The 56161-nt window shown below is 71.1% G+C and carries 56 protein-coding genes, 1 tRNA gene and 2 rRNA genes (1 of these 59 cut by a window edge); 20 read left to right on the top strand and 39 right to left on the bottom strand.

Annotated features, from left to right (window positions below; translation table 11 throughout):
* The 4 genes in view from ACTWPW_RS19545 to ACTWPW_RS19530 are tightly spaced (at most 46 nt apart) and all read right to left on the bottom strand, a layout consistent with a single transcriptional unit that may run on beyond the window.
* Positions 1-25: the 5' portion of an SRPBCC family protein gene (locus ACTWPW_RS19545; RefSeq protein ID WP_364113303.1), read on the bottom strand. Its footprint begins 581 nt before the window's first position; only the first 25 of its 606 coding nucleotides appear in the window; it begins with the start codon at positions 23-25; its stop codon lies off the left edge, out of view.
* Between the two features lie 31 nt (positions 26-56).
* Entirely contained in the window at positions 57-434 is a 378-nt protein-coding gene (locus ACTWPW_RS19540; RefSeq protein ID WP_364113305.1) for a hypothetical protein, read from the bottom strand.
* Positions 431-793 (bottom strand): hypothetical protein, encoded by a 363-nt coding sequence (locus tag ACTWPW_RS19535; RefSeq protein WP_375115173.1) that lies wholly within the window; start codon positions 791-793, stop codon positions 431-433. The genes ACTWPW_RS19540 and ACTWPW_RS19535 overlap by 4 nt, the downstream gene beginning before the upstream one ends.
* A 46-nt stretch (positions 794-839) precedes the next feature.
* Positions 840-1526, bottom strand: a complete 687-nt coding sequence (locus tag ACTWPW_RS19530; RefSeq protein ID WP_375115172.1) for a TetR/AcrR family transcriptional regulator — start codon at positions 1524-1526, stop codon at positions 840-842.
* 44 nt (positions 1527-1570) lie between these two features.
* On the opposite strand from ACTWPW_RS19530, the gene ACTWPW_RS19525 reads away from it, so the two are divergent.
* Entirely contained in the window at positions 1571-2929 is a 1359-nt protein-coding gene (locus ACTWPW_RS19525) for a DHA2 family efflux MFS transporter permease subunit (protein ID WP_375115171.1), read from the top strand.
* On the top strand, positions 2899-3393 hold the full coding sequence (locus ACTWPW_RS19520; protein ID WP_443169499.1) for a DUF523 domain-containing protein: 495 nt from the start codon (positions 2899-2901) through the stop codon (positions 3391-3393). Before ACTWPW_RS19525 ends, ACTWPW_RS19520 begins: the two co-directional genes overlap by 31 nt.
* Here ACTWPW_RS19520 and ACTWPW_RS19515 read toward each other — a convergent pair.
* From ACTWPW_RS19515 to ACTWPW_RS19505, 3 genes are read right to left on the bottom strand one after another with little or no spacing between them, the layout of a single operon-like run.
* On the bottom strand, positions 3369-3755 hold the full coding sequence (locus ACTWPW_RS19515; protein ID WP_443169498.1) for a hypothetical protein: 387 nt from the start codon (positions 3753-3755) through the stop codon (positions 3369-3371). The two genes, ACTWPW_RS19520 and ACTWPW_RS19515, sit on opposite strands and share 25 nt — an antisense overlap.
* A 41-nt stretch (positions 3756-3796) precedes the next feature.
* Positions 3797-4393: a TetR/AcrR family transcriptional regulator gene (locus tag ACTWPW_RS19510; protein WP_443169497.1), complete on the bottom strand. Its 597-nt coding sequence runs from the start codon at positions 4391-4393 to the stop codon at positions 3797-3799.
* Positions 4393-4890, bottom strand: coding sequence for a hypothetical protein (locus ACTWPW_RS19505; RefSeq protein WP_443169496.1), 498 nt, complete (start codon positions 4888-4890; stop codon positions 4393-4395). The genes ACTWPW_RS19510 and ACTWPW_RS19505 overlap by 1 nt, the downstream gene beginning before the upstream one ends.
* A 38-nt stretch (positions 4891-4928) precedes the next feature.
* On the opposite strand from ACTWPW_RS19505, the gene ACTWPW_RS19500 reads away from it, so the two are divergent.
* The 8 genes from ACTWPW_RS19500 (at position 4929) to ACTWPW_RS19465 (ending at position 14732) form a co-directional block, all read left to right on the top strand.
* Positions 4929-5606: a response regulator transcription factor gene (locus tag ACTWPW_RS19500; RefSeq protein WP_375115166.1), complete on the top strand. Its 678-nt coding sequence runs from the start codon at positions 4929-4931 to the stop codon at positions 5604-5606.
* Positions 5607-5616: 10 nt separating this feature from the next.
* A complete protein-coding gene (locus ACTWPW_RS19495) occupies positions 5617-6975 on the top strand; it encodes a sensor histidine kinase (protein WP_443169495.1) in 1359 nt (452 codons plus the stop codon).
* Between the two features lie 41 nt (positions 6976-7016).
* Positions 7017-8054: a lytic polysaccharide monooxygenase auxiliary activity family 9 protein gene (locus ACTWPW_RS19490; RefSeq protein ID WP_443169494.1), complete on the top strand. Its 1038-nt coding sequence runs from the start codon at positions 7017-7019 to the stop codon at positions 8052-8054.
* Between the two features lie 155 nt (positions 8055-8209).
* Positions 8210-9580 (top strand): Dyp-type peroxidase, encoded by a 1371-nt coding sequence (locus ACTWPW_RS19485; protein ID WP_443169493.1) that lies wholly within the window; start codon positions 8210-8212, stop codon positions 9578-9580.
* Positions 9581-9733: 153 nt separating this feature from the next.
* Entirely contained in the window at positions 9734-10414 is a 681-nt protein-coding gene (locus ACTWPW_RS19480; protein WP_443169492.1) for a GAP family protein, read from the top strand.
* Between the two features lie 42 nt (positions 10415-10456).
* Positions 10457-12358 carry a vWA domain-containing protein gene (locus tag ACTWPW_RS19475; protein WP_443169491.1) on the top strand — a complete coding sequence of 634 codons (1902 nt, stop codon included), beginning with the start codon at positions 10457-10459 and terminating at the stop codon, positions 12356-12358.
* Between the two features lie 44 nt (positions 12359-12402).
* A complete protein-coding gene (gene nhaA / locus ACTWPW_RS19470; RefSeq protein WP_375115160.1) occupies positions 12403-14199 on the top strand; it encodes a Na+/H+ antiporter NhaA in 1797 nt (598 codons plus the stop codon).
* Positions 14200-14264: 65 nt separating this feature from the next.
* The gene (locus ACTWPW_RS19465) at positions 14265-14732 is read left to right on the top strand and encodes a hypothetical protein (RefSeq protein ID WP_443169490.1); all 468 of its coding nucleotides are present in this window, start codon (positions 14265-14267) and stop codon (positions 14730-14732) included.
* Here the strand turns inward: ACTWPW_RS19465 and ACTWPW_RS19460 are convergent.
* Positions 14723-15499, bottom strand: a complete 777-nt coding sequence (locus tag ACTWPW_RS19460; protein ID WP_443169489.1) for an SDR family oxidoreductase — start codon at positions 15497-15499, stop codon at positions 14723-14725. The genes ACTWPW_RS19465 and ACTWPW_RS19460 overlap by 10 nt on opposite strands.
* A gap of 62 nt (positions 15500-15561) precedes the next feature.
* Between ACTWPW_RS19460 and ACTWPW_RS19455 the strand changes: the two genes are divergently transcribed.
* On the top strand, positions 15562-15909 hold the full coding sequence (locus ACTWPW_RS19455; protein ID WP_443169488.1) for a hypothetical protein: 348 nt from the start codon (positions 15562-15564) through the stop codon (positions 15907-15909).
* On the opposite strand, the gene ACTWPW_RS19450 is transcribed toward ACTWPW_RS19455, so the two are convergent.
* Positions 15896-16348 carry a hypothetical protein gene (locus ACTWPW_RS19450; RefSeq protein ID WP_375115156.1) on the bottom strand — a complete coding sequence of 151 codons (453 nt, stop codon included), beginning with the start codon at positions 16346-16348 and terminating at the stop codon, positions 15896-15898. The genes ACTWPW_RS19455 and ACTWPW_RS19450 overlap by 14 nt on opposite strands.
* Before the next feature lie 45 nt (positions 16349-16393).
* Between ACTWPW_RS19450 and ACTWPW_RS19445 the strand changes: the two genes are divergently transcribed.
* From ACTWPW_RS19445 to ACTWPW_RS19420, 6 genes are all read left to right on the top strand, one after another.
* Positions 16394-17368, top strand: a complete 975-nt coding sequence (locus ACTWPW_RS19445) for a helix-turn-helix transcriptional regulator (protein ID WP_443169487.1) — start codon at positions 16394-16396, stop codon at positions 17366-17368.
* Between the two features lie 162 nt (positions 17369-17530).
* Positions 17531-18391, top strand: a complete 861-nt coding sequence (locus ACTWPW_RS19440) for a hypothetical protein (protein WP_443169486.1) — start codon at positions 17531-17533, stop codon at positions 18389-18391.
* A 113-nt stretch (positions 18392-18504) separates the two neighbouring features.
* A complete protein-coding gene (locus ACTWPW_RS19435) occupies positions 18505-19266 on the top strand; it encodes an alpha/beta fold hydrolase (RefSeq protein WP_443169485.1) in 762 nt (253 codons plus the stop codon).
* Between the two features lie 149 nt (positions 19267-19415).
* Positions 19416-20117, top strand: a complete 702-nt coding sequence (locus ACTWPW_RS19430; protein ID WP_443169484.1) for a cytidylate kinase family protein — start codon at positions 19416-19418, stop codon at positions 20115-20117.
* A gap of 568 nt (positions 20118-20685) precedes the next feature.
* Complete coding sequence (locus ACTWPW_RS19425) at positions 20686-21753, top strand: glycosyltransferase (protein ID WP_375115151.1); 1068 nt, start codon at positions 20686-20688, stop codon at positions 21751-21753.
* Between the two features lie 96 nt (positions 21754-21849).
* Positions 21850-22185 carry a hypothetical protein gene (locus tag ACTWPW_RS19420; RefSeq protein ID WP_375115150.1) on the top strand — a complete coding sequence of 112 codons (336 nt, stop codon included), beginning with the start codon at positions 21850-21852 and terminating at the stop codon, positions 22183-22185.
* 618 nt (positions 22186-22803) lie between these two features.
* Here ACTWPW_RS19420 and ACTWPW_RS19415 read toward each other — a convergent pair.
* Both ACTWPW_RS19415 and ACTWPW_RS19410 read right to left on the bottom strand, forming a co-directional pair.
* A tRNA-Ala gene (locus tag ACTWPW_RS19415) sits at positions 22804-22876 on the bottom strand.
* Between the two features lie 66 nt (positions 22877-22942).
* The gene (locus ACTWPW_RS19410; protein WP_443169483.1) at positions 22943-23857 is read right to left on the bottom strand and encodes a TetR/AcrR family transcriptional regulator C-terminal domain-containing protein; all 915 of its coding nucleotides are present in this window, start codon (positions 23855-23857) and stop codon (positions 22943-22945) included.
* A gap of 152 nt (positions 23858-24009) precedes the next feature.
* Here ACTWPW_RS19410 and ACTWPW_RS19405 point away from each other — a divergent pair, with 152 nt between their 5' ends.
* Positions 24010-25242, top strand: a complete 1233-nt coding sequence (locus tag ACTWPW_RS19405) for an FAD-dependent monooxygenase (protein WP_443169482.1) — start codon at positions 24010-24012, stop codon at positions 25240-25242.
* Here ACTWPW_RS19405 and ACTWPW_RS19400 read toward each other — a convergent pair.
* The 6 genes from ACTWPW_RS19400 to nadD form a co-directional block, all read right to left on the bottom strand.
* On the bottom strand, positions 25151-26086 hold the full coding sequence (locus tag ACTWPW_RS19400) for a fumarylacetoacetate hydrolase family protein (RefSeq protein ID WP_375115147.1): 936 nt from the start codon (positions 26084-26086) through the stop codon (positions 25151-25153). The genes ACTWPW_RS19405 and ACTWPW_RS19400 overlap by 92 nt on opposite strands.
* Before the next feature lie 10 nt (positions 26087-26096).
* Positions 26097-27044 (bottom strand): MBL fold metallo-hydrolase, encoded by a 948-nt coding sequence (locus ACTWPW_RS19395; protein WP_375115146.1) that lies wholly within the window; start codon positions 27042-27044, stop codon positions 26097-26099.
* 49 nt (positions 27045-27093) lie between these two features.
* Positions 27094-27495, bottom strand: a complete 402-nt coding sequence (locus ACTWPW_RS19390; RefSeq protein WP_375115145.1) for a LysR family transcriptional regulator — start codon at positions 27493-27495, stop codon at positions 27094-27096.
* Between the two features lie 175 nt (positions 27496-27670).
* Positions 27671-28300, bottom strand: a complete 630-nt coding sequence (locus tag ACTWPW_RS19385) for a histidine phosphatase family protein (RefSeq protein WP_364113363.1) — start codon at positions 28298-28300, stop codon at positions 27671-27673.
* Between the two features lie 76 nt (positions 28301-28376).
* Positions 28377-28772: a ribosome silencing factor gene (rsfS, locus tag ACTWPW_RS19380; RefSeq protein WP_080046168.1), complete on the bottom strand. Its 396-nt coding sequence runs from the start codon at positions 28770-28772 to the stop codon at positions 28377-28379.
* Positions 28773-28876: 104 nt separating this feature from the next.
* Positions 28877-29494 (bottom strand): nicotinate-nucleotide adenylyltransferase, encoded by a 618-nt coding sequence (gene nadD, locus ACTWPW_RS19375; protein ID WP_364113365.1) that lies wholly within the window; start codon positions 29492-29494, stop codon positions 28877-28879.
* 87 nt (positions 29495-29581) lie between these two features.
* Between nadD and ACTWPW_RS19370 the strand changes: the two genes are divergently transcribed.
* Positions 29582-30613: a M48 family metallopeptidase gene (locus ACTWPW_RS19370; RefSeq protein ID WP_375115144.1), complete on the top strand. Its 1032-nt coding sequence runs from the start codon at positions 29582-29584 to the stop codon at positions 30611-30613.
* A 99-nt stretch (positions 30614-30712) separates the two neighbouring features.
* Here the strand turns inward: ACTWPW_RS19370 and ACTWPW_RS19365 are convergent, their stop codons facing one another.
* The 20 genes from ACTWPW_RS19365 to ACTWPW_RS19270 all read right to left on the bottom strand — a co-directional run bounded on the left by ACTWPW_RS19365 (position 30713) and on the right by ACTWPW_RS19270 (position 54671).
* Positions 30713-32440: a protein kinase domain-containing protein gene (locus ACTWPW_RS19365; RefSeq protein ID WP_443169481.1), complete on the bottom strand. Its 1728-nt coding sequence runs from the start codon at positions 32438-32440 to the stop codon at positions 30713-30715.
* Positions 32441-32522: 82 nt separating this feature from the next.
* A complete protein-coding gene (locus ACTWPW_RS19360) occupies positions 32523-32699 on the bottom strand; it encodes a hypothetical protein (protein WP_364113373.1) in 177 nt (58 codons plus the stop codon).
* Positions 32700-32749: 50 nt separating this feature from the next.
* Positions 32750-34024, bottom strand: coding sequence for a glutamate-5-semialdehyde dehydrogenase (locus ACTWPW_RS19355; RefSeq protein ID WP_375115142.1), 1275 nt, complete (start codon positions 34022-34024; stop codon positions 32750-32752).
* Between the two features lie 21 nt (positions 34025-34045).
* A complete protein-coding gene (proB, locus tag ACTWPW_RS19350; RefSeq protein WP_375115141.1) occupies positions 34046-35164 on the bottom strand; it encodes a glutamate 5-kinase in 1119 nt (372 codons plus the stop codon).
* Between the two features lie 262 nt (positions 35165-35426).
* Positions 35427-36779 carry a GTPase ObgE gene (gene obgE / locus ACTWPW_RS19345; RefSeq protein ID WP_364113377.1) on the bottom strand — a complete coding sequence of 451 codons (1353 nt, stop codon included), beginning with the start codon at positions 36777-36779 and terminating at the stop codon, positions 35427-35429.
* Positions 36780-36956: 177 nt separating this feature from the next.
* Positions 36957-37214 carry a 50S ribosomal protein L27 gene (rpmA, locus tag ACTWPW_RS19340; RefSeq protein ID WP_012893687.1) on the bottom strand — a complete coding sequence of 86 codons (258 nt, stop codon included), beginning with the start codon at positions 37212-37214 and terminating at the stop codon, positions 36957-36959.
* A 15-nt stretch (positions 37215-37229) separates the two neighbouring features.
* Positions 37230-37532: a 50S ribosomal protein L21 gene (gene rplU / locus ACTWPW_RS19335; RefSeq protein WP_357867130.1), complete on the bottom strand. Its 303-nt coding sequence runs from the start codon at positions 37530-37532 to the stop codon at positions 37230-37232.
* A gap of 217 nt (positions 37533-37749) precedes the next feature.
* Positions 37750-41013: an Rne/Rng family ribonuclease gene (locus ACTWPW_RS19330; RefSeq protein WP_443169480.1), complete on the bottom strand. Its 3264-nt coding sequence runs from the start codon at positions 41011-41013 to the stop codon at positions 37750-37752.
* Between the two features lie 321 nt (positions 41014-41334).
* Positions 41335-42102: a TIGR03936 family radical SAM-associated protein gene (locus ACTWPW_RS19325; protein ID WP_375115139.1), complete on the bottom strand. Its 768-nt coding sequence runs from the start codon at positions 42100-42102 to the stop codon at positions 41335-41337.
* 138 nt (positions 42103-42240) lie between these two features.
* The gene (locus ACTWPW_RS19320) at positions 42241-44151 is read right to left on the bottom strand and encodes a TIGR03960 family B12-binding radical SAM protein (protein ID WP_375115138.1); all 1911 of its coding nucleotides are present in this window, start codon (positions 44149-44151) and stop codon (positions 42241-42243) included.
* A gap of 20 nt (positions 44152-44171) precedes the next feature.
* Positions 44172-44351, bottom strand: coding sequence for a hypothetical protein (locus tag ACTWPW_RS19315; RefSeq protein WP_364113385.1), 180 nt, complete (start codon positions 44349-44351; stop codon positions 44172-44174).
* 4 nt (positions 44352-44355) lie between these two features.
* Complete coding sequence (gene rodA / locus ACTWPW_RS19310; protein ID WP_375115137.1) at positions 44356-45474, bottom strand: rod shape-determining protein RodA; 1119 nt, start codon at positions 45472-45474, stop codon at positions 44356-44358.
* Between the two features lie 469 nt (positions 45475-45943).
* Positions 45944-47989 (bottom strand): penicillin-binding protein 2, encoded by a 2046-nt coding sequence (gene mrdA / locus ACTWPW_RS19305; RefSeq protein WP_375115136.1) that lies wholly within the window; start codon positions 47987-47989, stop codon positions 45944-45946.
* A complete protein-coding gene (gene mreD / locus ACTWPW_RS19300) occupies positions 47986-48450 on the bottom strand; it encodes a rod shape-determining protein MreD (RefSeq protein WP_375115135.1) in 465 nt (154 codons plus the stop codon). The genes mrdA and mreD overlap by 4 nt, the downstream gene beginning before the upstream one ends.
* The gene (mreC, locus tag ACTWPW_RS19295) at positions 48447-49325 is read right to left on the bottom strand and encodes a rod shape-determining protein MreC (protein WP_375115134.1); all 879 of its coding nucleotides are present in this window, start codon (positions 49323-49325) and stop codon (positions 48447-48449) included. Before mreC ends, mreD begins: the two co-directional genes overlap by 4 nt.
* Positions 49325-50356 (bottom strand): rod shape-determining protein, encoded by a 1032-nt coding sequence (locus ACTWPW_RS19290; protein ID WP_443169479.1) that lies wholly within the window; start codon positions 50354-50356, stop codon positions 49325-49327. Before ACTWPW_RS19290 ends, mreC begins: the two co-directional genes overlap by 1 nt.
* A 458-nt stretch (positions 50357-50814) precedes the next feature.
* Positions 50815-51225, bottom strand: a complete 411-nt coding sequence (gene ndk / locus ACTWPW_RS19285; protein ID WP_090773482.1) for a nucleoside-diphosphate kinase — start codon at positions 51223-51225, stop codon at positions 50815-50817.
* A 154-nt stretch (positions 51226-51379) separates the two neighbouring features.
* A complete protein-coding gene (locus ACTWPW_RS19280) occupies positions 51380-52972 on the bottom strand; it encodes a hypothetical protein (RefSeq protein WP_443169478.1) in 1593 nt (530 codons plus the stop codon).
* 68 nt (positions 52973-53040) lie between these two features.
* Positions 53041-53385 (bottom strand): DUF4233 domain-containing protein, encoded by a 345-nt coding sequence (locus ACTWPW_RS19275; protein ID WP_443169477.1) that lies wholly within the window; start codon positions 53383-53385, stop codon positions 53041-53043.
* A complete protein-coding gene (locus ACTWPW_RS19270) occupies positions 53382-54671 on the bottom strand; it encodes a bifunctional folylpolyglutamate synthase/dihydrofolate synthase (RefSeq protein WP_443169476.1) in 1290 nt (429 codons plus the stop codon). Before ACTWPW_RS19270 ends, ACTWPW_RS19275 begins: the two co-directional genes overlap by 4 nt.
* 187 nt (positions 54672-54858) lie before the next feature.
* Here ACTWPW_RS19270 and ACTWPW_RS19265 point away from each other — a divergent pair, with 187 nt between their 5' ends.
* Positions 54859-55677, top strand: a complete 819-nt coding sequence (locus ACTWPW_RS19265) for a dioxygenase family protein (protein WP_443169475.1) — start codon at positions 54859-54861, stop codon at positions 55675-55677.
* A 111-nt stretch (positions 55678-55788) separates the two neighbouring features.
* On the opposite strand, the gene rrf is transcribed toward ACTWPW_RS19265, so the two are convergent.
* Positions 55789-55905, bottom strand: a 5S ribosomal RNA gene (gene rrf / locus ACTWPW_RS19260).
* A 137-nt stretch (positions 55906-56042) separates the two neighbouring features.
* A 23S ribosomal RNA gene (locus ACTWPW_RS19255) occupies positions 56043-56161 on the bottom strand; the annotation flags it as partial.

The raw sequence follows: 56161 nt of genomic DNA, 5'->3' as shown, positions 1-56161 counted from the left end.
CTTCCGAATGTTCGATCGTGCTCATGGGGTGTGCCACTGCCCGGGCAGGGCGGGCGCTAACGCCTGCGCCGCAGCCAGAACAGGCCCACGAGGGGCAGCACGAGGGGGATGAACAGGTAACCCCTGCCGTACGCCGACCACACCGTCTCGTCGGGAAAGGCGGCCGGGTCGAGGAGGCTGAGCGTGCCGATGATCAGCACGCCGGCCAGCTCGATGCCGAGCGCGACCAGCGCGAGGCGGCGGGCGCCGCGCCAGAGCGCGACGGTGAGCAGGATGTAGACCAGCGCCGCGAACGCCGACAGCGAGTACGCCAGCGGCGCCTCGGCGAACCTCCCGGCGATCTGGACGGCCGCCCGCGCCCCGGCGGCCAGCGAGAACAGCCCGTAGACCGCGATCAGCGCCCGCCCGGGCCCGGTCCCGATGGAGGTCGTCACGCCACGCCCTGCCAGATCTGCAGCACCCGGGCGTTCATCACGGCGATCGCGAACCCGGCCACGGCCAGGATCCCCGACCCCCACCTGCTCCGCTCGGCCAGCGCCAGGAACACCCCGGCCGGGGGGATCAGCACCTGTCCGCCGATGTAGCCGAACAGCGTGACCTTGTCGGCGGGCCCCTCGCCGCCCGACACGGCCGCGATCACGAAGCCCGCCTGCACCAGCACGGCCACTTCGAGCAGGCCGAAGCCGACCAGCAGCACCATGCCCATCGGCCGGTTGCGGATCGCGACGATCAGGCTCATCAGCATCAGCAGCAGCGCGCCGGCGATGACGATCGTGGAGACGGTGGTGTTCATCGGGGGTAAGGCTATCGCCCGGGCGCGTCGCCCCCGAGAACGGCCGTCACCCTCGCAGGTGGGCCTCGATCCCGTCCAGCACCCAGTTGAGCCCGCGCTCGAAGTTGTCGTCCGCGCCCTGCACGCCCTGCTCGATCATCGGCGCCAGCCGGGGGAACTCACCGCTCTCGACCAGCTCCCTGATGTACGGCTGCGCCACCGCGGCCCGCTCTGCGTCGTTGACCCCCTGCTCCCTGGGCGCCCCCCGCTCCTGCGCCTCCCGGACCACGAACCCGGTCATGTAGTCGTTGAACACCGCCAGGAACCGCCAGGCCGTCAGCCGGTCGACCCCGAGCCCGTCGAACGCGGCCAGCTTCTGCTCCACGTGCCGCAGCCCGTTGGGCCCGATGTCCACCCGCTGCGAGATCAGCTCGACCCGCCACGGATGCCGCCGCACCAGCTCGCGCTCGCGCCGGGCGAGCAGCAGCAGCGCCTCGCGCCAGTCGCCGGGCAGCGGCCCCTCGACGAGCGTCTCGGCGGCGATCTCGTCGGCCATCAGGGCGAGCAGGTCCTCCTTTCGCTCGATGTAGGAGTACAGCGTCATCGCCCGGGCGTCCAGCTCGGCGGCCACGCGCCTGATGGAGACCGCGGCCAGCCCCTCGGCGTCGGCGACGGCGACGGCGGCGGCCACGATCGCCTCCCTGGTCAGCACGGGGCGGCGGGGCGGCGAGGGTCTCGACCAAACGGAACTCACGGCTCCGAGTCTAGACAGCGTACGAAACTGATACGCTGTACGACATGCGATACGGCGTACGAACTCCTCTCGGGGCCACGGGCCTGGTCGTCCTCCTGGGCGTCGTCATGACGATGCTCGACACCACGATCGTCAACGTCGCGCTCGGCACCCTGGCCCGCGACTTCCACACGACGCTCGCCACCATGCAGTGGGCCGTCACCGGTTACCTGCTGGCCCTGTCGATGACGGTCCCCGTCACCGGCTGGGCGGTGGGCAGGTTCGGCGGCCGGAACGTCTGGCTGGTCTCGCTCGTGCTGTTCATCGCGGGCTCCGCGCTCGGCGCCGCCGCCTGGTCGGTCGCGAGCCTGGTCGTCTTCCGCGCCGTCCAGGGGCTGGGCGGCGGGCTGCTCCTGCCGGTCGGCCAGATGATGCTGGCGCAGGCGGCGGGCAAGGAGCGGATGGGCCGCGCGATGGCCCTGATCTCGATGCCCGCGATGCTGGCGCCCGTGCTCGGGCCGCCGCTCGGCGGGGTGGTCGTGGAGACCCTCGGCTGGCGGTGGCTGTTCCTGATCAACGTGCCGATCTGCGCCGTGGCGCTGGTGGCGGCGTTCGTGCTGCTGCCCCGGGAGCCGGGCGCCGGCGCCCAGGGCCTCGACGTGCGCGGCCTGGCCCTGCTCTCCCCCGGCCTGGCCGCGCTGGTCTACGGGCTCTCCGAGGTGGGCAACGGGGCCTCGCTCCTGCATCCGGCGCTGTGGCTGGGCCTGGCGCTGCTGGCCGCGTTCGCGGTGCGGGCCCTGCGGGGCCCGGGAACGCTGCTGGACCTGCGGCTGTTCGGCGACCGCACGTTCGCCGCGGCGGTGGCGGCGCTCGTGTGCTACTCGGCCGCGATGTTCGGCTTCACCGTCCTCGTCCCGCTCTACAGCCAGCTCGCCGAGGGCGGCGACGCGCTGGACGCCGGGTTGCTGCTGGCGCCGATGGGGATCGGCGCGGCGATCACGATGCCCCTCGCGGGCAAGCTCACCGACAGCAAGGGGCCGCGCGGGACCGGAGCGGCCGGCGTGGTCCTGGCGGTGGCCGGGATCGTGGCGTTCGTGCTGCTCGGCGGGGGTCCGATCCCGATGTTCGTGCTCGGGCTCGGGCACGGGCTGGTGTCGACGTCGGTGATGGCGGCGGCGTTCAGGACGCTGGAGCGGGCCGAGATCCCGGGGGCCACCACGCTGAGCACGATCGCGGTGCGTCTCGCCTCGCCGTTCGGCGTCGCGGTCCTGGCCGTGCTGCTGGAGGTGTTCACCAGGGCCGGGGTGGCGCGGCCGTTCACGTACGCGTTCTGGGTCGTCGTCGCGCTGGCGGCCGTCTCGCTGGTGCCCATCGCGCTCATAGGATCGAAGACGTGGAGAAGATCCTCGTCAGCGCCTGCCTGATGGGCCGCAAGGTGCGCTACGACGGCGGCGCGAAGACCAGCTCCGACGCCTGGCTCGCCGGGTGGCGGGGGGAGGGGCGGCTGGTGCCGTTCTGCCCGGAGGTGGAGGGCGGGCTGCCGATCCCCCGTCCCGCCGCCGAGATCGAGGGCGGCGCGGGCGGGGCGGCCGTCCTGTCCGGCACCGCCCGCGTGCTGGCGACGGACGGCTCCGACGTGACGGCCGAGTTCCTGGCGGGCGCGCGGGCCGCGCTCGCGGTCGCGCGCTCCCAGGGGATCCGGATGGCGGTGCTCAAGGAGGGCAGCCCCTCGTGCGGCGCGCTGTCGATCTACGACGGCAGTTTCCAGGGGCGGCGAGCCCCGGGGCAGGGCGTCACGACGGCGCTGCTGGAGCAGCACGGGATCCGCGTGTTCAGCGAGGAGCGGCTGCCCGAGGCGGCCGGCTATCTGCGCACCCTGGAGACGTAGAAGGCCCCGATCAGCCCGGCGGCCAGCACGACGGCCATCGTGCTGTGATACCAGTTGAGCAACGCGCTCGCCGCGCCCCCGCCGTCGCCGAAGGCCAGGGCCAGGATCCCCATCAGCACGCCGCCCAGCGCGGCCGCGTGCGCGTAGATCACGCCGTCCCACGCCCACGCCCGCCCGGCGAGCGCGCCGTACGCCCCGGCGGCGGTGGCCACGGCGCACAGCGTCTCGACGACGGCGGCCGGCACGATGACGGGTTCGCGTACCGGGCCGAACGCGATCCCGGCGTGCAGCAGCGCGAACGAGAGGAAGATCAGGGCGTAGAGCGCCAAGAGCCCGCCCAGTGCCCTGCGGAGTGCGTCCATGCCCTCCACGCTGCCACTCCGCGCGGGCTGTCGAATCGTCCCTAGGGAGACCCCTCCGCTACGCCGTCCGGCGTAGGCAGCAGCCGTCTCACCAGGCGGATCGTCTCGTCGATCGTCACCTGGGCGTCCTGGTCCGACTCGCACGCGGCCACCTCGCGGCCCGCCTCGCCCATCATGGTGGTGAGCAGCACCACGAGAACCTGGCTCTCCCGCGTGTCCGCCAGGCCCAGCAGGCGCTTGTTGCCGCCGATCCAGTTCCAGCCGCGCTGCCTGCGCAGGGTGGTGAACTCGATCGGCCCGTCGCTCTCCAGGAACAGCCGGGCCACCTCGCGCTGCTCCCACGACCCTTCCAGGTACGCGCGGGCGCCGGCCAGGAAGCGCTCGGCGGTGCCCTCGGCCGCCTTGGCCGCCTTCGAGGTGCGCTCCTCCTGGCTGTGCATGAACTGCTCCCACAGCGCCAGGAACAGGCCCGGCTTGCCGCCGAAGTGGTGGTACAGGCTGCCCACGCTGATCCCGGACGCCTCCACGATGTCGGCGACGGTGGCCTCGGCGTACCCCTTGGCCAGGAAGACGTCGCGGGCCGCGCGCAGCAGGGTGTCGCGGGTGCCGCTGGAACGGCTCCAGCGCCGGCTCCTCATCAGTACTCCCAGGTGTCGGTGCGCTGCTCGTGACTGATGCAGAACACGCCCGTCCCGTGCTCGCCCTTGGCCAGGTCCACCCGGATCCAGCCGTCGGCGCGGGCGACCTTGGCGGTGTAGCCGCCGACCGGGGTGGCCGAGACCAGGCGGCAGCCCTCCGGGCCGAGCGTGAACGCCACCTCCCCGCCCTTCACCGTCACCACCTTGAGCTGCTTTCCCGACGTCGAGCTCGGGGTCGGGGTCGGACTCGGTGTCGACTTCGGGGTCGTTTTCGGATTTATCGGCGTTTTTGTGGTCTTCACGGTACGGCGGGGCGCCGGCGTGACCGGCACCCGCGAATTGACATCCGCCGCGACGGTCTGCGCGAGAAACGGTTCGACGTTCACGTCGTCCACGAACTCGTTACGCAGCACCCCGCGCACGCCGAACCACGAGACCGACACGGCGACCACGGTGGCCCCGCACCAGATCGCCGCATATTTCATGGCTCGACGCATGAGAGGAATTATGTACGCCCCCGGTACGGTTGGGGCGCATGGCGACGGTTCTCGTAGTCGAAGACGACGAATTCGTCAGATCGGCGATCATTCACGAACTCGGCCGGCGGCAGCACGCCGTCCGCAGCGCCGGCTGCGCCCTGGACGCGCTCAGGGAGATCTCGCAGGCCCCTCCGGACGCCGTCATCCTGGACCTCGGCCTGCCCGACCTGGACGGCTCCGAGGCGCTGCGCATGGTCCGCGGCATCTCCGACGTGCCGGTCATCGTGGCCACCGCCCGCGACGACGAGGCCGAGATCGTCCGGCTGCTGCGCGCGGGCGCCGACGACTACCTGGTCAAGCCGTTCTCCGGCGACCATCTCAGCGCCCGGCTGGACGCGGTGCTGCGCCGGGCCAGGTCCGCGCCCGAGCCCCGTACGCTGCGGGTCGGCGGCCTGGTCGTGGACGTGGACCGGCGCGAGGCCGCGCTCGACGGCGGGCCGCTCGTGCTGACCAGGCGGGAGTTCGACCTGCTGGCCTACCTCACCGCCCGCGCCGACCGGGTCGTCACCCGCAAGGAGCTGCTGTCCGAGGTCTGGCGGCAGGCCTACGGCGACGACCAGACGATCGACGTGCACCTGTCGTGGCTGCGGCGCAAGCTCGGCGAGAGCGCCTCCCGGCCCCGCTACCTGCACACCGTGCGCGGCGTCGGGTTCATGCTGTCGGCGCCCCGATGAGCCGGGCGCGATGAGGCGGACCCTGGCGGTGCTGATGGTCGCCGTCACCTCGATGGTGGCGCTGGCCTTCCTGGTGCCGCTCGCGCTGATCATCAGGGAGACCGCGCAGACCAGGGCCGTGGCGAACGCCGAGCGGCAGGCCTCGGCGCTGGTGCCGGTGCTCGCGCTGACCACCGGCGGCGACGACCTCGGGCACGCGATGGCGCGTACGGAGGCGGGCCGGCACGGGCGGCTGGCCATCCACGTCAAGGGCGGGGCGACGGTGGGCGCCTCGCGGGCGCCCGCCGCCGAGGTGGCCGGCGCCGCCGCGCAGACCAGGGCGAGCACGGTCGAGCTGGACGGCGGCTACGTGCTGCTGCGGCCCGTGGCGCTGGACGGCGACCGGAGCGCGGTCATCGAGGTGTTCGTCCCCGCCGACGAGCTCAACCGGGGCGTCCTCGCCTCGTGGGCGGTGCTGACCGGGGTGGCCGTGGTGCTCGTGCTCGGCTCCGTGCTGGTGGGCGACCGCCTCGGGGCCCGGGTCGTACGCGCCGCGCGCCGGCTCGGCACGGCCGCCACCGCGCTCGGCTCCGGCGACCTGAGCGAGCGCATCCACCCCGACGGGCCGCCCGAGCTCAAGGCGGCGGCGACCGCGTTCAACGCCATGGCCAACCGGGTCACCCACCTCCTGGCGGCCGAGCGGGAGCTGGCCGCCGACCTCTCCCACCGGCTGCGCACGCCGCTCACCGCGCTCAAGCTCAGCCTGGACCAGCTCGGACCCGAGGCGGAGCCGAGCAGGCAGGCGCTGGGCAGGCTGGAGGGCGAGGTCACCACGATCATCTCGGCGGCCCGCCGGCCGTCGCGGGCGGCCCAGTCATTCGGCGGGTCATTCGGCGGGTCATTCGGCGGGTCGTTCGGCGGGTCGTTCAGGGCCTCGTGCGACGCGGCCGAGGTGCTGCGCGAGCGGCTGGCGTTCTGGTCGGCGCTGGCCGAGGACCAGGGGCGGCCGTGGCAGCTGGTCGGGGCCACGCTGCCGGTGCGGGCGCCCGTACCGGCCGGGGAGCTGACGGCGGTGGTGGACGCGCTGCTCGGGAACGTGTTCCGGCACACGGCGGAGGGGACGGCGTTCAGCGTCACGCTGCACGAGGGCCGCGACACGGTCGGCATCCTGGTCGCCGACGCCGGGCCGGGCATCCGGGACCCGGAGGCGGCGCTGGAGCGGGGGGCCAGCGGGAGCGGGTCCACGGGGCTCGGGCTGGACATCGCGCGGCGGCTGGCCGAGTCGACCGGTGGGGTGCTGCGGCTCGACCGCTCGTCTCTGGGCGGGGCTCAGGTGCAGGTCTGGTTGCGCCTTGAAAAGGCATCTAAGACAGCCTTAAAGGACGCTTAAGCCCGATATTTCGTCCGTTGCGGTGCTCCAAGGTGGTCTGCATGCAGATCAACCGCAAGGCGCTCGTCGCCACCACCCTGGCCACCCCCACGCTGCTCGTGCTGGCGCTCACCCCCGGCACGGCCTCCGCGCACGGCACCATGAGCAACCCGCCCAGCCGCACGATGGTCTGCTACAGCGAGGGCCCGGAGAGCCCGAAGTCGGCCGCGTGCAAGCAGGCGGTGGCGACCGGCGGCACCCAGCCCCTGTACGACTGGAACGAGGTCAACATCGCCGACGCGGCGGGCCGGCACCGCGAGATCATCCCGGACGGCAAGCTGTGCAGCGCGGGCCGCGACAAGTACCGCGGCTTCGACCAGGCGCGGGCCGACTGGCCGGCGACGACCATGACGAGCGGCGCCTCCCACACCTTCAAATACCGGGCGACCGCGCCGCACAAGGGCGCCTTCGAGCTGTACCTCACCAGGGACGGCTACGACCCGGCCAAGCCGCTGAAGTGGTCGGACCTGGAGGCCAGGCCGTTCCACACCGTGCAGAACCCGGCCGTGGCCGACGGCTACTACACGATGACGGCGAAGCTGCCGTCCCGCCAGGGCCGGCACCTGATCTACGCGATCTGGCAGCGCAGCGACAGTCCCGAGGCGTTCTACTCCTGCTCGGACGTGGTCTTCGGGCAGAGCAACCCCTCCCCCGCGCCGACGCCCACCGGCACGCCGACGGCGACCCCGAAGCCCACCCCCACCTCCACCCCCACCTCCACCGCCACCCCGAAGCCCACCCCGACCGCCACGACGCAGCCTCCGGGTGACGGCGGCGGCTCCCTGGCGGCCGTCAACGCGGGCGTCGGCGTGTCCCCGGCCACCGCCGTGCCGGGCGGCCAGGTGAAGGTGACCGCCGTCTGCGGCGGCTCGCAGGTGCGTGACGTCACCTCGAACGCCTTCTCCACGGCGCGCAACCGGCCCGGCGTCCCGACGGTCGCGTGGTCGCCGACGCTGAAGGCGGCCCGGGCCGGGACGCACGCCGTGACCGTACGCTGCAAGAACGGCGGCGTCGCCCGGACCGCGATCACCGTGCGCTGATCGGGAAATCCACCCGACCGCATTTTCGGAAACTTTCTCATACCATCGCGAGTCGTACAGGTGGGGCGCGTAGCAAGACGGGGGATTCATGGGAGATTTCCCGATGACGCGCCAGGGGGCCCGATTTCATCGGAAACGGGGAAAGGGACTCGACAATGCCTGTCGACCTGAACAACGAACGACCCCTGGCCTGGGACTCGGCCACGCTCGACGCGGACACCAAGGCGATGCTGGACAATCTGCAGCCGAACATCCTGCGCGCGCACGTCCGTGAACACCTTTCCGTACTGTTCGTCCGGTTCAACAATGTGGCCGAGGGCAAGGCATTCCTGCGCCGCATCGCGACCACGAAGATGAAGTCGGCACGCAAGCACCTGGAAGAAGTACGCGATTTCGCCGCCGGCCGCCGGCGCGGGACGCCGTACGTGGGCATCGGCATCAGCAAGGCCGGCTACCGCGACCTGGGCCACACGGTCGAGGACGTGCGCAAGTTCGGCGACCCGGTCTTCCGCGACGGCATGAAGCGCCGGGTCGGCCTGGTCGAGGACCCGCCGGTGGAGCAGTGGGAGCGCACCTACCAGCGGGAGATCCACGCCGTCATCCTGATCGGCGACGCGGAGCCCGGCCCGGTGGCCGCGCTGCGCGAGGAGATCCTCGCCGACCTGCCGGAGAGCGCCCGGCTGCTCGGCGAGGAGAGCGGCCGGGGCATGCGCAACCCGGCCGGCGAGGGCATCGAGCACTTCGGCTACGTGGACGGCCGCAGCCAGCCGCTGTTCCTGAAGGACGAGGTGGACAAGGAGCCGAAGAAGCACTGGGACCCGGCGTTCCCGCTGGGCAACGTCCTGGTGCCCGATCCGTTCGCACCGAACCCCGCCCGTCACCACGGCAGCTACCTGGTGTTCAGGAAGCTGGAGCAGAACGTACGGGCGTTCAAGGAGATCGAGCGGGACCTGGCCGACGGCCTGGGCCTGTCCGGGACCGACCGCGACCGGGCGGGCGCCATGCTCGTCGGCCGCTTCAAGGACGGCACCCCCTTGACGCTCAAGCCCAGGGCGACCGGCGGGCCGGTGGACAACGACTTCACCTTCGAGGCGGACGACGGCTCCAAGTGCCCGTTCAGCGGCCACGTCAGGAAGACCAACCCGCGCTCGTTCGGGCGCGAGGTGCTGATGGCCAGGCGCGGGCAGACGTACGGGGAGCGCACCGACGACCCGTGGGACGACTCCGCGCCCGAGGACCGGCCGAGCGGGGAGGTCGGGCTGCTGTTCATGGCGTTCAACGGCAGCCTGCTCGCCCAGTTCGAGTTCACGCAGCAGAGCTGGGCGGACAACCCCGACTTCGAGGTGCCGGCGACCGGTCACGACCCGGTCATCGGGCAGGGTGATCGCGACATCAAGGTGAGCTTCCCCAAGGTGTGGGGCAAGCCGGAGATGTCCGTCCCGCAGGCTCAGGTGGCCCAGACGGTCACGATGAAGGGCGGCGAGTACTTCTTCGCGCCGTCCCTGGCCTACCTGCGCAACCTGTAGGGCCCCGCTGGGGGCGCCGCGCCCCCAGCGGTTCACCCCGCCACGCGGCCTCTCCTGGCCACCGAGGAGCCCCCGAAATGAGCAGAAGGATGTACGCCTGATTCAGCCCGCCGGAGGAGGCAGGCGCCTGCCCGCAATCGGGATGATTCCCTCATGACGCTCGCACTGCTGCTCACCCTCGCGGCCCTGGCGGTGGTCGACAGCACCAGCTTCGGCACCCTCGGCATCCCCATCTACCTGCTGCTGTCCTCGGACCGGTCGAGGAGCTCCAGGTTGCTGATCTACCTGGCCACCGTGGCGGTCTTCTACTTCCTGGTGGGGGTGGCGCTCATGCTGGGGCTGGCCACGGCGATGGACGCCTTCGGCGACGTGCTGCGCAGCCGGCCCGCGTACATCGTGCAGCTGGTCCTCGGAGTGGGGCTGTTCGCGCTGAGCTTCCGGTTCGACCCGAAGCGGCGGGCGAAGCTGGGCAAGCCGGAGCGGACGTTCGAGCCGCGGGTGGGCGGGCCCCGGGTGATGGTGCTGCTGGGGCTGACCGCCGGGGTGCTGGAGGTGGCGACGATGCTGCCGTACCTGGCCGCGATCGGCATCATGACGACCTCCGGGCTGGCGACGGCGCAGTGGATGCCGGTGCTGGCGGCGTACGTGCTGATCATGATCCTGCCGCCGCTGGCGCTCATGGGGCTGCGCGCGGTGGCCGGGGGCCGGCTGGAGCCGAAGCTGGAGCGGCTGCGGGCCTGGATCAGCAAGCACTCGGCGTCGATGCTGAGCTGGGCACTGGCCATCGTCGGGTTCCTGCTGGCCCGGGACGCAGCCGTCTACCTCTTCTTTTAGGTTTTCAGGCGCTTGCAAGCGGGATGATCGATAATGCGGCGCATGCCCCGATTACTCGTGGTCATCCTGATGGTCCTGTCCCCCCTGGCCCTCCCCTCCGCGGCGATGGCCCGCGAACCCGCCGGTCAGCTCGTGGTGCTGCTGGACGTCTCCGGCTCGATGGAGGAGAGCGACGGCTCCGGCTCGACCCGGATCGCCGCCGCCCGCAAGGCACTCGACGGCATGGTGGCCGCGGCGCCGGAGGGCGCGCTGGTGGGGCTGCGCTCGTACGGCGGAGGTTGCCAGGACACCGAACTCCACATGCGCCCCTCCCCGCTGGACCGCGACCGCTTCAAGAGCGAGGTGGCCGGTCTGCGCCCCCAGGGCGACACGCCCATCGCGTACGCGCTGAAGCAGGCGGCCAAGGACTTCACCTCCGACGGCCAGAAGACGATCCTGCTCGTCTCCGACGGCAAGGAGACGTGCGGCGGCGACCCGGTCGCCACCGCGCGCAGGCTTGCCGGGCAGGGCATCGGCGTACGGGTGGACGTCGTCGGCTTCCGGGTCGGGAACGCCACGCGGAACCAGCTCGTCCGGATCTCCAAGGCCGGCGGCGGCAGCTACGCCGACGCCCAGAACGGCGACGAGCTGGCGGGGCGCATGCGCCGGCTGGCCCAGCGCGCGCTCCGGGGCCAGTCGCCGGTGGGCATCCCGGTCAACGGCACCGCCGACCGGGCCTCCGCCCCGGTGCTGAAGCCCGGTGCGTACCTGGACGAGATGCCGCCCGGCCCCGACGTCAAGCGGCACTACGCCTTCGACCTGCCCGCCGGCGCCACCGCCTACGTCGGGCTGCGCATCGGCGTCACCGCCCCGCCGGGCGCCAGGGCGCTCATCGGCGAGAGCCTGGCCATCTGGCCGCAGAGCGGCTCCGGCCCCTGCGGCACCCAGGACTTCCTGACCGACCTGCCCACCGGCGGCAGCGCGTTCGTGGTCGGGCAGGGACAGATCACCGAGGGCTCCGGGCCCTGCGAGGCGGCCGGCCGCTTCACGATCGAGGTGACCAACAAGGGCGACCAGGTCCGCGGCTCCACCGCGCCGCTGGAGCTGAATCTGGTCATCGAGCCGCCCGCCACCGACGTCGCCGCCCTCCCCGGGCCGGCCACGGGGGCGGAGACCGCCGAACCGCAGGTGGCGCAGGCCGAGCCGGTGCCCGTGACGGGCAGCGGCTCGTACGGCGACGGCCCCGTGCTCGCGGACGGCCGCTACACCGACACCGTGATCCCCGGCGAGGAGGCGTACTTCCGGGTGCCGCTCAACTACGGGCAGCGCCTGGCGTACCGGATCGAGGTGCCCGCCCTGCCGGAGGCCGACCGCGCCGCGCTGGACGGCGCCCGGCTCCAGCTGTCGAGCTCCATCCTGAGCCCGGAGAACCCCCGGGTGCTCGGCGGCGGCGACCAGGCCTGGCGGGTGACGCTCGGCGATCGGCCGCAGTCGTTCACCGGCACGTCGGTGCCCGTGAACTACCGCAACCGCGAGTCGGACCAGGACCACGTCAAGGACACCACGCTGCCCGGCTACTACAAGCTGTGGGTGCGGCTGTTCACCGACCGGGGGAACTCGTACGTCGAGGTGCCCGTGACGCTGACCGTGGACGTGCAGGGCGAGCCGGCGGGCGTGCCCACGTACGCCGACGCCATGGGCCACGGGCCGCCCGACCGCCAGCAGGGCCTGTCCCTCACGCCCGAGGCGCGGATCGTGACCCCGAGCCCTTCCGCCACCGCATCGCCCCCGCCCTCCTCCGGCCCGCCCTCCTCCGCGCCCGCCACCACGGCGGTCGCGACCGGCTCCCCCGGCTCCTCCGGAGTCCTCCCGCTGCTCCTCGCGCTGGCCACGGCCGCGCTCGCCGTGGTCACGGCCTTCGCGATCTGGATGGTCCGGCGCGGGCGCGGGCCCTCCGGCGGCTGACGGAAGGGCGCCCTTAGGATCAGATCTCCGGGGGGAGATCTGTCATGTTGCGGGCGTTCCTGAGGACCGAGGCGGGCAGCACGAGCGTGCTGCTCGTCGCCACCGTGCTGGCCCTGCTGTGGGCGAACTCGCCCTGGGCCCACACCTACGAGGCGTTCTGGCACACGCCGATGGGGATCTCCTTCGGGGACGCAATGTTCACGCTGGACCTGCGGCACTGGGTCAACGACGGCCTGATGACCGTCTTCTTCTTCCTCATCGGGCTCGAGGTCTCCTACGAGGTGCGGCTCGGGCAGTTGCGTGACCGGCGGCTGATCGCGGTGCCGGCCGTGGCGGCGCTCGGCGGGATGCTCGTGCCGGCCGGCCTCTACCTGCTGCTCAACTTCGGTGGGCCGGGAGTCGGCGGCTGGGGCGTGCCGATCGCCACCGACACCGCGTTCGTGCTGGGCGTGCTCGCCGTGGTGGGGGCCCGGTGTCCCGATCCGCTGCGGGCGTTCCTGCTGACGCTGGCCATCGTGGACGACGTCCTGGCCATCATGATCATCGCGCTGTTCTACACCGCCAGCCTGTCCGTGCCCGCGCTGCTCATCGCGGCGCTGCTGCTGGCGGCCATCATGACGCTGCGGTGGCTGAAGATCTGGCGGGCGCCGGCGTACATCGTGCTGGGGTTCGGGCTCTGGGTGGCCACGCTGGAGAGCGGGATCCACCCCACGCTGGTCGGCATCGCGCTCGGGATCCTCGTCTTCGTGTACGCCCCCACCGACCAGAAACTGCTGCTCGCCGGGGAGGCCGTGCAGGAGTTCACCAGCGAGCCCAGCGCGCTGGCCGCCAGGGAGGCCACGCGGCGGGTCCAGCGGGCCGTCTCCGTGAACGAGCGGCTGCAACTGCGGCTGCACCCGTGGAGCAGCTACGTGATCGTGCCCGTCTTCGCGCTGGCCAACGCCGGGGTGAGCCTCGACCTCGAGACCCTGCGCGCGGCCGCCACCTCCCCCGTCGCCATCGGCGTGGCGCTGGGGCTGCTGCTGGGCAAGTTCGTGGGGATCTCGCTGGGCACCTGGCTGCCGCTGCGGTTCGGGTGGGGGATCCTGCCGGGGAACCTGGTGTGGGGGCAGTTGCTGGGCGGGGCCGCGGTGTCGGGGATCGGGTTCACGGTGGCGCTGTTCATCGTGGACCTGGCCTTCGACGACCAGGCCCTGCACGACCAGGCGAAGATCGGGATCCTGGCCGGGTCGCTGCTGTCCGCCGTGCTGGGGTGGGTGATCTTCCGGATGGCGTGGGACCGGGGCGGGGTGTGCGCGCCGCCCGAGGCCGAGCCCGCCGAGGAGCTCCCCACGATCCTGGCCGTGCCGGTGGGGCCGGACGACCACGTACGCGGTCCCGCGGACGCCCGGGTGACGATCGTCGAGTACGGCGACTTCGAGTGCCCCTACTGCGGGCGGCTGCACCCGATCCTGGAGGAGATCCTCAGGCGGAACCCCGACGTGCGGCTGGTGTTCCGGCACTTCCCGCTGCGGACCCTGCACCCCCGGGCGGCCTCGGCCGCCGTCGTGTCGGAGGCCGCCGCCGACCGGGGCCGGTTCTGGGAGATGCACGACATCCTCTACGACAACCAGCGTTTCCTCACCGACGCCGACCTGGAGCACTACGCCGCCGAGCTGGACGTCGACCCGTGGTCGGCGGTGCCTCGGCACGTCTCCAGGATCGCGGTCGACGAGGTGTCCGGCCGCGACAGCGGCGTGCGCGGCACGCCCACCCTCTTCCTGAACGCCGTGCGCTACGAGGGCGGTCATGACCTCGACTCGATCACCCGTGCGGTGGAAGAAGCCCGGCAGTCCGCGTAGCGTCGTCGGGTCGCCCCCTACCCGCGGGAGTTTCCTTGTTGTCCAATATTTCCAACATCATCAATATGCTGACCTTGGTCGTGATGGCCGTCGTGCTGCTGGGAGGCGCCGCCCTGATGGCGGCCCGCAGGCAGGAGCACGGCCGCGGCTCCGTGCTGGGCATCGTGGGCTGCGTCGTGCTGCTGCTGGGACTGGGGATCAGCGCCCTCTACATCTTCTGGGTGCCCGAACTGGTGGAGACGGCCGGCCCCGACGGCTACGGCCCGATCCTCGCGATACTCAGCCTGGTCTCCTTCGTCTTCCAGGTGGCCGGCACCGGGCTGCTGATCTTCGCCGTGATCGCCCGCCGGACCCCGCGGCCGCAGCCCCAGCAGCCCTACCCGGGACAACCGCAGGCGCCCTGGCAGCAGCAGGGATCCTGGCCGCAGGAGCAGCAGGGGTCCTGGTCACAGGAGCAGCAGCAACCGCCGTACCAGCAGCCTCCCGGCTGGCAGACGCCGCCGCAGCCGCCCTTCGGCGAAGGTCAGCGCTGACCGCCGCCCAGATACCGCCCCCAGGTGATCTCCCCCGCGGGCCGTGCCTTCGTGGTGAGATGCCCGGCCCGGAACGCCCGGCCCAGCCCGCCGGGAATGCGTACGTTCAGGACCGGCCTGCGCAGCCCGCGCGCCCGCAGCCAGCTCCGCGCCGCCTCGGCCATCGTCAGCGCCTCGGGACCGCCGTACTCCTCGATCTCGCCCCCCGGCCCCCGCTCCAGCAGCGACACCAGGTGCCCGGCGAGGTCCCGCACGTCCACCGGCTGCATCGGGATTCCGGGATCGGCGACCACGAGGCCGAGCCTGGCCATCCCCCGGAACGCCTGCTCGACGAACTCGTGGAACTGCGTGGCCCGCACGATCGTCCAGGGCACGCTCCCGTCCCGGACGAGACGCTCGGCCCGCACCTTGGTCCGGAAATATCCCCACGGCACCCGGTCCACGCCCACGATCGAGAGGTAGATCAGGTGCCGCACCCCGGCCTCGCGGGCCGCCGCGAGCAGCACCGACGTCCCGCCGAGCTCGACCCGGAGCGTGTAGCGGCCCTTGTACGGGGCCGAGGCCAGGTGCACGATCGCGTCCACCCCGGACACGGCCTCCGCCACACCCCGGCCGGTGGTCAGGTCCGCCACCACCCAGCGCACGCCCCCGGCCGTGGCCCGCGCCCCGCGGCTGGCCGACCGGACCTCGTACCCCGCCTCGACCAGCGCTTCCAGCACCGCGCGGCCGAGCCGCCCGCTGCCGCCTGTCACGAGTACAGATCTCATGCCACCTGGACGGGGCAGCAGGCGGAAGTGTGACAATGTTGGCTTAACAGACACTCCGCAGCGTGCCTGAGGGAATCATGACTCCAGAGCAGCCGGACCGGCGGGAACCCGATCCCAACCAGACGATCAGGCACCGCTACCCCCACCCCACCCCGCCGCCCCCGCAGCCACCCGACCAGGGACCGCCGGAGGCGCCGTACACGCAGCGGCTCCCCTACACGCCGGACATGCTGCCCGACGTGCCCCTCTACGAGGCCAAGCCGCCGCGGTCGGCCTGGTGGTGGGTGATCGTGGCCAGCGGGCTCGTGCTGCTGATCGCGGCCGTGGCCGTGGCCGCGGTCCTCTGGGTACGCGGCAACGCCGAGACCGGCCCGCGGGCGGCCCCGGCGGGGACCGTCAGGCTCGCGTGAAGTCCATCGTCCAGTTCGTCTCCCACGTGCGCCCGTCGTCCTCCGAGAACGCCTGCTCCCAGCGGGCGGCGCCGTCGCCGATGACCGTCCAGACGAACCGGCAGCGCACCGGCCTGCCCTCGTAAGTCTCCTGGCCATAGAACTCGCCCCGGTCACCCTCGAACGCGCCCACCATGGGCGAGGTGTCGAGCACGCCGCTGGCGCTGCTGGCCCAGTAGATGGACCACTGCCGGGTCTGCGGGTTGTACACGCGGACGGTCAGACCGCTGAAGCCCTTCGTCGGGCACTCGATCTCGTCGAAGCTGGCCGCGCCGCCGAAGTGCCGGGTGGCGACCGAGTAACCGGGGAACTCGTCCCATTCGTCGCTGCCGGACAGGGGCTTCACGAGCCGGCGGTTGGTGACGTTCCAGTGGCCGGCGAGAAAGTCGAAGTCGTTCATGTGGGACAACGTACGCCCGGGTCACTGACAGGTAGTGTCAGTGATATGCGCGCCTCTCGCCTGGTCTCCATCCTCCTGCTGCTGCAGACGCGTGGCCGGATGACCGCGCAGGAGCTGGCCGGGCGGCTGGAGGTGTCCGTACGCACCATCTACCGCGACGTCGAGTCCCTCCACTCCGCCGGCATCCCGCTCTACGGCGACGCCGGTCCCAAGGGTGGCTACCAGCTCCTCGACGGCTACCGCACCCGCCTCACCGGGCTCACCACGGACGAGGCCGAGTCCCTGTTCCTGGCGGGCCTGCCGGGGCCGGCCGCCGAGCTGGGGCTGGGCGCGGTGGTGACGGCCGCGCAGCTCAAGCTCATGGCCGCGCTGCCGGTCGAGCTGCGCGACCGTGCCGGGCGCATCCAGGAGCGCTTCCACCTCGACGCGCCCACCTGGTACCGCGACCGGGAGCCGGCGACCTACCTGCCCGCCGTGGCCGACGCGGTCTGGAACGAGCGGCGCATCCAGGTCAGATACCGGCGGTGGAAGGCGCCGCAGGAGGTGGAGCGGCGGCTGGAGCCGTACGGGCTGGTGGTCAAGGCCGGGCGGTGGTATCTGGTGGCGCGGTCGGATGACGTACGCACCTACCGCGTCTCGCAGATCCTCGACCTGCACCCGCTGCCCGAGGGGTTCACCCGGCCGGAGGGTTTCGACCTGGCGGCCTACTGGCAGGGCTACCTGGCCGAGTTCGAGGCCAGGCTGCGGTGGGGCGAGGCCGTGGTGCGGCTGTCGCCGCGCGGGCTGCAGCGCCTGGCCGACCTCATGACCCCCGGGGTGGTGGCGGCGGCCAGGGAGAGCGCCCAGCCGCCGGACGACGACGGGTGGACGCGGGTCACGGTGCCGATCGAGTCGATCGAGCACGCGGTGGGCGAGTTCCTCAGGCTGGGCACGGACGCCGAGGTGCTCTCCCCGGGCGAGCTGCGCCATCGGCTGGCCGCGACGACGTCCGAGCTGGCCCGGCGCTACCGCACCTCCTGAGCCGACGTACGGGTTGGCCCCGCGCCACCGCGCCTCCTGAGCCGACGTACGAGCCGGCTCCGCGCCACCGCGCCACCGCACCTCCTGAGCCGGCGGCGTTCCCTGCCGTGTTTGTGGGGATAGTTCGGGTAGAGGACACCCCTGCCCCAGAGAGCGCGCGCCATGGACCTCCACGAGCGCCTGCTGGTCCAGGTCAGCGCCAGGGACGTCTACGACGCGGCGGCGCTGGCCGGGCACCCCGGCTCCGGCCTGGTCTTCACCGGCCAGGCCGCGCACGACGCGGTCCGCATGGTGCGCCGGCACGGCTACGACGGCCCCCTGCTGGCCGACCGCCGCCGTTACGCCGGGTCGGCCCGGGTGCGGGGCACGGCACGGCTCTCGCCCGACTGGATCGCGGACCAGGTGGAGGCGGGAGCGACGGCCCCGCTCACCGATTCCGGATATGTCGGTGAAGGGGACCACGAAGCCCTGCACACCATCCTCGAACAGGCCATCCAGTGGGAGAACACGATCGCGGTGCTGCCCGTGCACGCGCGGTGGGTCATCGAGGACCGGCGGACGCTGCTGCGCACGGTCAACGACTACGGGGCGCCGGTGGCGCTGGTGGTCGAGGACGGGCCGCCGTACCGGCCGGTGCCGCTGCCCCTGCTCTCGGCCGGGGTCGAGGCGCTGGCGGCACTCGCGTACGGGGCGGGCTGGGCCGCGGTCGGGGTGCGCGAGGTGCTGCGGCACCTGTATCCGGAGCCGCACGAGATGCGCGGCGGCTGGCGGCGGGGCGGGGCGCGCAGCGCGTTCGTGCCGGAGTCGCTGGAGTTCGTGCCGGTCGAGCGGCTCGGGGAGGGCACGTGCGGCTGCTCCACCTGCCACGGCCGCCCGCTGCGCCACCTGGCTGGGGCCGAGGAGCTGGTGGTGAACACGCACAACGCCAAGGTCCTGCACCGCCTGCACAACCGCCTGCTGCGCTCCACCCATCGGGAACAGTGGTGGCGGGAGCTGACGGACGCCGCCGCACCCGCCCGATGACTGTGCGGAAGATCACCCTCAGCAGTTGGGCCCTTCTCTGAGGCGGACGGGCTGTCCATGGACCGTTGTTGTTCAGCCGTGGGTTGTCGGCGCTGCCTCCTACGATTCGCCTCATGCGTGAGTTCTTCATGGTGGGTGGGCGGAAGCTGTCGTATCTGGACTTCGGTGGTCCGGGAAGGCCGCTTCTGGCCCTGCACGGGCACTACAACGAGGCGTCAGCGTTCGCGTCGCTTGCAGAAGCGCTGGCGCCGCGGTGGCGGGTGATCGCGCTCGATCAGCGCGGTCACGGAGAATCCGACCGTGCCACCAGTTACGAGCGGGACGACTACATAGCCGATGTCGTCGCCTTCCACCGGCATCTTGGAGTCGGTCCGGTGCCGGTGCTGGGTCACTCACTGGGCGGGGTGAACGCCTACCAGTTCGCCGCCCGGCACCCCGACAAGGTCAGCAGGTTGCTCGTGGAGGACATCGGCGCGGTCGTCGACTGCGACTGGTCGTTCACCACGCGCCTTCCCCTTCCCGCGCCGTCTCGAGAGGATCTGGTCGCGGCTCTGGGCGCGACGGCGCCTTATCTGGAGTGCTCGTTCCGGCAGAAGAGGTCGGGCTGGGGGTTCTCCTTCGGCATCGATGACACCGTGACGTCTCAGAAGGCGCTCAACGGCGATCACTGGGACGACTGGACAGCGGTGTCCTGCCCCACCCTGCTGGTCCACGGAACACGGAGCGACGAGTTGTCGGCCGGTCACGCCCGGACCATGGTCGCCCGCGGTCGGCGGGCCCGCCTGGTCGAGCTGGCGGCCGGTCACGTCGTGCATCACGATGCTCCAGAGCAGTTCGCCGCCGCGGTCACCGACTTTCTGTCGGAGCCCTGCTGAGCTATCGGGCTCAGGCTGCCAGGTCGGCGTCGTCGCGGCTGTGTGTGGCGGCGATTGCGAGTGTTCGACGGCTCGGTCCTGGATCTGGCAGGCGTCCGTGTGGGCGGCAAGGAGTCAGTGCGTACAGAGACACCGTGAGAGAGGCAGAAATGGATCAAGGCACCCGCGGCGAGCTCATCGGTCGGCTGGCCGAGGCGATCAGGTCCGTCACGACCGCGCACCCGCTGCGGGTCGCCGTCGACGGGCCGCCCGCCGCCGGCAAGACCACGCTGGCCGACGAGCTCGCCGTCGTCCTGCGCGCGCAGAACCGCGACGTCATCCGCGCGACCATCGACGACTTCCTCTTCCCCCGTGCGCAGCGCTACCGACGCGGCCAGTACTCGGCCGAAGGCTGCTACTTCGACGCCCACGACCACGCCGCGCTGTGCCGGGTCCTGCTCGATCCGCTGGGCCCGGGCGGAGACCGAAGGTTCCAACACGCGGTCTACGACAGGGACACCGACACCCCATCGTCCCCGCCGGCCACGACCGCGCCCATAGACGCCGTCCTGCTCTTCGACGGCGTCTTCCTCCTGCGCCCAGAACTCATCGCCCGGTGGGACCTGCGCATCTTCGTGTCCGTCCCCTTCGAGCAGACGGTAGATCGCGCCCGGGACCGAGGTACGGCGCTGGCCGGAGCCGCCGCCGACACCGCCGAAATCGAACGGTCCTGGCGCCACCGCTATATCCCCTCCCAACAGCTCTACTTCGCCACAGCCCGCCCAACCGACCACGCCGACATCATCGTGTACAACGATCAGCTCCAACGGCCGGCCTGGGAAGTCCGCCCACACTCGGCGACGCGACCCTGAATGAGACTGCATCGCACGAGCCCTCCGAGTTCACGGTGGTCCTCAGCCGACCGCGGTGCCCGCCAGCCGGACGGCACACCGCCAGGTGATCCAGCACTGACACACCGTCTCCATCGAAGGCCGGGCCGCACCGCAGCCCGGCCTTTCTCGATTTGAACACCCGTTGGGAACAAGCCCTTTCGGATGATTCTGGGCGCTCTCCCGTCATGACCGAAAGGGGGACCATCAGCTACGGTTCGTTGCGAATCACCGCCGCGCCTACGCCCCGAGACAACACCGGCAGGGGCTAGGGGCAGGGGCCGCACACCCTCGGGCCCCACCATCAACCCTCCGTCCACAGGACAACCCAGACACCCGGCTCCCCCTCCACAGAACCCGATTCGGGCCTCCGGTACCCACCCCACGCGGAGCATCCTCATACCCGCGCCACCCACCACCACCATCAGCATCACCAAGGGAGCCAGAGGATGCCCGGAGGCCCGCCCACACTCGGTTTCAGCCTGATCGTCTACGCCACCGTAGGGCTGATCACCCTGGTCGCGCTCAAACTGAAGCGGAGGCGACACAGGTGAGCCCGACCCCTACCACCCTGACTGTCACGGTCATCATCCCCGCCCACAACGAGGAGCTCGGCCTCCCCGCCACCCTCCGTTCCATCCAGGCCCAGTCGGTCCCACCGGAGAAGGTCATCGTGGTGGACGACGCCTCGACCGACCGCACCGGCGAGGTGGCGGCCTCCTACGGCGTCACCGTCCTGCGCCCACCCCGCAACCTGGGCAGCAAGGCCAAGGCCCAGAATCACGCCCTCCCCCACTGCGACACGGACCTGGTCCTGGCCGTGGACGCCGACACGGTCCTGGCCCCCGACTACATCGAGCGCATCAAGCCCGCCTTCTCCGACCCTGAAGTGAACGTGGCGGCCGGAAACGTGCAGACGAGGTTCGCCCGCACACCATGGGAGCGCGGCAGATCCACCGAATACCTCTTCGGCTTCCACTGGCACCGCCCGATCCAGCAACTGGCGAACAGCCCCATGGTCTGCTCGGGCTGCTGCTCGGTGTTCAGACGTACGACCCTGACCGAGTTCGGCGGCTTCCCGGAGCGCACCATCGTCGAGGACATGGACTTCACCTGGAGCCAGCAGCTCGCCGGCCACCGGGCGGTCTACGTCGCCGACGCCATGGCCTGGGCCGCCGACCCGGAGAGCCTCACCTACCTCCGCAAGCAGGTGTGGCGCTGGATGGCGGGCTTCATGCAGAATGTCCGGCTCCACCTCCCCCGCCTGGTCACCCGCAAGCCCATGCTGGCCACCTGGATCATCGTGGCCCTCCTGGAGATCCTCCTGGCCCCGCTGTGGTGGGCGACCCCGCTGGTGCTGACGCTCGCCCTGCACGAGCCGGTGGCCCGCACGATGGCGTGGTGGGCGGGCGGCGAGCTCCTCCTGACCGTCCCCGCCCTCCTCTACGCGGCCAGACGCCGCCGCCTCCCCATCGGCCAGGTCCTGTTCAATCTGCCCTTCGTCTACCTGAACAAGGCCGTCAACCTCTACTACGCCTGGAAGGCCCTGGTGGTCGAGCTCGTCATGGTCCCCCTCCACCTCTCCCAAGGCCTGGTCATCTACGAAAAGGGGCGCTGACCGACCACAAATCTGTCACCGATCAACTACACAGAGTAGCCATAAGATTGGAGGCGATCGAAGTGTCAACCACAACCGAAGGGACGTACACCGCCCATGCTCGCTCGCACCATCACCGTGGCCGCCTCCTGCCTGGCACTGGCACTGTCTCCCTGCGCCCCCGCCCAGGCCGCCACCGGCACCTTCAGCTACCGCTTCCCCACCGAATACGGCGGCCTGGGCACGGGCGAGTTGACCCACCCGAGGAGCGGAGTCTGCATCAACCTCCCGGAGGTCCGCGACACGGAAGACAGCGCCCACACCCCATCGAACGCCACGGACTCCACGGTCACGGTCTTCACGGGCATCGACTGCACCGGCGACTACTACTCCCTGCGCCCCGGCGGCCGCGCCTCCAGCCGCCTCCTCCTCAAGTCAGCCGTCTTCTCGTAGACCCGATAAGCACCCGCCCACCCGCGCCAACCGACCACCCCTCGGCCCGAACAGACCACCGGACCTGAAAGGCCACTCGAAAGCCGGACCCGGCGGACCACCCACCGCCGGGCCGGCACGCGACAACCGGGCATCCGGAGGACCGGGGATCGAAGGTCGGGGATCGGGGGTCGGAGGTCGGGGGGGGAACCGTCTTCCCTTGGGCATCAGCTCCCGGTTGCCGCAACCGGCCCGAGCAGCGCACCCCGAGACCAGCAACTCCACGGGACAGCCAACACCGCATAGGCCAGCCGCCTCACAGGGCAGCCGCCCCACAGACCAGCCACCCACCAGCCGGAACCTCCACGAAACGACCGGCCCGGAGCAGACAACCCCCCGCACGACGAAACCCGGCCGGAACGAGCAGTCACCCAGCCCGCCTGATGACTCGACCGCGCACCCGCAGCACTTGGGACGTCCGCGTGCGTCGACAACGCGGTGTACAGCCACCCGATCCGACCGCTGGGGCCCCGGCGCCGAAGATCACGCGCTGCCGGAGCGACGTCCAGCCCTTCGCCCCATCAACGTCCACGGAAAGGAAGGGGGAGCAGGCCCAAGCCTGCCGACAACCACAAGGGGTGGAGCTATGGGGATTCGAACCCCAGACCTCCTCCATGCCATGGAGGCGCGCTACCAACTGCGCCATAGCCCCTGGTCACCGCTTCGGGTCCACCCGTTGCGGCGCTCCGAGAGCATATAGCCATCCGCCCTCATTCGCCTAATCGCGCCGCCTTTCCCGAACCCTGGCCGCCGCCACCAGCACGGCCAGCCCGTCGAGGTGCCGGCGCAGTGCGAACTCGAAGATCGAGTCCAGGTCCATGTCCAGCCCGGGCCCCGCCACCACCTTGGCGAGGGTGGGAAAGGCACCGGAGGTGAACAGCTCGCGCAGTTCCGCCTCCCGCGCCTGCATCCACTCGTCGTCCGTGACTCCGGTCTCCGTCCGCGCCTGTTCCTCGGCCTCCAGGCTCACGGCCGTGCCGCGGACCAGGTTCACGAGGGACAGCGCGGCGTGCAGCATCGTGTTCGCGTCCAGGCCGAGCCCGTCCACCGCCCGCAGCAGCCGCTCCGTGTGCGCCATGCCGTTGCGGACGAACTCCGGCCGGGTCAGCGAGATGGCCTGCGCCAGCCACGGATGGCGCCGGTGGATGCGCCACTGCTGCCGCATGGCCAGTTCGAGCTGCTCCCGCCAGCCGCGGGGGATCCGGTCGGACGGCGGGTCATCCCCGTACACGGTGTCGGCCATCAGGTGCACGAGCTCGTCCTTGCCCGCCACGTACCGGTACAGGGACATGGCCGAGGCGCCCAGCTCGGTGGCGATGCGGCGCATGGAGACGGCGGCCAGCCCCTCCCCGTCGGCGATTCCGATGGCCGCCCGCACGATGCGCTGCCTGGTCAGGTCCTGCGCGGGCGCCTCGCGCCCGGCCACCACGGTGCCCACCCCCGGTACGGCCCGCGCCACCCCCTCCTCCTGCAACCGGCTCAGTACTTTGCTGGCCGTGGCCATCGCCACCCCGAACTCCCTGACGATCTGCCGCGTGGAGGGCAGCCGGTCGCCCGCCGCCAGCTCCCCCGCCGCGACGCGGCGCCTGAGCTCCTCGACGATCCGGAGGTACGGCGCGTCCGCTCGATCCACCCAACCGCCCCTTCCCGAAGGCGCTCTAGTGCACCGGCCCCGCCCGCCCGCGAGACCGCATGCCACCGCACTAGTGCACCAGGTAGCAATATTGCCTGGTAAACCACCCCATCCTAGAGTGCGCGTACACCGTAAACGAGAGGGCACCAGAAATGCGCGACCTCACCATCCTGATCTCCGGCGGCGGCATAGCGGGCCCCGCCCTCGCCCACTGGCTCGAACGCCACGGCAACCACCCCACCATCGTCGAACGCGCCCCCGCGATCCGCCCGGGCGGCCAGGCCGTCGACTTCCGCGGCGCCCCGCAACTCGACGTGCTCGCCCGCATGGGCATCCTCGACGCGGTACGCCGGGCCCAGACCCGCATGGGCGACATCAAGATCGTCGATGCCCGCGGCAGGCGCCTGTCGAGCCTCCCGTCGGAGGCGTTCAGCGGTGAGGTGGAGATCCTGCGCGGCACCCTGAGCCGCATCCTCCACGACGCCACGGACGCCGAGTACGTCTACGACGACTCCATCACCTCGCTGACCGAGACCCCGGCGGGCGTGCACGTCACGTTCGAACGAGCGGCGCCCAGGACATTCGACCTGGTCGTGGGCGCGGACGGCCTCCGCTCCCAGGTGCGGGAGCTGGCCTTCGGCGAGGCGCAGCTCCGCCACCTGGGCATGTACGGCGCGATCTTCTCCGTCCCCGGCACCTACGACCTCGACCACGAGGGCCTGATGTACAGCGCCCCGGGCAGATGCGCCACCATCATGAGCACCGGCGGCCGCACCAGGGCCGCGCTCGACTTCGCCGCGCCCCCGCTCACCTACGATCACCGCGACCGCCACGCGCAGCGGATCCTGGTCGAGAGCGCCTTCGCCGGCCTGGACTGGGAGATCCCGCACCTGCTCGACCAGATGCGCCGGGCCGACGACTTCTACTTCGCCCCCGCCGCCCAGGTCGTCCTGCCCCGCTACTCCTCCGGCAGGCTGGCCCTCCTGGGCGACGCGGGCTACGCCCCGGGCCCGGGCGGTATGGGCACCGGCCTGGCGCTGATCGCCGCGTACGTCCTGGCCGGCGAGCTGGCCGAGGCCGGCGACCACGAGACCGCCTTCACCCAGTACGAGAACCACATAAGGCCATATGTCGAGGTCTGTCACCGCCAAGCGCAGGGAGCCGACAAATACCTGGTTCCGCAGAAGAAGTCGCAGATCTGGCGCCGCAACCAGATGATGCGCCTGCTGCCGTACATGCCGGGCAAGAGCCTCATCAAACGCATGACCGACCGGGCCGCCGCCGCCATCACCCTCAAGGACTACGACGCGCCTCCAGGGAGTCCCCGACCGGCTCGGCGCCCTCCACGATCCGGCACCGCTGCACGCCCAGCAGGTCGACGCTGATCGTCACCGTGTCGCCGGGCGCCAGCGGCGCGTGCGCCTCCAACCCCAGCCGCCCCCACAGCTCGGCCAGGCACCCACCGCCGCATGTGCCCGACCCGAGCACGTCCCCGGGCCGCACCTCGGTCCCCCGGGACGCGTACGCGATCATCTGCGCATATGAGAACGACATGTTGCTCCACCGGTCCCCGCCCACGGTGAGCCCGTTGACGGCCGCGGTCATCGACAGGTCGTACGCGTTGCCTGACCGGTACGGCTCCAGCTCGTCCGGCGTGACCAGCACGGGCCCGAGCGTCGTGGCGGTGTCCTTGCCCTTCACCGGCCCCAGCAGCACCTCCATCTCGGCGAGCTGGAGATCCCGCGCCGACCAGTCGTTCATGAGCACGTACCCGGCGATGTGCCCGGCGGCCTCCTCGACGCCCAGGTTCCGCCCGCCGCGCCCGATCACCGCGGCCACCTCCAGCTCGAAGTCGAACACGCCGCACCCCGGCGGCAGCGGCACGTCGTCGTGCGGCCCGATCACGGCGTAGGGGTTGGTGAAGTAGAAGGCCGGCGCCGCGTACCACTGCTCGGGCACGGTCGCCCCCATCAGCTTGGCCACGCCCTCGACGTGCTGCTCGAACGTCATGAAGTCGCGCACGGTCGGCGGCTCGGGGACGGGCGCCCGCAACCGTACGGATTCGAGCGGCACCACCTCCGCGGGATCGCGCAGCGCGGCCGTACCGGCGGCGGGCAGGTCGCCGAGCAGGTCGACCAGCCGCACCCCCGGCGGCAGGGCGTACACCTCCTCGGAGACCAGCAGCCCGGCGCGGTCGCCCTCGCGCCCCGCATACGTGACGAACCTCATCGAAGCCTCCTCAGACGGCCGTGGGAAAGGGGCCGCGGTTCCACTCCACGGCGTCGCCGAACGCGGTCAGGAGGTCCACCTCGCCGCCCGCCGCGTCGGCATACGCCCGGTGGAGGTTGAGCACGATCCGTTCCGCGTCGGCCCACCCCTCGAAATCCCGCAGGTCGGCGCGCCGGGCCGCGTCCAGGGGGCTCAGCCCCCGCTCGTGCCCGTCCCGCGCGGTGTCCGCCACGAACCGGTAGTAGCGCTCGTGGTCGGCCAGGATGCCCGGCAGCGCGTCCCCGTCCGCCAGCGGGCCGTGCCCGGGGACGACGTGGTCGGCGCCGAAGCCCGCCAGCCAGTCCAGCGACCGCAGCGCCCCGTCGAGCGACCCCATCAGCACCAGGGGCGTGAGCCCGTGGAAGAGCAGGTCGCCGGTGAACAGCACGCGCTCCTCCGGCAGCCAGACGACCACGTCGCCGCCGGTGTGCGCGGGATGTCCTGGATGGAGCACGTCGATCCGCCGCCCGCCGCTGTACAGCGTCAGCTCCGAGCGGAACACGAGCGACGGCGGCCGCCGCGTCACCGCGCCCCAGTCGGGCACCGGCGACCAGAACGGCGGGCATCCGTCGATGACGAAGTCCGTCAGCACCGCGTCCCGCACGCTCTCGTGACCGACGATCACGGCCTGCGCGGGCAGCAGGCTGTTGCCGTAGGTGTGGTCGCCGTGCTGGTGCGTGTTCACCGCCGCCCTGATGGGGTCGTCGCCGGTGGCCGCGGCGAGGGCGCGCAGGAATCTCCGCGTACGCTCCTCGGTGGCGCAGGTGTCGATGACGATCGTGCCGTCGTCCCCGGTCACCGCGCCCGCGTTGTTGACCCACCACGTGCCGTCGGGCTGCACCCACGCGTGCACCCCGGGAACGATCTCATGGAGAGCCGCCGCCTCGAGCCTCGTGTTGGTGATGCGCTGATGTCCCATGCGCACGACTTCACCACGGGCCCCGCACGGGGATCATCAGCAGGAAAGGTTACGATCCCCCCGCAACCACGCGCCCTGCCGCAACGTCAGGCCCCCGCTCGGCGTCCCGCAGCGGGTCCCCCGGCGCAAGATCCCGCAGCGGGTCCGCCGCCCCACGATCGCGCAGCGGGCCCGCCGGCCCAGGATCCCGCAGCGGGTCCGAACGGGCGACCTCGGCCAGCGCGTCCACCGCCGCCAGCACGCGGCGGGCCTCCGCGATCAGTCGCTCCCCCGCGGGGGTCAGCACGACCCTCCGGCTCGTACGCTCGAACAGCCGCCGCCCGACCTCCCGCTCCAGCCGCTGGATGTGCCGCCCGAACGGCTGCGCCGCGATGAAATGCCGCTGCGCGGCGCGGCCGAAGTGCAACTCCTCCGCGAGCGTGACCGCATACCGAAGTGACCGAATCTCCATCGACGAACCTTCCCCGATGACAGCGGCCTGCCGTCCCAGGCCGCCCCGGTGTCTGTCGCCGACTGATTCGTCCGAAATCGCTCCCTGTATGAGGGCACTGTATGAAGGCGCTCTATGAGGGTGCTGTATGAAACGCCGTAGGTCAGCCGTACGGCCCCCGAGCCGTACGACCTGCTTATGCCTCGGCCTCGGGCTTGTCGTCGCTGTGCACCGGCTCGGGCAAGGTGCCGGCGTTGTGCTCCAGCAACCGCCACCCCTTGCGCCCTTCCTGCAGCACGGACCAGGAGCAGTTGCCCAGCCCGCCCAGCGCCGGCCACAACTGCTCGGGCAGCCCGAGCAGCTCGCAGATCCCGAGCCGCAGCGCCGCGCCGTGCGAGGCCACGACCAGCAGGCCGTCGTCGTCGATCCGGGACGCCCACCGGCGCATGGCGGCCGCCACCCGCACGGCCACGTCGGTGACGGGTTCGCCGTCGGGAGCCTCCCAGGCGGCGTATTCCTCGGGCCAGCGCGCGGCGATCTCCTCGCGCGTGAGCCCTTCCCACTGCCCGCCGCCGCGTTCGCGGAAGTCCTTGTCGACCGCCACGTCGAGCCCGGCGATCCGTCCCAGCGCCAGCGCGGTGTCATTGGCCCGCTGCAGGTCGGAGGAGACGATCAGGGTGGGCCGCAACGAGGCGAGCAGCGACGCGGCCCGCGCCGCCTGCGCGACGCCGGTCTCGTCGAGGGGGATGTCGGAATGCCCCTGGAAGCGCTGCTCGACGTTCCACAAGGTCTGCCCGTGACGCAGGCACACGATGCGCCTGCTCATGCGGATCCCTCGCCGGGCCGCCCGGGATCGGCGTGAATCTCGCTGATGTGGCTGATGGTTCGTCCGCTCCGCTCGCTCACGCGCGCGCCCGCTGCAGGTTGGCCTGCATCACGCTCTCCGGCAGCGAGATGGCCGGGCAGTCCTTCCACAGGCGCTCCAGCGCGTAGAAAGTACGGTCTTCCTCGTGCTGGACGTGCACGACGATGTCGATGTAGTCGAGCAGCACCCAGCGGCCCTCGCGCTCTCCCTCGCGGCGCACGGGCTTGGCGTCGGCCTCGGTGCGCAGCCGCTCCTCGATCTCGTCGACGATGGCGCGTACCTGGCGGTCGTTGGTGGCGGAGCAGAGCAGGAAGGCGTCGGTGATGACGAGCTGTTCGCTCACGTCGTAGGCGAGGATGTCATCGGCCAGCTTGTCGGCCGCGGCCTCCGCGGCGATGCGCACGAGCTGGACGGATCTGTCAGATGCGGTCACGATGCGGGTCTGTCCTCCTGTGTCGGCAGCATGCCCTTATGTTGAGGGTACCCTTCCAGCCCGAAACCCCTCACCTACGCCGCGACTTCTCCTGCGCGACCGCTTCAGCCGGCCGCGTGATACAAGCGCCGCTTGTTGATGTACTGGACGATTCCGTCGGGCACCAGATACCAAATCGGCTCCCCCTTGGCCACCCGCTGACGGCACTCGGACGAGGAAATGGCCAGCGCGGGGATCTCCAGCAGCGTCACCCGGCCTTCCGGCAGGCCAGGGTCGTGCAGCGTGTGCCCGGGACGCGTACAACCGACGAAATGCGCCAGCTCGAACAGCTCGTCGGCTTCCTGCCAGTCGAGTATGGCGCCGAGCGCGTCGGCGCCGGTGATGAAGTACAGCTCAACCTGCGGACCGTAAATTTCCGCAATATCGCGCAAAGTATCGATCGTGAACGTCGGCCCCGGACGATCGACGTCCACCCGGCTGACGGAGAACCGGGGATTCGACGCGGTCGCGATGACGGTCATCAGATAGCGGTCCTCGGGCGCCGACACCTCGCGCTCCGACTTCTGGTACGGCCGTCCGGTCGGCACGAAGACGACCTCGTCCAGCTGGAAGTGGTGAGCCACCTCGCTGGCCGCGACAAGGTGCCCGTGGTGGATGGGATCGAACGTCCCACCCATCACCCCCACTCGCCGCATCCCTTGCACACCAGGCGCGTTCATCATGAAACGGACCTTACGCGGGCGCTCTACCACAACATGATGGGACCCCCCTTCGTGATGGCCGCGCATCACTTCCGTTGCGGACGTAGCATGCCGGGCATGACGACCACCCCGGACCGCAACCGCGTCCAACTGCCCGGCATCTCGTCCCGAGCCTACGAACACCCCGCAGACCGGTCCGCCCTGGTCGCTCTGCGCAAGTTGAGTGGGTTCGACACCGTTCTGAAGCAGATGTCCGGCCTCATCAGCGAGCGCCGGCTGCGCCTGATGTACCTGGCGTCGGCCGTGCGCGTGAGCGAGACCCAGTTCCGCTCCGTCTACGACATGGGCCGCGACGCCGCCTACACCCTCGACCTGCACCGGATCCCCGAGATCTACATCCAGCAGGACCCGCAGGTCCAGGCCAAGGCCATCGGCTTCGACGACCCGTTCATCGTCGTGACCACCGGCCTGCTCAACCTCATGAACGAGGAGGAGCAGCGCTTCGTCATCGGCCACGAGACCGCGCACATCCTGTCGGGACACGCGGTCTACCGGACGATGCTCGACATCCTCACCCGCCTCGCCACCCGCGTCGCCTGGATCCCGCTCGGCTACATCGGCCTGCGCGCGATCGTCGCCGGCCTGGAGGAGTGGTACCGCAAGTCCGAGCTGTCCTCCGACCGCGGCGGCCTGCTCGTCGGGCAGGACCCCGAGGCGGCCAAGCGGGCGCTGATGAAGCTGGCCGGCGGCGACTACACCCACGAGATGAACATCGAGGCGTTCCTGGAGCAGTACCAGGAATACGACACCGCGGGCGACCTTCGCGACGGCTTCCTCAAGGTCCTCAACCTGCTCGGCACCACCCACCCGTTCGCGGTGGTGCGTGTGGCGGAGCTGGACAAGTGGCAGCGCAGCGGCGAATACGAGCGGATCATCGGCGGGGACTACCCCCGCAGGGAAGACGACCCCAACGCGAGAGTGACCGACGAGATCAAGGCCGCGGCCGAGTCCTACCGCGCGTCCTGGCAGCAGTCGCAGGACCCTTTCATCGGCGTCCTGCGTGACGTGGCCGAGGGCGCGGTCAACGCGGGCGAGCGCATCTTCAACCGCTTCTCCCGCCGCGACGGTGGACAGGGCTAGCCGTTCCGCCACCACGCGGCCGACCTGCTTGTTCAGCCGCGTCGGCCCGCCGTGGCGGAACGGCGGGCCCCAGGCGTACGCGAACTGACCCATCACGGGTCAGAGCAGAAGTGCGATAGCGCGTACGGCGGCCGCGCACAGGGCGACGAACCCGCCCAGCACGGCCAGTGCGCGCAGCCCTTCCCTGCGCAGGTCGGGCAGTCGCTGCCCGATCCGCTCGATCTCGCGCCCGGTGATCCCACCGCACAACATCCCGAACACCACGCCCGCCACCGTCACAGGCGCGGCCTGCTGCCACCAGTCGGAGTCGATCCGGCCACCCCCGGTGGCCCAGAGCGCTCCCCCCGACGCCACCGCGACGGGCACGCCCGGCCACACGGCGGCGGTCACGGCGGCCCCGGCCAGCGCGACCGGGAAGAGCAGCACCCGCAGCGCCACCCGCGTACGCCGTGAGCTGCGGTTCCTGACCATCCAGTGGCCCATCCACAACGTCCTGGTCAGCACCACGAACGCGGCCGTGATCGCGATCGAGGCGATCGGCTGGATCACCGACGCCACCACGCACGGCACGGCCAGCACCGCCAGCAGCAGCAGCGCGCCGTTGCCCGCGGGCAGGGTGGTGGCCGACTCCGCCCGGAGCCCGGTCCTCCGCCCGGTCTGCGGCTTCGTCGCCGCCCTGCTCCTGACGGCCGCCGCCGTCCGTTGCCGGGGCGCGGTCACCTTGGCCCGCGCCCCCGTGGACTTCCCGTCCGCACCCGTACGGGTCCGCGGCGCCGGCACCTTCCCCTCGGCCCGGCTGCGCGCCACCGCCGCGCCCTTCGCCTCGGGCACGGGCCGGCTCCCGGTACGCCCGCGCGGGGGCGGCACCTTGCCCTCGGCCGGCACCACGTTGGGCCGGCTACGGGCCTTGGCCTCGCCACGGGGGGCCGCGGCGGCCTCCTCCGAGGGACGGCTCCGCACGGCCGTGCCCCGGCCGGCGGGCGGGCCGCCCTCCTCCGGCGCGTCGGCTGCAGGAGGCTCGGCATCGGCCGCGCTGGTGGCCCGGGCCAGCCTGGACAGCCGATCGGCCAGCAGCGCCGCCGTGGGCCGCTTGCCGGGCTCCCTGTTGAGCGCCGCGCGCACCAGCGGCAGCAGCTGCACCGGCACGCCCTTGAGATCGGCCTGCCCGTTCAGCACCGCGTACATCTGCGCCTCGGCCGTGCCCCGCCCGAACGTCGGCCGCCCCGTCGCCGCGAACGCCACCGTGGCGGCCCAGGCGTGCACGTCGGCGGGCGCGTCCACCTGCTCGTCGGCGAAGATCTCCGGCGCCGTGTAGCCCGGCGTGCCGAGGAACGTGCCCGTCATGGTGAGCCGGGTCGCGTCGAGCACCTGGGCGATGCCGAAGTCGATCAGCACCGGCCCCGAGGTGCCCATGATGATGTTGCCCGGCTTGAGGTCGCGGTGCACGACCCCGGCCGCGTGGATGATCGCGAGCGCGGCGGCGATGCCCTGGGCCATGTCGACGAGCTGCGACACGTCCAGGGGGCCGCTCTGGCGGACGCGGTCGAGCAGCGTGGCGCCCTCGATGTGCTCCATGACCAGGTAGGGGCGGGCACAGCTCAGGTCGGCGTCGAGCACCTTGGCGACGTACGGGCTCTCGACCCTGCGCAGCGCGCGGACCTCGCGCTCCAGCCTGACTCGCGAGGTCTCGTCCTCGGCCAGGTCATGCAGGACCTTGAGGGCGACATGCTCGCCACGGCGGGTGGTGGCGAGGTAGACCTCACCCATCCCGCCCCGGCCGAGCCGCTCGACCAGGGTGTACGGCCCGACCTTGCCGAGCTTGCTCACCGTCCCTCCCCGCCCGGCGCGCCCATAAGGGACACAACCCTAGCGCCGGTACGCGAGTTGCCGCTTGAGGCACGCCGAAGGTTTATCGGCGTGTGTGATCGGAGAGCATGCTGTCGAGCCCGGCCGTGGGCTCCTCCGACAGCCGCTTGCGTCCCTTCCTGCGCCAGTTGACGTGTCCGCGGCTCTCCAGCCAGAGCAGCAACCGGTCGGCGCCGAACAGCACCGCGGCCGAGAAGACGAGGGCGACGACAATTTCCATGTCCCCCAGTCAATCCACGGCACCCCGCGCCGGTCAGGCCGACACGCCGGTCAACAAGCCGTCACCGTGCCCTCTGACGTGCGCATATGCCCCTCACCCGTATAGATCCACTTGGTCGAGGTGAGCTCGGGCAGCCCCATCGGGCCGCGTGCGTGCAGCTTCTGCGTGGAGATGCCGATCTCCGCGCCGAACCCGAACTCGCCCCCGTCGGTGAACCTGGTCGACGCGTTGACCGCCACGGCCGCCGAGTCGACGAGCGAGACGAACCTGCGCGCGGCCCCCTGGGAACGGGTGACGATGGCGTCGGTGTGGCCGGAGCCGTAGCGCCTGATGTGCGCCACCGCCTCCTCCAGCGAGCCGACGACGGCGGCGGCGATGTCGAGCGAGAGGTATTCGGCGTAGAAGTCGTCCTCGGTGACGGGCACGACGCCGGTGCCGTAGCCGGCGATCCGCTCGTCGCCGTGCACGGTCACGCCCGCCTCACGCAGCGCCTCCAGAGCCTTGGGCACGAACGCGTCGGCCACCTTCTCGTGCACGAGGAACGTCTCGGCGGCGTTGCACACCGACGGCCGCTGCGCCTTGGCGTTCACCAGGATCTGCACCGCGACGTCGACGTCGGCCTCGGCGTCCACGTAGACGTGGCAGTTGCCCACGCCGGTCTCGATCACCGGCACCGTGGACTCCTCGACCACCGAGTTGATCAGCGACGCGCCGCCGCGCGGGATCAGCACGTCCACCAGGCCGCGGGCCCGCATGAGCTCCTTGACCGAGTCGCGGGTCTGCCCGGGCACCAGCTGGACGGCCCCGGCGGGCACCTCGGTGCCCTCCAGCGCGTCCTGCATGATGCCCACCAGGGCGGTGTTGGAGGAATAGGCGCTCGACGAGCCCCGCAGCAGCACCGCGTTGCCGCTCTTGAGGCAGAGCGCGGCGGCGTCGACGGTGACATTGGGGCGGCCCTCGTAGATGATGCCGATCACGCCCAGCGGCACCCTGAGCTGGCGCAGCTCGAGCCCGTTGGGCAGCGTGCCGCCCCGGACGACCTCGCCGACCGGGTCGGGCAGGTCGGCCACCTGGCGCACGGCCTCGGCGATGGCGGCGACCCGGGCCTCGTCGAGCCGCAGCCGGTCGATCATCGCCTCGGACGTGCCCTGCTGCCTGGCCCGCTCGACGTCCGGGGCGTTGGCCTCGACGATCTCCGCCGCGCGGGCGACCAGGGCGTCGGCGATCGCGCGCAACGCCCGGTCCTTGGGCGCCCGCGGCAGCGGGGCCAGCTCGGCGGCGGCCTCTCGTGCCGCGCGGGCGACCTTCAGGAACTCTTCGGACATCGCGTGCTCCTCATCGGGATGTCAGCTGTGGGCTTCCAGTATGACGATGTCGTCGCGGTGGATCAGCTCGCGTTCATATTCCGGACCGAGCGTGCTCGCCAGCTCCCGCGTGGAGCGCCCGAGCAGGCCCGGGATCTCGGTGGCGTCGAAGTTCACCAGCCCGCGGGCCACCACGAGGCCCTGAGGGCCGCACAGGTCCACCGGATCGCCCGCCGCGAACTCACCCTCCACCCCCGTCACCCCGGCCGGCAGCAGCGACTTGCGGCGCCCCACGATGGCCTCCACGGCCCCCTGGTCGAGGTGGAGGCGGCCGCGTCCAGTGGTGGCGTGCGCGAGCCACAGCAGGCGCGTGCCGGGGTGGCGGCCGCCGGGGTGGAAGTAGGTACCCACGTCGGCCCCGGCGAGCGCCTGGGCGGCGTGAGCGGCCGCGGTGAGCACCACGGGCACGCCCGCTCCGGTCGCGATCCTGGCCGCCTGCACCTTGGTCACCATGCCGCCGGTGCCGACCGCCGCACCGTTCTTGCCCAGCTCGACCCCGACCAGGTCCTCCGGACCCCGGATCTCCGCCAGCCGCCGCGAGCCGGTGCGGCTGGGCGGGCCGTCGTAGAGCGCGTCCACGTCGGACAGCAGCACCAGCGCGTCGGCGTGGATCAGATGCGCCACCAGCGCCGCCAGCCGGTCGTTGTCGCCGAAGCGGATCTCGTCGGTGGCCACGGTGTCGTTCTCGTTGACGATGGGCACGATGCCCAGCTCCAGCAGCCGCGCGAGCGTGCGCTGGGCGTTGGCGTGGTGCGCGCGCCGCATCATGTCGTCGGCGGTCAGCAGCACCTGGCCCACGCGCAGGGAGTAGCGGGCGAAGGAGGAGGTGTAGCGGGCCACGAGCACGCCCTGCCCGACGGAGGCGGCGGCCTGCTGGGTGGCCAGGTCGCGCGGTCGCGCGCTCAGCCCGAGCGGGCCGAGGCCCGCCGCGATCGCTCCGGAGGAGACCAGGACGACCTGCGTCCCGGTACGGCGCCGCGCCGCCAGCACGTCCACAAGGGCATCGACGCGATCGACGTCGATCATGCCCTGGGGGGTGGTGAGCGAGGAGGAGCCGACCTTGACAACGACCTTCGACGCTGAGCTGATCTGTTCCCGCACGTCTGGCAGCCTATCCGCTCGGGCTTCCGGCAAATGACTACACCGACTGCACCGACCCGTCCCACCCCCACAACACAGGCCCCACGGCACTCGCCGACGCCACCACCGAGCCGACGCCACCCGGCACCCCCACACGCCGCCCCCGGCATCCCCACGCGCCGCCTCCCCCACCCGGCACCGAGCCGCCCAGCCCATGGACGGGCACGGGCGACTGTCGGCGAGGCGCGTGCGTATGCGCGGGGCAGGGGCCAGGGCGGGGCTACTAACCCAGGCGGTTGTCGGTCCCCCGAGGCCCGGTCCGCACCGACTCGGCGTTCAGCGTGGGCTGCCAGTCGAAGACGTAGCCACCCTCCATCGGCCCGATGACCACCTCGGCCCCGGCCACGGCACCGGCCTTGGCCAGCTCCGCCTCGACCCCCAGCCGCTCCAGCCGGTCGGCCAGATAACCGACCGCCTCGTCGTTGGTGAAGTCCGTCTGCCGGATCCACCGCTCCGGCTTCTCGCCGGTGACCTGGAACATGTTCTCGTTGACCCGCCGCACCCGGAACCCGGTGTCCCCGAGCTGCTTGGGCCTGATGACCAGCCGCGTGGGCTCCTCGACCGGCTTGTTGGCCCGGGCCGCCGCGACCCACTCGCCCATCGCGTACGTGAGCTCCCGCAGCCCGTCGTGCGTGGCCGCCGAGATCGTGTACACCTTCAGCCCGCGGGCCTCGAACTCCGGCTTGACCAGCTCGGCCAGCTCCCGCGCGTCGGGCACGTCGGCCTTGTTCAGCACGATCAGCCGCGGCCGGTCCTCGAGCTTGCCGTACGCCTGCAGCTCCGCCTCGATCACCTCGTAGTCCGTGATCGGATCGCGCCCGGGCTCCATGGTGGCGCAGTCGATGACGTGCACGAGCATGTCGCACCGCTCGACGTGCCGCAGGAACTCGTGCCCGAGCCCCTTCCCCTGCGACGCGCCGGGAATCAGCCCGGGCACGTCGGCGACGGTGAACACGTTCTCTCCGGCCGTCACCACCCCCAGGTTGGGGATCAAGGTGGTGAACGGGTAGTCCGCGATCTTCGGCTTGGCCGCGCTCAGCGCCGCGATCAGCGAGCTCTTCCCCGCGCTCGGGAACCCGACCAGCGCCACGTCGGCGACGCTCTTGAGCTCCAGCATGACGTCGAGCGCGTCCCCCGGCTCGCCGAGCAGCGCGAACCCGGGCGCCTTCCGCTTGGTGGAGGCCAGCGCGGCGTTGCCGAGCCCGCCGTGCCCACCCTGGGCGATCACGTACCGCGTGCCGGCCCCCACGAGGTCGACCAGCACCTCACCCGTCGCGGCGTCCTTCACCACGGTGCCGTTGGGCACGGGCAGGATCACGTCCTCCCCGTTGGCGCCGTCGCGGTTGGAGCCCTGCCCCTGCTTGCCGTTGTCCGCCTTGCGGTGCGGCCGACGGTGGTAGTCGAGCAGGGTCGCCGTGTTGGGATCGACCTCCAGGACGACGTCGCCGCCCCGGCCGCCGTTGCCCCCGTCGGGGCCGCCGAGCGGCTTGAACTTCTCCCGGTGGATGGAGGCGCACCCGTTTCCCCCGTCACCGGCGCTGATGTGCAGGACCACCTGGTCCACAAAGTCCGGCATCCCGGCATTTCCTCCATCGCCCCACCAGGGGCATCTCATTCCAACAGCGAGGCCGACCGGCCCCGCCCCCCGTTCGCTCCAGACACCCCGGAAAACGCCAAGGGGTGGATCGACACCCGATCGGTTCGATCCACCCCTGAAGCAACAAACCCGAGGTCGACGGAGAAGGAGGAGACCTTACTCCGCGACGGGAACGATGCTCACGGCCCGACGGCCGCGCTTGACACCGAACTGCACGTGACCGGCGGCCAGCGCGAACAGCGTGTCATCGCCACCGCGGCCGACGTTGTCGCCGGGGTGGAAGTGGGTGCCACGCTGACGGACGATGATCTCGCCCGCGTTGACCAGCTGACCACCGAAGCGCTTGACGCCCAGACGCTGGGCGTTGGAGTCACGACCGTTCCGGGTGGACGACGCGCCCTTCTTGTGTGCCATCTCTCAAACTCCCGTTCAGGCCTGCTCGATACCGGTGATCTTCACCTGGGTGTACCGCTGACGGTGCCCCTGGCGCTTCTTGTAACCGGTCTTGTTCTTGTACTTGAGAATGCGGATCTTCGGGCCCTTGGTCTCGCCGAGAATCTCGGCGCTGACCATGAACTTGCCCGCCTCGGTGGTCACGTCGCCATCGTTGACGACGAGCACCGTCGGCAGCGAAACCGAAGAGCCGACCTCGCCGGCGACCTTGTCCACCTCGAGGACGTCACCGACGGAGACCTTCTGCTGCCTGCCGCCGCAACGAACGATCGCGTACACCGCGGAACCCTTCTACTGACTCACTGTTGTTTTTCGAACATCAGCCACCTCACGCAGAGGCGACCGCCGAATGCTGCGCCTGTCATTCGGCCTGTCTCAAACCGACGAACCGAGTAAGCGCGCCAACAGGGCACGCCACCTGACGCACCGGTTCACCAGGGTACCGGATTAACGGGCCCCTAGGCGAACCGGACGGATCGTCGGAAGCCGGTCGAGGCTACTCGGCCGACTTGGCTCGGCGGGAGCGTCGCCGCCCTCTGCCGGAAGTCTGGTTTGCCTGGTCGTCCTCGGTCGGGACGTCTTCAAGCGCACCGGTCACGGTATCACGGCCGGCGGAGTCCTTGGCCGCGGAAACCTTGTCCGAGACCGTCTTCTCGATGGCCATCTTCCCCTGCGTGCCACGCGGCTCCGGCTTGGTCTCGACCGGCTCCGTGGAGACGATCAGGCCGCGCCCGTTGCAGCAGTCGCACGGCGTGGAGAACGCCTCCAGCAGCCCCTGACCGACCCGCTTACGCGTCATCTGGACCAGGCCCAGCGAGGTCACCTCGGCCACCTGGTGCTTGGTCCTGTCGCGGGCCAGGCACTCCAGCAGCCGCCGCAGCACCAGGTCGCGGTTCGACTCCAGGACCATGTCGATGAAGTCGATGACGATGATGCCGCCGATGTCCCGCAGCCGCAGCTGGCGGACGATCTCCTCGGCCGCCTCCAGGTTGTTCCTGGTGACGGTCTCCTCCAGGTTGCCGCCCTGGCCGGTGAACTTGCCGGTGTTGACGTCGACGACGGTCATCGCCTCGGTACGGTCGATCACCAGCGAGCCGCCGCTGGGCAGCCACACCTTGCGCTCGAGCGCCTTGCCGAGCTGCTCGTCGATCCGGTACGACTCGAACACGTCGCCCTGGTCGCCGTCCCACCTCGACAGGCGCTCGGCCAGGTGCGGAGCGACGTACTTGACGTAGTCGTCGACCGTGTCCCAGGCGTCCTCGCCCTGCACGACCAGCGAGGTGAAGTCCTCGTTGAACACGTCGCGCACGACCCGGATGGTCAGGTCGGGCTCGGCGGACAGCAGCTCCGGCGGGCTGGCCGACTTGGCCTTCTTCTGGATGCTCTCCCACTGCGCCGACAGCCGGGCCACGTCGCGGGCCAGCTCCTCCTCGGAGGCGCCCTCGGCCGCCGTACGCACGATCACACCGGCGTTCTCCGGCATGACCTTCTTCAGGATGCTCTTGAGCCGCGTGCGCTCCTTGTCGGGCAGCTTGCGGCTGATGCCGGTCATCGAGCCGTCGGGCACGTACACCAGGTAGCGACCGGGCAGGCTGATCTGCGACGTGAGCCGGGCGCCCTTGTGGCCGATCGGGTCCTTCGTGACCTGCACGAGCACCGACTGGCCGGACTTCAGGGCCGACTCGATCCGCTTCGGCTGGCCTTCCAGCCCGGCGGTGTCGAAGTTCACCTCACCGGCGTACAGGACGGCGTTCCTGCCCTTGCCGATGTCCACGAACGCGGCCTCCATCGACGGCAGCACGTTCTGCACCTTGCCGAGGTAGACGTTGCCCACGTAGGACTGGCTGGCCTCCCGGTTGACGTAGTGCTCGACGAGCACGCCGTCCTCCAGCACCGCCATCTGCGTACGGTCGCCCTGCCTGCGCACCACCATCATCCGGTCCACGGACTCGCGGCGGGCCAGGAACTCCGACTCGGTGATGATCGGCGGGCGCCTGCGCCCGAGCTCGCGGCCCTCGCGGCGGCGCTGCTTCTTGGCCTCGAGCCGGGTCGAGCCGCGCACGCTCTGCACGCCGTCGGTGGCGGTGTCCAGCGAGCCCGTACGGCCCGAACGCGGCGCGCGGATGCGCACCACCGTGTTCGGCGGGTCGTCGGTGGCCGGCTCGGCACCCTCGTCGCCACCCCGGCGACGGCGGCGGCGACGACGGCGGGACGAGGTGGCCTCCTCTTCCTGGCCCTCCTCGGCCTGCTCCTCGTCGGCCTCTTCCTCGGCCTCCTCGCCGTCCTCGGCCTCGTCACGCTCGCGCGCCTTGCCACGGCCCCTGCCGCCCCTGCGGCGGCGACGGCGACGGCCGCCGCCCTCTTCCTCTTCCTGCTCGTCGGAGGTGTCGACGTCGGTCTCTTCCTCGATCACCGTCTCGTCGACCGGCTCCTCGGCCTCCTCGGGCCCGGCGACCGGCTGCGGCGGCTCGGCCCGCCGGGTGACGACGGGCTTGGCACGGCTCGGGTCTGGCGCCTGGAACAGCGGCGCGAAGATGGCCGCGGGCCGCTGGAACGCGGCACCCGGCTCGTCCGGCCTGCGCGCGGACAACCCGAACGGGTCGGCGAGCAGGCTGGGCCGCACGTTCTCCTCGTCGAGGTCCTCGCCGGCGGGCTCGTCGTCGAGCGGCTCGTCCTCCGGCAGGATCTCCAGAATGTCCTCGTCGGCGTCCTCGGCCACACCGGCCTCCGCCTCGACACCACCGCGCCCACCGGCACCGGCAGCCACCTCGCCGCCCACAGCCGCGACGTCGCCACCGGCAGCGGCCACGTCACCGGCCTGCGCCGGCACGTCACCGGCCGCCTGTCCCGCCGCGGCCGCGCGCACGTCGCCGGCCGCCACACCTTCGGCCGCCTCACGAGCGGCATCCTCGTCACCGGCGGCGGCAGCGGCGCCGCGCCCAGCGCGAGACCGGCCGCCTGCGCGACCTTCCGCCTTGGCACCCGTGCGAGCCGCCCGGCGACCTGCGCGAGCCCCTGCGGGACCCTCTACCCCAGCACCTGCGGCAGCCTCCGCCTCGGCGCCCGCGGCAGCTGCCGCCTCAGCACCCGCGGGAGCCTCCGCGCCGGCACCGGCCTCGGCCGTCACTCCGCCGTCCAGCCCGCGAGCCGTCGTCCCGGCGTCGCCACCGGGACCCGCCTCGACGCCGAACGGCGCGGCGGCCTCGCCACCGCCGGAAGGCGCCACGACTTCGGCACCCTCGGCGCGACCGACCGGAACCTCACCGGCACGGGCAGCGGAGTCCTCCACGGACCGCACCTCGGCGGCGGCCGTCACGGCCTCCTCCGGCTCGGCCTTCTTACGCGTCCTGCGCCGCTTCACCGGCTCGGCGGCCTCGACCGCGGCCTCTGCGGGCGCCCCCTCCTCCGGGAGCGCCTCAGCCTCGGCCTCGGCGGCCTTCTTCGTCGTACGCCGCCGCGTCGTCGTGGCGGTGGACCGCGTCCTGGCGGCCCTCTTCGGCTTCTCAGCCACGGCCTCGGCGACAGCATCGCCCACGGCCGCCTCGACCGGGCTCTCCCCGGCGGGCGCCGCCCCCGTCTCGGGGGTCACCGCACCGCCCTCGGCGCCCACGCCCGAAGGCGCCTCGGCACCGGCAGCAGCCGTACCAGCGGTCGCCGTAGCAGCGGTCGCCGCTTGGGAGGCGGCCGCGAGAATCTCAGGCGCAGGCTCGCCCGCCGCCCGCTGAGCGGCGGTGCGCTGCACCGGCTGCACCTCAGCCACCGACGGCGCCGCCTGCGCGGCGGGAACTGTGACCGGAACGGAGGCCGGCTCCTCGGGCAGCTCCGGCGGAGGACCCGCGGGGCGGCTGGCGGAGCGGCGACGCCTGGTCACCTTGGGCTGTTCAATTGTCTCCCCGTCAGGGCCAGTGGCCCCGGCGTTGGGCTCGTTATCGAGCATGCGGGCGCTCTCCCGTCAGCTCCCGGGCGCGTCGCCGCGCCGCGCAGGAGCCCTCGTGTCTCGTTGTCCGCCGGCGTTCCCGAGTCGGGGGCGCCGGCGCCAAGTCCTGTCAGCGGTCGTGCCCGGCTCTCGCCGATCACTTCCTTAACCGGCGACGTGCTCACTCGCCGGTCCCGCCTCGCCGCCGCGCGTGGTGTCGCGGTCCAGGTCGAGCGGGTCAGCAAGTCCACCGGTGCTGGCGTCGAGCGGCCCCTGCGCCAGCCTGGTCACCTCGGGGGGAACCGGCGGCGCGAAGTCGGCCACAAGGCGCAGCCCTGTGAGCACATCGTCGGGTCGAACGGCAGGCGTCATGTGCCGAACAACCATGCGCAGTATGACACACGGTTCTCCAAGCACCTGAGCTGCGGATCTGTCTGTTCCCTCGGACACCACGAGCCCCAGGACCGCCTGCCGCGCGTCGAAGCGGCGGGGACCCTTCTTGGTGAGGCGCTCGACTTCCACCGTGCCTTCCGCGAGAAACTTCTCCACCGCCACCTCGGCGAGCTCGCGATCGGCACTGGGCAGCCGCACCTCCCAGTCGGAGACCTCCAAGCGATCGGCCAGCCCCCCCGGACCTGCCTCCACAACGTCGAGCACATCGAGCCCGGGCGGCAGCGACTCGTCAAGCCTCTGCTTGACCTGGTCGGGGTCGCACGGCGTGGTAACACCGATCTCGAGGTATTCGGCTTCGCTGGCGACGCCGGTCGGCGCCGCGCCCGCGTAGGAGATCTTCGGGTGGGGCGAGAAGCCCGCGCTGAAAGCCACCGGAATGCCGGCACGGCGAACCGCTCTCTCAACGGCCCGCGAGATGTCGCGGTGACTGGTGAAGCGCAGGCGGCCGCGCTTGGCGTAACGCACACGCAGGCGCTGCACCGTGGGCGCGGGCGGAGGCCCTTCGGGAACAGGTTTCAGAGCTTGTCGTCCTTCCCTTGTAAGAGTTCCTTCGTCTCAGGATAAGCCGCGCTGGTGCGTGAACGTGTACGCCGAGACACGGCTCGCCCACTGAGCGCGCTAGACCACCGTAAGAGGAAGGAGTTTCCGCCCCGTGGGACCGATCTGAATTTCTGTGCCCATGGTCGGGCAGACGCCGCAGTCGTAGCACGGAGTCCAGCGGCAGTCCTCGACCTCACCGCCGGAGACGGCCTCCTGCCAGTCCTGCCACAACCATTCGCGGTCGAGCCCGGCGTCGAGGTGGTCCCACGGCAGGACCTCGTTCTCCTCCCGCTCGCGCGTGGTGTACCAGTCGACGTCGACTCCCGCCTTCTCGGCGGCGGCCATCCAGCGCTCGTAGGAGAAGTGCTCGCTCCAGCCGTCGAACCGGCCGCCGCCCTCCCAGACGGCCCTGATCACGGCGCCGACCCTGCGGTCGCCCCGCGACAGCAGGCCCTCCACGATGGACGGCTTGCCGTCGTGGTAGCGGAAACCGATGGCCCGGCCGTACTGCTTGTCGCCCCTCAGCGAGTCGCGCAGCGCCTTGAGCCGCCGGTCGACGGTCTCGTGGTCGGCCTGCCCGGCCCACTGGAACGGCGTGTGCGGCTTGGGCACGAAGCCGCCGATGGAGACCGTGCAGCGGATGTCGCGGCTGCCGGTCGCCTCGCGGCCCGCCTGGATGACCTTCTTGGCCAGGTCGGCGATGCCCAGGACGTCTTCGTCCATCTCGGTGGGCAGCCCGCACATGAAGTAGAGCTTGACCTGCCGCCACCCCTGCGAATAGGCCGTGGTGACGGTGCGGATCAGGTCTTCCTCGGTGACCATCTTGTTGATCACCTTGCGCATCCGCTCCGAGCCGCCCTCGGGCGCGAACGTCAGGCCCGAGCGCCTGCCGTTCCTGGAGAACTCGTTGGCCAGGTCGATGTTGAAGGCGTCGACCCTGGTCGAGGGCAGCGACAGCGAGGTGTTGGTGCCCTCGTAGCGGTCGGCCAGGCCCTTGGCCACGTCGGCGATCTCGGAGTGGTCGGCGGAGGACAGCGACAGCAGGCCGACCTCGTTGAAGCCGGACTCCTTGATGCCGTTCTCGACCATCGCGCCGATCGTGGTGATGGAACGCTCGCGCACCGGACGCGTGATCATGCCTGCCTGGCAGAACCGGCACCCGCGCGTGCAGCCGCGGAAGATCTCCACGCTGAATCGCTCGTGCACCGTCTCGGCCAGCGGCACCAGCGGTTTCTTCGGATAGGGCCACTCGTCGAGGTCCATCACGGTGTGCTTGTGCACCCGCCACGGCACGTCGGCCCGGTTGGGCGCGACCCGCTTGATGCGGCCGTCGGCGTGGTAGTCGACGTCGTAGAACTTCGGCACGTAAACCCCGCCGGACTCGGCGAGCCGCATCAGCAGCTCGTCACGCCCGCCCGGTCTGCCCTCGGCCTTCCACTCGCGGATGACCTCGCTGATGGCGATGGAGATCTGCTCCCCGTCGCCGAGCACGGCCGCGTCGAGGAAGTCGGCGATGGGCTCGGGGTTGAAGGCCGCGTGGCCGCCCGCGAGCACGATCGGGTCGTCCTCGCCGCGGTCCACGGCCAGCAGCGGAATGCCGGCCAGATCGAGGGCGGTCAGCATGTTGGTGTAGCCGAGCTCGGTCGAGAACGAGACCCCGAGCACGTCGAAGGCGCGCACCGGCCGGTGCGCGTCGACGGTGAACTGCGGGACGCCCTCGGCCCGCATGAGCGCCTCCAGATCGGGCCAGACCGCGTAGGTGCGCTCGGCCAGCGTGCGGGGGAGCTCGTTGAGGATCTCGTAGAGGATGGCCACACCCTGGTTGGGCAGCCCGACCTCGTAGGCGTCCGGGTACATCAACGCCCACCGAACGTCGGCGGAGTCCCAGTCCTTGACGGTCGAGTTGAGCTCACCCCCGACATACTGGATGGGCTTCTGCACCTTGGGCAGCAGCGCTTCCAGGCGGGGGAATATCGACTCGACAGTCATACCGTCCAGGGTAGCGGCGCTCAGACGGTGGCAGGTCCGGGGATGTCGATGTCGTTTCCGCTGAGCACCATGATGTGGTGCCCCTCGTAGCAGGTCAGCTCGACGGCGATGACACCGCTCTGGAGGTTGTGTACGCCGATGACATGGTTCGCGGGCAGCAGAAAGCGCTCCTCGCACTCATCGCAGTAGGCCAAGAACATACCTCTAATTAAACGACTGTCTTCGCACCCGGATGGCTTGAAGCAGCCCAATCGCAATGAGATTGGCAAAGGTGGCGGTGCCGCCATATGACACGAATGGCAGCGGCAGCCCGGTGATCGGCATGATTCCGATCGTCATGCCCACATTGATGAACGTCTGGAACGCGAACCAGCACACGATCGTGCCCGCGACCAGCGTCCCGAACCTGTCCTCACACTGCCTGGCGATCTTCAGCCCGCGCAGCAGCACCACCCCGAGCAGCAGCACCACCGTGACCGACCCGAGGAACCCGAACTCCTCGCCCGCCACCGTGAAGATGAAGTCGGTGTGCTGCTCGGGCACGAACCGCCCGGTCGTCTGCCCGCCCCCGAGCAGCCCCTTCCCGAGCAGTTGCCCGGAGCCGATCGCGATCATCGACTGCGTGCTGTTGTAGCCGACCCCGCGCGGATCCACGCTCGGATCGACGAACGCGGTGAACCGCGCCACCTGGTACGGCTCCAGCATCTGGAAGTAGAACACCGAGAACACCCCGGCCCCCGCCGCCAGCGTCAGCACCCCGATCCACCGCTTGCGCACCCCCGAGATGATCAACCCCGCGGCCGTGATCACCCCCAGCACCAGCGCCGTACCCAGGTCCGGCTGGAGCATCACCAGCCCGATCGTGATCCCGGCGGCGATCAGCGCCAGCACCACGTCGAGCCCGCGCGGCCGATCCGTCCCCTCTGCCGGCTGCGCCAGCAACATCGCGATGATCAGCAGCAGCCCCACCTTGGCGAACTCGGACGGCTGCACCGCGAACCCACCGCCGAGCAGGATCCACGAGTGCGACCCGTTGATCGTCGCCCCCAGCGGCGTGATCACCAGCCCCAGCCCCACCAGCGACAACAGGAACACCAGAGGCGCGTACGCCCGCATCGCCCGGTGGTCCACCATGGCCACGATCCCGCACAGGACCACGCCGATGACCTCGTTGAGCAGGTGCTTCTTCACCAGCCCCGTCGAGCCCGGCGCCCAGGTCCTGGTGGACGACCACACCAGCAGCGTGCCGATCACGCACAGCCCGGCCACCGCGACCAGCATCAGCCCGTCGAGCCGCCGCACCGTCGAGTTCTCGCGAGCCATCCGCCGCAACAAGGAGGGCCGCCGAACGGCCACCGTCCGCGCCATCACCCCTCAACCCCCAACCCAACCCGGACGCGCAAACCCCCACCACTCCCCCAGCCCACGCCAACCCCACCTAGAACCACACCCCACCCAGGCATCCCCCAAGCTCCAGATTCAACCCTGCCCCCCACACCCTCGCGCATCCCGAGCACCACCCACCCGCATCTCCCGGCAACCGGCCCCACCCCGGCCGAACGCCCGCACTTCCGAGCAAGCGCCCCACCGCCCGCCGAACGCCCGCACTTCCGAACAAGAGCCCCACCCCCCGCCGAACGCCCGCACTTCCGTGGGACCGCCCCACCTCTCGCCACACACCCGCACTTCCCGAGCACCACACCCCGGCGCTCCCGAGAAACCGCCCCGACTCTCGCTGCACGTCCGCACTTCCGTGGGACCGCCCCAGCCCCCGCCACCACCACTCGCCCGCTCATCCCCCGGCCACCATCCCGTCGGGCGAGAACGTCGGCAGGCGCGTGGTCAGCCGCCCACCCGGCACGGCGGGCTTGCGCTTGATGCCGTAGATCCCCTCGTAGATCTCCCGCACGGCCGGGGCCGCCGTCTGCGCCCCCATCCCACCCTGGGACACCATCACGACCACCACGTACTGCGGGTTCTTCGTCGGCGCGAACGACGCGAACCACGAGGTGTCCTTCTTCCCCCAGACCTCAGCCGTACCGGTCTTGCCACCCACCCGCACCTTGTTCATCGGGAACCCGGCGAAGGCCCCCGCCGCGGTGCCGTCCTGGGCCACCTGGCTGAGCGCGTTCTTGATGTACAGGCGCTCCTTCTGGCTGAGCGGCAGCTTGCCCACCACCGGCACGGGTATGGTCCTGACCACCTTGCCGTCGGGCCGCACCTGCGCCCACCCGATGCGCGGGCTGCGCAGCTTGCCGTCGCTCACCAGCGCCATGTACGCCCTGGCCAGCTGCATCGGCGTCACCAGCACGTCACCCTGGCCGATGGAGAAGTTGGCCGAGTCACCCGGCCGCAGCAGGAACCCCTCGGTGCAGTTCTCCAGCGCCAGCCGCTTCAGGAACTCGGCCCGCGCCCTGTCCTTCACCTCCGGATAGCCCTTGCGCGACCGCTCGCAGTTGACCGCGCTGGTCTTGTTCCACAGGTCCTTCTTCCAGGCCCGGTCGGGGATCCGGCCGGAGGACTCGCCGGGCAGGTCCACGCCGGTCGGGTTGCCGAACCCGAACGACCTGGCCATGTTGGCGAACACCTCCTTCGTGGCCTTCTTGGGATGCCGCCCGCCGTCCTTGAGGTATTGCTCGTACGCCGCCCGGTAGAAGATCGTGTCGCACGACTTGACCAGCGCCGTGTGCAGGGAGAGCGTGCCCAGCGCGATGCCGCGGAAGTTGTTGAAGGCCCGGCCGCCCACGGCGTAGGAGCCCGGGCAGGAGTATTGGCCGTTCAGCGGATAGCCCGCCCGCAACATCGCCGCCACCGACGAGACCTTGAACGTCGAGCCCGGCGCGAACTGGCCGTTGATCGCCCGCGACACGAGCGGCTTGCCGGACTTCTCCGACAGCAGCCACTGGTATCCGCGCGCCGAGATCCCGCCTCCCCAGATCTCCGGGTCGTAGCCGGGCGCGCTGGCCAGGGCCACCACCCGACCCGTACGCGCGTCGAGCACCACCCCGGCCCCTCCGTCGGCCCCCGGCGCGGACTTCATCGCCTTCCCGAGCGCCTTCTCCACCACCGCCTGCACCCGCGAGTCGATGCTGGTCACCAGATGGTCGCCCGGAATGGGCGTCACCTGCTCCTCGACCCCGAGCGCCTTGCCCATCCGGTCGACCTGCACCCTGCGCAGGCCGGCCTTGCCCCGCAGCGCGTCGTCGTAGACGTATTCGAGCCCGTCACGCCCGGCCAGGTCCACCCCGGAGAAGCTGGCCTTCAGCCCTTCACGCTTCTCCAGCTCCGCCTCGGTGACCGGCTGCAGGTAGCCGAGCATCTGCGCCCCGGCCCGGCCCCCCGGATATTGCCGGACGGAGTGGATCTCCGCCGTCACCCCGGGGAACTCCTCCTGCCGCTCCAGGATCTGCAGCGCCTCGCGCGTGTCCACCTTCTCGTCCAGCGGAACCGGCTGGTACGGCGACCCCGTCCAGCACGGCTTGCCCACCCCCGGCCCGCAGGGCGTGATGCGCTGCTGCAGGTCCGCGACCGGCTTCCCGAGCACCGCGGACAGCTTGCGCAGCACCTTGATGCCGCCGTCCTTCATCCTGGACAGGCGGGTCCTGTCCACGGAGACCACGAGCGCGGTCTTGTTCCGCACCAGAGGCCGTCCGGACGAGTCGAGGATCTGCCCCCGCACGGCGGGCACGATCACCGCCCGCGTCCGGGTCTCCGTCGCCCGCGTCACGAACTCCTGCCCGCGCACCACCTGCACCTGCCACAGCCGCACGGCCAGCACCACGAGCAGCGTCAGCACGAGCAGGTGCAGCACCAGCAGCCGGGCCCGCATCCTCATCATGTCGAGAACCTCGCCTGTCTGCCCCGCATGGTCAGCCAGATCACGACCGGCGAGACCACCAGCGTGTAGACGATCGTGACGGGCACCTGCTCGGTCACCGTGGACATCGTCACCCGCGGATCGGAGATCAGCCCGCCCACGGCCGCCGCCAGCAGCGGCGCCATCAGCACGCACAGCACGACGGTGGTCACGGGCCCGCCCGCGCCCCGCCCGGCGACGTAGCCGACGAGCGCCATCACGAACGCGTACTGGCCGGCCAGATGCGCGGACGGCGGCATGACGTCGACCAGCAGGCCGGCGAAAAACCCGAGCACGGCCCCGGGCGCGGGCCCCCGGGCCAGCGCGGCACCGATGACGGCCAGCAACACCAGATCGGGCGCGCCCCCGGCGGGCAGCGGCACCCGGTTGACCAGCATCACCTGCGCCAGCAGCGCCAGCACCACGGAGACTCCCCCGATCACCGCGCCCCCTCCTTGGCGGGCAGCACGGCGTCACGGGGATCCCGCTTGGGCGCCTCCACCACCACGCCGACCGCGTCCAGCGCAGTCAGATCCGCGTACGGCCGGGCATAGGCGATCCGCGTCAGCTCCCCGGGGGTGGACTCCACCCGCTCGATCACCCCGATCGGCACCCCCGGCACGTACGGCGTCCCGTGCTGGGACCCGAAGCTCACGATCCGCCCGCCCCTGCTCATCGGCGCCGTCGAGTCGAGCAGCCGGAACTGCACGAGCCGCCCGTGCTCCCCCACCCCGTGCACGACGCCGATCTCCTTGCCCCCTTCGAGCCGCGCCCCGGCGGCCGAGGCGGGATCGCTGATCAACACCACCGTCGAGGTGCGCGAGGAGGCGTGCACGACCCGGCCCACCAGCCCGTCGCCGTTGAGCACGGTCATCTCCGGCCGCACCCCGTCGTTCGTGCCGACGTCGATCTGCACGGCGTCCTCGAACCCCGGCTGGCCGCGCCTGGCGACCACGGTGCCCGTGACCACCCGGTATCCCCCGGCCCCGGCCAGCCCCAGGAGCTGCTTGAGCTCCTTGGCGCGGTCGGCGTCGAGCTTGCCGGCCAGCAGGCCCGTCCGCAGCTTGGCGTTCTCCTCCTTGAGCGCCTCGATGCGATCCTTCGCGCTCGGGGCGGTCAGGATCGCGTGCACGAACCCGCCCACGGGCCGGACGACCCCGCCGCCGATTTGCTCCGCCGTGCCGAACAGATAGGCCCCGGCCGCGCGCAGCGGGCGCAGCGGAGAGCTGTCGCCGGCGCGGTGGTCAACGGTCAGGATGACCAGCGCCGCCGTCAGCAGCACTCCCAGGATCAGCCGGGCACGGCGTGAGTCTCTCATCAGTGTCGCGACTCCGACACCAGGACCTGCTGGAGGGCCTCGAACTCCTCGGCGCACTTGCCGGAGCCGATGGCGACCGAGTCGAGCGCGTTGTCGACCAGGTGCACGGGCATGCCCGTCTCGGCCTTGACCCGCTCACCGAGCCCCTTGAGCAGGGCGCCCCCGCCGGTGAGCGCGATGCCGCGGTCCATGATGTCGCCGGACAGCTCGGGCGGGCACTTGTCGAGCGTGGTCTTGACCGCGTCGACGATCGCGTTGACCGGCTCCTCGGTGGCCTTCCTGATCTCCTCGCTCGACACGATGATCGTCTTGGGCAGCCCGCTGACCAGGTCGCGCCCGCGCACCTCCGCGTGCGACTCCTCGCCGAAGGGACACGCCGAGCCGATGGCGATCTTGATCTCCTCGGCGGTGCGCTCGCCCAGCATCAGCGAGAACTCCTTCTTGGCGAACGCGATCACCGCCTGGTCGAGCTCGTCACCGCCGATCCTGATCGACTGGCTCGTGACCACGCCGCCCATCGAGATGATCGCCACCTCGGTGGTGCCGCCGCCGATGTCGACCACCATGTTCCCGGTCGGCTCGTGCACCGGCAGCCCAGCCCCGATGGCGGCGGCCATGGGCTCCTCGACGATGTAGACCTTCCGGGCACCCGCCTGGTATCCGGCCTCTTTCACCGCCCGCTGCTCAACACTCGTGATGCCACTGGGCACGGCGATGATGATGCGCGGCTTTGCGAAATGCCGGCGTTTATGCACCCTCTGGATGAAATATCGCAACATCCGTTCGGTGACGTCGAAGTCTGCGATCACGCCGTCCTTGAGCGGGCGGACCGCGATGATATTGCCAGGCGTACGACCGATCATTCGCTTGGCTTCGATGCCGACCGCCACGATCTTGCCGGTCGCGGTGTTGATCGCGACGACTGACGGCTCATTGAGCACGATGCCGCGGCCACGCACGTAGACCAACGTGTTGGCGGTGCCCAGGTCGACCGCCATGTCACGGCCGAGGAACGCGAGCTTGCTGCCCATGGGGAACGGAGCCCTCCGTAACGTCGTTCGCGAGTGACTACGGATTGAATTCGAATCGTAACGTGACGTACCCACCGATGGGCGCAATGAGCCATCGCGCCCGTCAAAAATCTCCAGCCCCTACCTCAACCGCAATTTTGCCCGGATTGCACCACAACATCCGACCGAGTGCTGGAACGATCCAACTTCCAACCCTGAGGAACCCTACGGTAAGCGCCCGACAAAATCCGGGCCGCAACACCGGCTCCCGAACCACCGGCGACGCGAGCAACCATACGGCCGGTCACCGACAGAAATGCCCCCGCGGAAAGTCCCCACCGAAAGAAGCCCCGAGAAAAGCCCCCGCACAAAGCACACGCGCCCGCACAGCCGAAGCCGCACGGGCGCACGAGGAACGAACCTCCCCCAGACCGCCACGAACAGGCCGCGGCGCGAGCGGGGCGAGAGGTCGGGATCGGCTAGAACCGGTCCGGGAAGAAGATCTTGATCTCCCTGGCGGCCGACTCGGGCGAGTCGGAGCCGTGGACGACGTTCTCGCCGATCTCGAGGGCGTGGTCGCCGCGGATCGTGCCGGGAGCCGACTTGACCGGGTCGGTCGCGCCGGCGAGCGCGCGGAAGGCCTCGACGGCGCGCGGACCCTCGAGCACCAGGGCGACGAGCGGCCCCGAGGTGATGAACTCGACGAGCTCGCCGAAGAACGGCCGCTCGGAGTGCTCGGCGTAGTGCGCCTTGGCGGTGTCGGCGTCGAGGGTGCGCAGGTCCATCGCCACGACCTTGAGGCCCTTGCGCTCCACACGGGCGATCACGTCACCGATGAGGCCGCGCTTAACCCCGTCGGGCTTGATCAGGACAAGAGTGCGCTCGGACACTTGAAGTTCTCCTTCGAACAGAGTGGGGTCGCGGCTGCGGGCCGCGAAGACGCTCGCGGGGCACGTTTGCCCGCACGTCGCCGTAGCAGGGCCCTCAGCTTACCGTCCCGAGCCCCTGCCCTCGTTTCCCGCGGGAAGCCCGGGCCGCGAGTTCCTACGACGAAGCGGCGTCCTCGGGCGAATGCCCCTGCGGCGGCACCGCCGGCGCGGACGGCCCCTCGCCCTCACCGGCGGCCCCAGCGCTGCCGAAGGCGCCCTTGGCCGACACGGGCAGCACGACACGCGGGATCGCGCCGGTAGGCCGGTCCTCGTCGTCCCCGCCATCCTCGGCATCGGTACGCTCCGGCGCCCGTACGAGCAGCACGTCCTTGGGAGAGGGCATGCCCGCGCAGGGAACGGGCGGTGTGTCAGGCTCGTCGTCCGCACCCCCCGGCGACCCCCGCCCGGGGCGCCGCGCCATCACGGCGGCCAGCACGATGATCGCCACCACCAGGAACCCGCCGATCAACGCCCACCAGTGCAACGCCCCCACGAAGCTGTCGACGAGCTCCTGCGCCGAACGCACCCCGTCCAGCATCGACATCTGCACCCCCGTGCCGAGCAGGAACCCCGCCAGCACCCCCGCGCAGCACAGCGACAGCCCGAACGTCGCCGTACCGATGCCGACATCCTGCAGCGCGGCCGTCAGCGCCACCGCCGCCCCGGCCGCGAGCAGGCTGAACGGCACCGCCAGCACCAGCCCGTCAGCGGACGGCACCACGAGCCGCACCGAGCACAGCCCGACGACCATGGCCAGCAGCCCCAGCGGCGCCAGCCAGCGTCCGGACGTCCGGCACAGCAGCCGCACCGCCACCGAGGAGGCGATCGCGAGCAGCCCGGCCACGCTGTACGGCACCCACAGCCCCCGCAGCCCCGGCCCGCCGAGACCGCCCATCTCCACCAGCGTCACCTGAGCGGCGCTGGGCAGCAGCACGACGCCGACCGCCACCATCGTGAACGCCAGCGTACGGCTCTCCGCGGCCCCGATCGAGGCCAGCGCCAGCAGTCCCACGACCGCCACGACCGCCAGCAGGATCACGGGAATGGCCCGCCACCCCTCGCTGGCCGTGCTGATCGCCACGGCCGCGATGCCCGCCGCGGGCACGGCGGCGAGCAGCAGCCGGCTGCCCTCGCGGCCGACGGGACCGGGCGCGGCGGGCCTCCCGGACAACATCCACACCGCCAGGTGAGCGGCGGCCAGGCCGAGCGCGACCCCTGTCACCAGCGGGTACGGCTGCAGCGTGACCCGCCAGCTGTCCACCGCGTCGAGCGGCCACAGCGCCAACGCCTGCGCCGTGAGCAGGCTCAGGCTGAACACTCCCACCCACAGCGCCCGCAGGGCCGGCAGGCGGTGCCACACGGCCGCCAGCGTGGCGGGCAGGATCAGCCCGGCGCCGATGCCCCGAGCCACCCGCACCGCGCCGACGACGAGCTCGGAGCCCGCGTAACCGCCGGCGGCGTCGGACAGCGCCATCAGCGCCAGCCCGCCGACCAGCAGATGAGCCACCGGAACCCGGCGCAGCGCGGCGGCCGCGAGAGGGACGGTCAGCATCAGTGCGGGCAGTGCGAGCCCGTGCGTGCGCATGAGCCCGGCCTGGTCGAGGTCGCCGGGCAGCAGCCTGGCGACGACGGAGAGCGTGTTGGGTATCGCGACCACCGCCAGGGGCAGCGACACGACGACGAGCAGCCCGAGCAAGGTGTCGAGCAACCATTGATGTCCGAGGCGCGCCTGATGCGGCGGCCGCGAAATCGGGGGGACGGCCATGTTGGCCGACTTTAGCGGGAAGTAGCGCCCTCGACACGGCGAGCGACCATAATCGCCGTGATCCACAGTGCCGCGAAGATCGCGCCGAGGAAGAACATGGTCGGTACGAGGAAGCCCGCGCAGATGGCCAGCACCTGTACGACGCTGCCGAGAACGTAGCCGAAAGGCCTCTTGAGCAGGCCCGCGGCGACCACGCACAACACGGCGAGACCGATGCCGACCGTCACCGCGAGCCAGGGCTCCGCCCCCACCACGGCGATCGCCACGGGCGTGATGAGCCCGGCGACGATCGCCTCCATGCCGAGCACGCTGGCGCCGAGCCTGCGCATGCCGGGGGTGACCGCGAAGTTCATCATGTGCCGTCCGCCTTGAGCAGCTGCCGCGCGTCGCCCGCCGTGACGACGGATCCGGTGATGAACACGCCCGTGCCGCTGAACTCGCCTGCGGCGTCGGCGATGCCGATGCCCCTGTCGATGGCGTCGTCGAGCCGGTCGACGACGTGTACGCGATCCTCACCGAAGAGCGGCACCGCCAGCGCCGCCAGCTCCTCTGGCGACATGGACCTGGGCGAGGAGTTACGCGTGACGATGATCTCCTCGAGGATCGGCTCCAGCAGCTCCAGCAGCCCCTCGACGTCCTTGTCGCGCATGACCGCGACCACGCCGATCATCTTCGCGAAGTCGAACGCCTCGTGCAGCCCCTCCAGGGTCGCCTGCATGCCACCCGGATTGTGCGCCGCGTCGATCACGACCGTCGGGGTGCGCCGGACGACCTCCATCCGCCCGGGCGAGGACGCCTGCGCGAACGCCTGGCGGACGAGCTCGACGTCGAGCGGATCGTCACCGCCCGTCAGTGCCTCGACGGCGGCCAGCGCGCACACCGCGTTGCTCGCCTGATGGGCGCCGTAGAGCGGCAGGTAGACCTCTTCGTAGACACCCTTGAGCCCGCGCAGCGTGAGCAGTTGCCCGCCGATCGCCACCTCGCGGTTCAGCACTCCGAACTCGAGCCCTTCGCGCGCGACGACCGCGCCCACCTCGGCCGCCCGCCGCATCAGCACCTCGGCGGCGGCGAGCTCCTGCTGGGCGAACACGGCGGTGGCGCCGGGCTTGATGATGCCCGCCTTCTCCGAGGCGATGCTCGGGATGTCCGGGCCGAGCCGGTCGGTGTGGTCGAGCGAGATCGGCGTGACCACCGACACCGTCCCGTCGGCCACGTTCGTGGCGTCCCAGGACCCGCCCATGCCGGCCTCCACGACGGCGACGTCGACCGGCGTGTCGGCGAACGCCGCGAACGCCATGGCCGTCAGCAGCTCGAAGAACTGGATCCGCCGCCCCTGGGTGTCGGCCAGCTCGACATAAGGAATGATCTCCTCATAGACCTGGCTGAACCGCTCCTCGCTGAGCAACTCCCCGTCCACGGTGATCCGCTCGCGCATCGACACCAGGTGCGGGCTGGTGAACCGCCCCACCCTCAGGTTGCGCTCCCTGAGCAGGGCCTCGACCAGCCGCGCAGTGCTGGTCTTGCCGTTGGTGCCGGCGATGTGTATGACAGGGTACGCCCGCTGCGGCGAGCCGAGCAGGTCAAGAAGGGCCGCGATCCGATCGAGCGTCGGCTCGAAATCCCACTCGACGCCACGATCCATGATCGCGCGTTCAACCGCACGATAATCCACCCCTCAACCCTACTGACCGCCGATAGCGCTCCGTCCGCGGGGCGAACATATTGCGGACCGTATAGAAAAGTGGAGGGTACTCACCGCGACGGCCGGGGTGCCACCTTGGGAAACAGCCCGCCCCACCCCCCGGCGGGCCGCTCAAGAGGAGGCCATCGTGGAAGGCGAGCACACTCGCGCGGGAGAGCAAGGCGGCATCAGCAGAAAGACGTTGTTCAAGGCGGCTCTCATAGCGACACCCGTACCCTTACTGATCGGAGAGGTCCCGGCCCTGGCCCGGAAGGCGGCCGGGAGCGGCGGACCGCTCACCCCCACCCCTTACTGCGACGACGGCGACGACCCCACGCCCCCGCAGACGGAGGGCCCCTACTTCAAGCCGAGCTCCCCCCAGCGCACGGTCCTCCCCGGCACGGGCACGGCGCTGACAGTCAGCGGGTACGTCTTCGGCCTGGCCTGCCAGCCCCTGGCCAACGTGCTGCTGGACTTCTGGCAGGCCGACAGGAACGGCGCGTACGACAACGTCACGTACAACTTCCGCGGTCACCAGTACACCAACGCCCAGGGCGCCTTCAAGCTCACCACCATCGTGCCCGGCCTCTATCCGGGGCGTACGCGGCACATCCACGTGAAGGCGCAGGCCCCGGGGCGGCCGGTCCTGACGACGCAGCTCTACTTCCCCGGCGAGCCCCGCAACAACACCGACACCATCTTCGATCCCGCCCTGCTCATGAACGTGCGCACGGTGGGGACGGGCAGGGAGGCCACGTTCGACTTCGTGCTCAACGTCCCGGGCGTTCCGCCCACGGACCCCCCGACGAGTCCGCCTCCGGGCGGCGGCACCTGGCGGGTTGGGGTGACCTACCAGGCGGGTGACCAGGTCACGTATGGAGGCGCGGCGTACCGCTGCCTCCAGGGGCACCAGTCACAGGCCGGCTGGGAACCACCCAACGTCCCCGCCCTGTGGCAACGCGCCTGACCTTCAGGTCCCCGAACGCAAGAGAGGGCCACCTCAGCTGCTGGGGGTGGCCCTCATTGCACACAAAAAAGGGCCCCGACGCGTTGGCGTCGGGGCCCTCCCCAAAAGATTGTCCGGCGGTGACCTACTCTCCCACACCCTCCCGAGTGCAGTACCATCGGCGCTTAGAAGCTTAACTTCCGGGTTCGGAATGTAACCGGGTGTTTCCTTCCCGCCATAACCGCCGTAACCCTATGAAACTAACAAGCACACTGCTTGCTGTCTCAGAATTACATAGTGGACGCGAGCAAGATTCTCTGGTGTGGCGCGGCTCCGGACCCGGCGAAGAGTAACAGAGCGCAGCACACACCAAAGCAATATGCTTTGTGGTCAAGTCCTCGGCCTATTAGTACCGGTCAGCTCCACACGTTACCGTGCTTCCACCTCCGGCCTATCAACCCGGTCGTCTACCGGGAGCCTTACCCACTCTCATGGTGGGAGACCT

The organism is Nonomuraea sp. KM90 (assembly GCF_052246675.1).
In the GTDB taxonomy this organism is placed as follows: domain Bacteria; phylum Actinomycetota; class Actinomycetes; order Streptosporangiales; family Streptosporangiaceae; genus Nonomuraea.
This window is presented reverse-complemented; position numbering and strand designations above follow the sequence as displayed.

Excerpts from the sequence above, each read along its gene's own strand:
- mreC (WP_375115134.1), bottom strand. The coding sequence starts at position 49,325 with ATGAGAGACTCACGCCGTGCCCGGCTGATCCTGGGAGTGCTGCTGACG.
- ACTWPW_RS19430 (WP_443169484.1), top strand. The coding sequence starts at position 19,416 with ATGGATCAAGGCACCCGCGGCGAGCTCATCGGTCGGCTGGCCGAGGCG.
- ACTWPW_RS19465 (WP_443169490.1), top strand. The coding sequence starts at position 14,265 with ATGCTGACCTTGGTCGTGATGGCCGTCGTGCTGCTGGGAGGCGCCGCC.
- ACTWPW_RS19275 (WP_443169477.1), bottom strand. The coding sequence starts at position 53,385 with ATGATGAACTTCGCGGTCACCCCCGGCATGCGCAGGCTCGGCGCCAGC.
- ACTWPW_RS19385 (WP_364113363.1), bottom strand. The coding sequence starts at position 28,300 with ATGAGCAGGCGCATCGTGTGCCTGCGTCACGGGCAGACCTTGTGGAAC.
- ACTWPW_RS19475 (WP_443169491.1), top strand. The coding sequence starts at position 10,457 with ATGCCCCGATTACTCGTGGTCATCCTGATGGTCCTGTCCCCCCTGGCC.
- ACTWPW_RS19370 (WP_375115144.1), top strand. The coding sequence starts at position 29,582 with ATGCCGGGCATGACGACCACCCCGGACCGCAACCGCGTCCAACTGCCC.
- nadD (WP_364113365.1), bottom strand. The coding sequence starts at position 29,494 with ATGATGAACGCGCCTGGTGTGCAAGGGATGCGGCGAGTGGGGGTGATG.
- ACTWPW_RS19395 (WP_375115146.1), bottom strand. The coding sequence starts at position 27,044 with ATGGGACATCAGCGCATCACCAACACGAGGCTCGAGGCGGCGGCTCTC.
- ACTWPW_RS19440 (WP_443169486.1), top strand. The coding sequence starts at position 17,531 with ATGGACCTCCACGAGCGCCTGCTGGTCCAGGTCAGCGCCAGGGACGTC.
- ACTWPW_RS19485 (WP_443169493.1), top strand. The coding sequence starts at position 8,210 with ATGCCTGTCGACCTGAACAACGAACGACCCCTGGCCTGGGACTCGGCC.
- ACTWPW_RS19495 (WP_443169495.1), top strand. The coding sequence starts at position 5,617 with ATGAGGCGGACCCTGGCGGTGCTGATGGTCGCCGTCACCTCGATGGTG.
- ACTWPW_RS19320 (WP_375115138.1), bottom strand. The coding sequence starts at position 44,151 with ATGACTGTCGAGTCGATATTCCCCCGCCTGGAAGCGCTGCTGCCCAAG.
- ACTWPW_RS19420 (WP_375115150.1), top strand. The coding sequence starts at position 21,850 with ATGCTCGCTCGCACCATCACCGTGGCCGCCTCCTGCCTGGCACTGGCA.
- ACTWPW_RS19445 (WP_443169487.1), top strand. The coding sequence starts at position 16,394 with ATGCGCGCCTCTCGCCTGGTCTCCATCCTCCTGCTGCTGCAGACGCGT.
- ACTWPW_RS19460 (WP_443169489.1), bottom strand. The coding sequence starts at position 15,499 with ATGAGATCTGTACTCGTGACAGGCGGCAGCGGGCGGCTCGGCCGCGCG.
- ACTWPW_RS19535 (WP_375115173.1), bottom strand. The coding sequence starts at position 793 with ATGAACACCACCGTCTCCACGATCGTCATCGCCGGCGCGCTGCTGCTG.
- ACTWPW_RS19390 (WP_375115145.1), bottom strand. The coding sequence starts at position 27,495 with ATGGAGATTCGGTCACTTCGGTATGCGGTCACGCTCGCGGAGGAGTTG.
- ACTWPW_RS19400 (WP_375115147.1), bottom strand. The coding sequence starts at position 26,086 with ATGAGGTTCGTCACGTATGCGGGGCGCGAGGGCGACCGCGCCGGGCTG.
- mrdA (WP_375115136.1), bottom strand. The coding sequence starts at position 47,989 with ATGATGAGGATGCGGGCCCGGCTGCTGGTGCTGCACCTGCTCGTGCTG.
- ACTWPW_RS19355 (WP_375115142.1), bottom strand. The coding sequence starts at position 34,024 with ATGTCCGAAGAGTTCCTGAAGGTCGCCCGCGCGGCACGAGAGGCCGCC.
- ACTWPW_RS19515 (WP_443169498.1), bottom strand. The coding sequence starts at position 3,755 with ATGGACGCACTCCGCAGGGCACTGGGCGGGCTCTTGGCGCTCTACGCC.
- obgE (WP_364113377.1), bottom strand. The coding sequence starts at position 36,779 with ATGCCGGACTTTGTGGACCAGGTGGTCCTGCACATCAGCGCCGGTGAC.
- rpmA (WP_012893687.1), bottom strand. The coding sequence starts at position 37,214 with ATGGCACACAAGAAGGGCGCGTCGTCCACCCGGAACGGTCGTGACTCC.
- ACTWPW_RS19315 (WP_364113385.1), bottom strand. The coding sequence starts at position 44,351 with ATGTTCTTGGCCTACTGCGATGAGTGCGAGGAGCGCTTTCTGCTGCCC.
- ACTWPW_RS19405 (WP_443169482.1), top strand. The coding sequence starts at position 24,010 with ATGCGCGACCTCACCATCCTGATCTCCGGCGGCGGCATAGCGGGCCCC.
- rodA (WP_375115137.1), bottom strand. The coding sequence starts at position 45,474 with ATGGCTCGCGAGAACTCGACGGTGCGGCGGCTCGACGGGCTGATGCTG.
- nhaA (WP_375115160.1), top strand. The coding sequence starts at position 12,403 with ATGTTGCGGGCGTTCCTGAGGACCGAGGCGGGCAGCACGAGCGTGCTG.
- ACTWPW_RS19480 (WP_443169492.1), top strand. The coding sequence starts at position 9,734 with ATGACGCTCGCACTGCTGCTCACCCTCGCGGCCCTGGCGGTGGTCGAC.
- ACTWPW_RS19490 (WP_443169494.1), top strand. The coding sequence starts at position 7,017 with ATGCAGATCAACCGCAAGGCGCTCGTCGCCACCACCCTGGCCACCCCC.
- ACTWPW_RS19270 (WP_443169476.1), bottom strand. The coding sequence starts at position 54,671 with ATGGATCGTGGCGTCGAGTGGGATTTCGAGCCGACGCTCGATCGGATC.
- ACTWPW_RS19505 (WP_443169496.1), bottom strand. The coding sequence starts at position 4,890 with ATGCGTCGAGCCATGAAATATGCGGCGATCTGGTGCGGGGCCACCGTG.
- ACTWPW_RS19435 (WP_443169485.1), top strand. The coding sequence starts at position 18,505 with ATGCGTGAGTTCTTCATGGTGGGTGGGCGGAAGCTGTCGTATCTGGAC.
- ACTWPW_RS19500 (WP_375115166.1), top strand. The coding sequence starts at position 4,929 with ATGGCGACGGTTCTCGTAGTCGAAGACGACGAATTCGTCAGATCGGCG.
- ACTWPW_RS19290 (WP_443169479.1), bottom strand. The coding sequence starts at position 50,356 with ATGGGCAGCAAGCTCGCGTTCCTCGGCCGTGACATGGCGGTCGACCTG.
- ACTWPW_RS19360 (WP_364113373.1), bottom strand. The coding sequence starts at position 32,699 with ATGGAAATTGTCGTCGCCCTCGTCTTCTCGGCCGCGGTGCTGTTCGGC.
- ACTWPW_RS19450 (WP_375115156.1), bottom strand. The coding sequence starts at position 16,348 with ATGAACGACTTCGACTTTCTCGCCGGCCACTGGAACGTCACCAACCGC.
- ACTWPW_RS19510 (WP_443169497.1), bottom strand. The coding sequence starts at position 4,393 with ATGAGGAGCCGGCGCTGGAGCCGTTCCAGCGGCACCCGCGACACCCTG.
- ACTWPW_RS19525 (WP_375115171.1), top strand. The coding sequence starts at position 1,571 with ATGCGATACGGCGTACGAACTCCTCTCGGGGCCACGGGCCTGGTCGTC.